Raw genomic sequence first — 55134 nt, 5'->3', positions numbered from 1 at the left:
AGCTTGAGTCCCCTGGCGTGGACGTAGTCCGCGACGGCCTTGATCCCGCCCGGGAACCGGACCGGATCCGGTACGAGTTTGCCGTTCGCGTCGCGGGCCGGCAGGGCCCAGCAGTCGTCGAGGTTGACGTACTGATACCCGGCGTCCTTGAGCCCCTTCTCGACGAAGATGTCCGCGATCCCCTTGACCATCTCCTCGTTGAACTCCGCACGGCAGTGTGTGGAGTTCCAGTTGTTGAAGCCCATGGGCGGGGTGAGGGCGAGGCCGTCGTCCAAGGCAGGTGCGGCCGGTGCGGCAGGCGCCTGGGCCGTCGCTTCGGCGTGGGCGGCCGGGGCGGGCCCGGTGAGTCCCAGGGTGCCGAGCAGCCCTGCGGTCAGCGCTCCGACCACTCTTCGGCGAGTTGTGCGGGTGAGAAGGTGACGCATCGTTACGTTCCTCCGTACTCGCGAAAGGTTGGATGTCTACATGTCCGCGTCATCCGTGCGCGTTTACGGTAGGACCTGTCGCACTGTGGTGGAAGAGAAGTGGTAACGGTTGTTCGATATCCCGTCAGAACCCTTGACGATGCTCCTACTAGGGAGTGAGATCCAAGCCTCGCGTTCGGTTGTGTTGAGTCGCACCCCTGGGAGGGGGACATGGCACAGTCATCGTTCAAGGGGCTTGTGGTGCCCGGAAGCGCGACAGGACATCGGATGTCCCGGCGAAATCTCTTGCGTGGCGCGGCCGTCGGGGTCGGCGCGGTCACGCTTCCCGCCCTGCTGTCGGCGTGCGGCGAGGGGCCGGGTGGCAACAAGGACGAAGTCACCGTGGGGTCCAACGCCTCGGATCCCGTCCCCAAGAAGGCCTACGCCGCGGCCTTCACGGCGTACGAGAAGGAATCCGGGAAGACCGTCAAGGTCAACACCAAGGATCACAACGACTTCCAGGAGAACATCAACCGCTATCTCCAGGGCACGCCCGACGACCTGTTCATGTGGTTCGCCGGATACCGCATGCAGTACTTCGCGGAAAAGGGCCTCCTGATCGAGATCAGCGACATCTGGACGGACTTCACCGGTTTCTCGGACGCGCTCAAGGACCAGTCCACGCACGAGGGCAAGCAGTACTTCGTGCCGTACTACTACTATCCGTGGGCCGTCTTCCACCGGAAGAGCCTCTTCGAGAAGCAGGGCTACGAACAGGCCAGGACCTGGGACGAGTTCATCGCGCTCGCCAAGCAGATGCACGGGGACGGGATACCGGTCGCGTTCTCCGACAAGGACGGCTGGCCCGCGATGGGCACTTTCGACTACATCAACCTGCGCGCCAACGGATACGAATTCCACAAGGCGCTGATGGCGGGCGAGGAGTCGTGGACCGACCCCAAGGTCAAGAACGTCTTCGACCTGTGGCGCGAACTCATGCCGTACTACCAGAAGGGCGCCCTCGGCCGCACCTGGGAGGAGGCCGGACAGAGCCTGCAGAAGCGAGAGACCGGCATGGCGGTCTTCGGAATGCCGCACCCGGGCCAGCAGTTCCCGCCGGACGAACGTGACGACATCGACTTCTTCGCCTTCCCGGAGATCGATCCGCAGTACGGCCAGGACGCGGTCGAAGCGCCGATCGACGGATTCCTCATCGCGAAGAAGTCCAAGAACGTGGAGGGCGCCAAGGAGCTCATGAAGTTCCTCGCCACGCCCGAGGCCGAGGAGCTCTACCTCAAGGGCGACCCCAACAACGTGGCGGTCAACGAGAACGCCGACACGTCCACGTACAGCGCCCTGCAGAAGAAATCGGTCGAGCTGGTCTCGAATGCCAAGCAGATCTCGCAGTTCCTCGACCGGGACACCCGGCCCGACTTCGCCTCGACCGTGATGATCAAGGCCATCCAGGACTTCATCGGAAATCCGAAGGACGTCGACGGGCTCTGCAACAGCATCGAACGGCAGAAGAAGACCATCTTCTCGCAGCCCGTCGGCTGATCACTGGGGGATTCGTTCCGTGGCGCTCACCTTCCCACGGCGCGCCGGACGGCGACGGCTGCGGCGGTTCACCCGCCGTGACGTCGTCGTCCTCGGCGTGCTCCTCGGCATACCGATCCTGCTGGACATCGTCATCATCTGGGGGCCGACCCTCGCCTCCATCGGCCTCTCCTTCACCGCCTGGGACGGCATCGGCGACATCCACTGGGTCGGCGGCGACAACTACAAGAACCTCGTCGACAACTACCCGGCGTTCTGGCCCGCCGTCCGCCACAACGTCCTGTGGCTGCTCTTCCTCGGCCTGATCGCCACCCCGTTCGGCCTGTTCCTGGCCGTCCTCATCGACCGCGGCGTGCGCTTCAGCCGCTTCTACCAGTCCACGCTCTACATGCCCGTGGTGCTCTCGCTCGCCGTCGTCGGCTTCATCGCCCAACTAGTCCTCGGCACCGACCAGGGCGCGATCAACACCATCCTCGCCAACCGCGACGACCCCATCGACTGGCTCGGCGACTCCAGCATCAACCTCTGGATGATCATGATCGCCGCGAGCTGGCGGCACGTCGGCTACGTCATGATCCTCTACCTGGCCGGACTCAAGTCCGTCGACCCGGAGCTGAAGGAAGCGGCGGCCATCGACGGCGCCAACGCCCGCCAGACCTTCTTCCGCGTCGTCTTCCCGACCCTGCGCCCGGTCAACGTCATCGTCGGCGTGATCACCGTCATCGAGGCGCTCCGGGCCTTCGACATCGTCTACGCGGTCAACAAGGGCCGCAACGGCCTGGAACTGCTCTCCGTCCTCATCACCGACAACATCATCGGGGAGGCCAGCCGCATCGGATTCGGCTCCGCCATCGCGGTCGTCCTGCTCACCGTCTCCCTGGGATTCATCGTGACGTTCCTGGTCCAAGAGCTGCGAGGTGCGCGCGACCGATGACCGCCGAGACCCGCACCGACGCACTCACGCGCCCGGCCGCCACCGCACCCGCCCGCGCGCCTCACAAGCCGCGCCGTGGCCGCTTCGGAGTGCACCTCTTCCTGACGGCCGTCTCGCTGGCCTTCCTCGCCCCGCTGCTGCTCGCCGTCTACGCCTCGCTCAGGCCGTACGAGGAGACGGCGCAGCACGGCTACTTCTCCTGGCCCAAGCGCCTGTCCCTTGACTACTACCGCGAGGCCTACACCGAGTCGGGCATGGGCAAGTACTTCATCAACACGTTGCTGATCGCCGTGCCCGGCGTGATCATCACGCTCTTCCTCGCCGCGTTCGTCGCCTTCGCCGTCTCCCGCCTGCGGATCCGCGGCGGCATCGTCCTGCTGATGTTCTTCACGGCCGGCAACCTGCTGCCCCAGCAGGTCATCGTCACCCCGCTGTACGTCCTGTTCAACCGGATCCCGCTGCCCTGGTGGATGTCCGACTCCCTGAAGATGTACGACTCCTACTGGGCCGTGATCATCGTCAACATCGCCTTCCAGCTGGGCTTCTGCGTCTTCGTGCTCGCCAACTTCATGCGGACCCTGCCGCAGGAGATCCTGGAGTCGGCGATCGTCGACGGGGCGGGCGTGTGGACCCAGTTCTGGCGCATCACGCTGCCGCTGTGCCGGCCCGCCCTGGCGGCCCTCGGGACCCTCGAATTCACGTGGATCTACAACGACTTCCTGTGGGCCCTGATCTTCATCTCCAACCCTGACAAGCTGCCCATCACCTCGTCCCTGAACAACCTGCGCGGCCAGTTCTTCACCGACTACAACCTCCTCGCCGCCGGCTCGGTCCTGGTCGCCCTGCCGACGATCCTGGTCTTCCTGCTCCTGCAACGGCACTTCATCGCGGGACTCACCCTCGGCTCGACGAAGGGCTGAGCAACACGTCCGGAAGGCCGACCGTGACCCATCGGCGGGTCGGCAGTTGAACCGGGCATGAAGAAGCGCAGCATGCTCGCCATCGCGTCCCTCGCCACCGGATTCGTGGTGGCGGCCGTCACCCCGTCTCACTCAGTAGACAGCGACGCCCTCGGCAACCTCGACGTACAGGACTCCCTCAGCGCGGTCGACACGGCGGTCAGCGACGGCAGTCCGGCCACGGACGACACGGACGACAGCCCCCGTGGACAGGAGCGCTGACCCGCCCCTCCAGGCCCACCCCGACCGTCGGCCCGGCCCGTTCTGGGCCGGGCCTCCGCATATGTCCGACCGGTCGAACGCGGCCTCATCAGGGCCTGGTTTCCGTGGCAGGGTGGAGCGGGCAAGCCTCAGGGGGCCAACAGCAGAGGGGGAACCGTGATCGTCTGGATCAACGGTGCGTTCGGTGCGGGGAAGACCACCACCGCACGGGAACTGATCGACCTGATCCCGAACAGCACACTCTTCGACCCCGAGCTCATCGGCGCCGGGCTGACACAGCTGCTGCCCGCCAAGCGTCTCGCCGAGGTCGGCGACTTCCGGGACCTGCCGATCTGGCGGCGGCTCGTGGTCGACACCGCGGCCGCGATGCTCGCCGAACTCGGGGGTGTTCTCGTGGTCCCCATGACGCTGCTGCGCCAGGACTACCGCGACGAGATCTTCGGCTCACTCGCCGCCCGCAGGATCGCCGTCCACCATGTGCTCCTCGCCCCGGCGGAAACGATCCTGCGCGAGCGAATAGCCGACCGGGAGGTCCCGCCGGACCTCCCCGACGGGCAGATACGGGTGCGCCAGTGGTCCTACGACCACATCGAGCCCTACCGCGCCGCCCTCGCCGGCTGGCTCACCGCGGACGCCCACCCCGTCGACACCAGCACCCTCACCCCGTACGAGACCGCCGTACACGTCGCCGACGCCGTAAGCAGCGGAGCCGTCCCCGTCTGCGACATCGTGCAGACCCCCGAACCCACCTCGGAGACCGTCGCCGCCGGGGTGCTCCTCTTCGACGAGCAGGACCGGGTGCTGCTCGTCGACCCGACGTACAAGGCCGGCTGGGAGTTCCCCGGCGGCGTCGTCGAATCCGGCGAGGCACCCGCACGCGCGGGCATGCGCGAGGTCGCCGAGGAGACCGGCATCCAACTCGACGCCATACCAAGCCTGTTGGTCGTCGACTGGGAGCCCCCCGCACCCCCCGGCTACGGCGGACTGCGCCTCCTCTTCGACGGCGGCCGGCTCAACAGCGCGGAGGCCCGGCGGATGCTGCTGCCGGGCCCCGAACTGCGTGACTGGCGTTTCGTCACCGAGGAGGAGGCCGCCGGCCTGCTGCCCCCCGTCCGCTACGAGCGACTGCGCTGGGCGCTGCGCGCGAAGGAGCGGGGAGCGGCCCTGTACCTGGAGGCCGGAGTCCCCAAGGGCTGAGGCCTCCGAAGGCCGTACGCCCGGCCTTCACCGTACGGAGGACACGTCCGCCGAACTCGCTCAGCTCGCCGCGTAGTTGCGCAGGAACAGTGCCTCCGCGACGGCCAGCCGCTCCAGTTCCTCGGGTGACACGCTCTCGTTCACTGCGTGGATCTGTGCCTCCGGCTCGCTCAGCCCGATCAGCAGGATCTCCGCCTGCGGGTAGAGGGAGGCGAGGGTGTTGCACAGCGGGATGGAGCCGCCCTGACCGGCGTACTGCATCTCCGCGCCGTCGTAGGCGATGCTCATCGCCTCGGCCATCGCCGCGTAGGCGGGGCTGGTGGTGTCGGCGCGGAACGCCTGGCCCTGGCCGATCTGCTCCGTCTGCACGCGCGCGCCCCACGGCGTGTGCGCCTCCAGGTGGGCCTGGAGCAGCTTGGTGGCCTCGGCCGCGTCCACGCCCGGCGGCACCCGCAGGCTGATCAGCGCACGGGCGCCCGCCTGCACGGACGGCGTGGCGCCGATCACCGGCGGGCAGTCGATGCCGAGCACGGTCACGGCAGGGCGCGCCCAGATGCGGTCGGCGACCGTGCCCGAGCCGATCAGCTCCACCTCGTCGAGCACCTTGGCGTCCTTGCGGAACTGCGCCTCGTCGTACTGCAGACCGTCCCACTGCTCGGCGCTCGTGAGCCCGTCCACCGTCGTCGAACCGTCCTCGGCGCGCAGCGAGTCCAGTACGCGGATCAGCGCGCCCAGCGCGTCGGGCGCCGCGCCGCCGAACTGACCGGAGTGCAGGTTGCCTTCGAGGGTGTCGACCCGGACGCGTACGAGGGTCATGCCGCGCAGCGCGGTGGTGACCGTCGGGACGCCGACCCGGAAGTTGCCGGCATCGCCGATGACGATGGTGTCGGCGGTGAGCAGCTGCGGGTGCTGCTCGGCGTACCGCTCCAGGCCGCCCGTGCCCTGCTCCTCCGAGCCCTCCGCGATCACCTTGACGCTGACGGGCACACCGCCGTTCGCCTTGAGCGCGCGCAGGGCGAGGAGGTGCATGATCAGGCCGCCCTTGCAGTCGGCGGACCCGCGCCCGTACCAGCGGCCGTTCCGCTCCGTCAGAACGAACGGCGGCGTCACCCAGCCGGCCGCGTCGAGCGGCGGCTGCACGTCGTAGTGCGCGTACAGGAGGACGGTCTTCGCGCCCTCGGGCCCGGGCAGGAAGCCGTACACCGACTGTGTGCCGTCAGGGGTGTCGAGCAGCGCGACGTCCTGGAACCCCTCGGCGCGCAACGCGTCGGCCACCCAGTTGGCGGCGCCCTCGCTCTCGCTCCTGGGGAACTGGTCGAAGTCCGCCACCGACTTGAAGGCCACCAGCTCGGTGAGCTCCGCCTTCGCCCTGGGCATCAGCGAGGCGACGGTCTCGGCGACCGGGTTCGACGACATGGGCACGCTCCTCGTGGGTGCGACGTTGTACGGATGGGTACGGGTGCGATGCGCGCGCGTACGGGTGTGCGCGGTGCATACGCTGCCGATCCTGCCACAGCGGTCTTCGCCGAACGCCGCCGTAGGATGCGTGGAGTAGGTGCGGCAGGCGGCTGGATCGGAGCAGCAGACCATCGTGAGCAGCGAGAACTCTTCGGACGACGCACAGCGGGTATGGGACGTCGTCGTGGTCGGTGCGGGGCCCGCGGGGGCCTCGGCCGCCTATGCGGCAGCGGTCGCGGGGCGCCGCGTCCTGGTGCTGGAGAAAGCGGAACTGCCCCGCTACAAGACGTGCGGCGGCGGCATCATCGGACCGACCCGTGACGCGCTGCCGCCCGGCTTCGAGTTGCCGCTCCAGGACCGGGTGCACGCGGTCACGTTCTCGCTCGACGGCAGGTTCACCCGGACCCGCCGCTCCAAGCAGATGCTCTTCGGGCTCATCAACCGGCCCGAGTTCGACCAGCAGCTCGTCGAGCACGCGCAGAAGGCGGGCGCCGAGCTGCGTACGGGCGTCACGGTCTCGCGGGTGGAGCAGCACGGCTCGGCCGTCCCGGACCGGCGCACGGTGGCCGTCGTCCTGCAGGACGGGGAGACGCTGCTGGCCAGGGCCGTGGTCGGCGCGGACGGCAGCGCGAGCCGGATAGGAGCGCACGTCGGCGTGAAGCTCGACCAGGTCGACCTCGGCCTGGAGGCGGAGATCCCGGTCCCGGAGACCGTCGCCGAGGACTGGAAGGGGCGGGTCCTCATCGACTGGGGCCCCATCCCCGGCAGTTACGGCTGGGTGTTCCCCAAGGGCGACACGCTCACCGTCGGTGTGATCTCGGCGCGGGGCGAGGGCGCCGCCACCAAGCGGTATCTGGAGGACTTCATCGCCCGGCTCGGGCTCGCCGGCTTCGAGCCGAGCATCTCGTCCGGGCATCTGACGCGCTGCCGCGCCGATGACTCGCCGCTGTCGCGCGGCCGGGTGCTGGTGTGCGGGGACGCGGCGGGGCTCCTGGAGCCGTGGACCCGCGAGGGCATCTCCTTCGCACTGCGCTCCGGGCGGCTCGCGGGGGAGTGGGCGGTACGGATCGCGGAGGCGCACGACGCGGTGGACACCCGGCGGCAGGCGCTGAACTACGCCTTCGCGATCAAGGCGGGATTGGGCGTCGAGATGAGCATCGGCAAGCGGATGCTCACGATCTTCCAGCGCCGCCCCGGCATGTTCCACGCCGCGCTCACCGGCTTCCGGCCCGCCTGGAAGGCGTTCACGGGCATCACCCGCGGCTCCACCTCCCTGGGCGAGATCGTGCGCACGCATCCGATGGCGGGGCGCGCCCTGACCGCGCTCGACCGGTGACGATGGCCGGGCCGGTGACCGCGGCTCGGCTCCTGACGGCGATCAGCTCGCACCGGTGATCAGCTCTTGCCGGTGATCCGGAAGACCGGGTGGTCCGGGGCGATGCGCCGCAGCTCCTCGTTGGACGAGTCAGGGCCGACGCCGTTGAAGAAGATCCCGACCTCGGCCTTCCAGCGCTTGAGGTAGGCGCGCAGCAGCGGGACCTTGTCGTCGTCGGCGACCTCGGCCGCGGTGAACGCCTCCTTCTTCTTGCCGAGGTGCAGCTCGCCGCCGCCCGCGGCTCGCATGTTGTGCGTCCACTGGACGTGGCCGCGCGGCGCGACGAGGTACTGCTCGCCGTCCACGGTCAGCAGGTTGACGGGGGTGGTGCGCCACTCGCCGCTCTTGCGGCCGCGGACGGCCAGAACCCGGGAGCCCCAGACGCTGATCCCGCGGCGGGTCATCCATGCCACGGTGCGATTGAGGACGTTCACGGTGAACCAGCCGGGCTTCTGTACGTGCGTGGACGCGGACATGGTGACCCCCAGAGTTTGAGAGAGCAGTGCTTCCCTTTGTGAGCAGTGCTCTCGCTTATGAGCAGTGTGCACGAGATCGGTGATCCAAAGCAAGAGCAGTGCTCTCGTTTGTGTGCAGTGCTCTGAAACCGTGGCACACTGCCTCACATGAGCACCGCACGAGGAGCACGCGCCCGAGCCCGGATCGAGGTCACCGCGGCCATCAAGGACGAGGCGCGCAGACAGCTCGCCGAGGAAGGCGCCGCCAAGCTCTCGCTGCGCGCCGTGGCCCGCGAGCTCGGCATGGTCTCCTCCGCGCTGTACCGCTACTTCCCCAGCCGCGACGACCTGCTGACCGCCCTCATCATCGACGCCTACGACTCGCTCGGCGAGACCGCCGAGGCGGCGCACGCCAAAGTGGCCGACGCCGGGCCCGTCCGCCGCTGGACCGTGGTGTGCGAGGCGGTGCGCGACTGGGCGCTGGCCCATCCGCACGAGTACGCGCTGATCTACGGCTCGCCCGTACCCGGCTACACCGCACCGGATACGACCGTCCCGGCGGCGTCCCGGGTCGGGCTGCTCCTCATCGGAATCATCCGGGACGCGCACCAGGGCGCCGGTGTCGCCCTGCCTCGGCTGCCCGCCGAACTCGAGCCCGAGGCCCGGCGGCTGGCGGAGGACCTCGCACCGGACCTGCCGCCCGCGGTGGTCACGGCGCTCGTCGCGGCGTGGGCGCAGCTGTACGGGCTGGTCGGCTTCGAGCTGTTCGGGCAGTTCAACCGGCTCGTGGAGGACCGCGAGCCGTTCTTCCGGCACGCGGTCGCCCAACTCGGCCATGGCGTCGGCCTGGTGTTCCCTCAGGACACCGGCACGGGCGGCCGGGGCAGCAGGTCGGGATCCTGACGCAGCATCCGCGCGTGCAGTGACCGCAGCGGCGGTCCCGGGTCCGCGCCCAGCGCCTCGGCGAGCCGCTGCCGGGCCGCCTCGTAGGCGGCCAGCGCGTCCGAGGAGCGGCCCGTCCGGTACAGGGCGAGCATCAGCAGTTCGACGAGCCGTTCCCGCAGCGGGTGCGCGGCGACCAGCCGGACGAGCTCGTGGACGTACTCGAAGGACCGGCCGAGTTCGATCGCTCCGGCCAGCCGGGCCTCCAGCACCGTGAGCCGCTTCTCGGCCCAGCGCAGCCGCTCCGCCGCCAAGTACGGGGCCTGCAGGCCCTCCGCGAAGTCGCCGCGCCACAACCGCTCGGCGCGCTCGATCAGTTCACCGGCATGCCGCAGGTCACCCGCATCCCGCGCGGCGATCGCCTCGTCCACCAACCGCCGCCGCTCGCGCAGGTCGTCGATGCCCGCTCCGGTGAGCCGGTACCCGCTGCCGGTCCACGCCAACTCCGCGGCGTCGCCCAGGGCTCGGCGCAGCCCGGAGACGTACTTCTGCACGAGGTTGCGTACATGCACGGGCGGGGTACCGCCCCACACGGCCTCCACCAGCGCGTCGTACGAGATCGAGCGCCCTTCCTGGAGGAGCAGCACGGCGAGTACGGCCCGCTGCCTCGGCGGGCCCAGCGGCACCTCGACCCCGTCGCGCAACGCCCGGAGCGGGCCGAGCAGTTCGAAGCGAAGGTCGTTGGACGTGCCGTCACCCAAGTCGCCCACGTCACTCGAAGTATCCGAGTCGCCCGAGGTATCCGAGTCACTCAGGTCGCCCTCGCGCAGGCCGTTCCGCGTCCCCTCGCCCATGCGTCGAGAGTAGCCCGGCCACCGCGTTCCAGTGGATCTTCCAGCGGACGGTCAGCGGCGGCCGCGACGGTGGCGGGCACGGATCCCCGGCGAAAGGCCCACCACGATGCTCACCCGGCTCGGCCGCCTGGCGGTGCGGCGCAGCCGCGCCGTCCTCATCGGCGTACTCCTCGTCTTTCTCGGCCTGGCCGCCTACGGCGCGGGCGCCCAGGACGACCTGGACCTCGCGCGCTGGAGCTCGCCCGGCACGGAGTCGGTGCGCGCGGGCGACGTACTGCGCGAGGAGTTCGGCACCGGCAACCCCAACCTCGCGCTGCTGGTCACGGCACGCGACGGCGACGTCGACAGCGCCGCCACGGAGAGTGCGGCCGGCGCGCTCGCCCGGGAGGTGGAGCGACTGCCCCTGGTCACGGACGTCACCTCGTACTGGGACGCGAAGAGCCCCGCCCTGCGCAGCGCCGACGGCGACCGGGCGCTCGTACTGGCCCGCCTCGAAGGCAGCGCCACGGAGGCGCGCGAGCAACTCGCCACACTCTCACCCCAGTTGACGCGCACGACTCCCGAACTCACCGTCCAGGTAGGCGGACAGGAGGAGATCTCACGGCAGGTCGGTGAACAGGCCCGCACCGACTTCCTGCGCGCGGAGCTCTTCGCGGTGCCCGCCGTCGTACTCCTGCTCATCCTGGTCTACCGGCGCACCACGGCCGCCCTGCTGACCGTCGCGGTCGGTCTGCTGTCCGTGCTCGGAACACTCGCAGGGCTGCGGGCGATCGCGCAGGTCACCGAGGTGTCGACGTTCGCGGCGAACCTCGCGCTCGTCCTGGGCCTCGGACTCGGCGTGGACTACAGCCTGTTCGTGATCAGCCGCTACCGCGAGGAGCGCGCCGCCGGACACGCCCAGCCCGACGCCGTCGTACGGGCGACCGCGGTCGCCGGGCGCACGGTGGTCTTCAGCGGCGTGACGGTGGCGGTGTCGCTGTGCGCGCTGCTGGTGTTCCCGTTCTTCTTCCTCAGCTCGTTCGCGTACGCGGGTGTCCTCGTCGTGGCGACGGCGGTGGCCGGCGCGGTGCTCTTCCTGCCGGCGGCGCTGGCCCGCTGGGGCCACCGCGTCGAACGGCCCGCTGCACGCGCGTCCGGCTTCTGGCACCGCACGGCCGTCGCTGCGATGCGCCGCCCGCTGCTCGCCGGCGCCGGAGTGCTCACGGTCCTGCTCCTCGCCGCATCGCCCCTCCTGGGCCTGCGCTTCGGGCTCCCCGACGAGCGGACGCTCCCCGAAGGGACCTCCTCGCGCACCACCTCCGAAATCGTGCACAAGGAGTTCCCCGCCGAACCCACCGACACCATCCAGGTCGTTTTCACGGACACGGAAATGCTCACGGAAGGGTCCACGAATACGGCCGACACGCGCGCGTACGCCGCCCAACTCTCCCGTATCCCGGGCGTGTTCCAGGTCGACGCTCCGACCGGCGCCTATCGCGACGGGCTGCGGGCGGGAGCGCCGGGCCAGGACCGGCTGACGGCGCCCGACGGCCGCGTACGCCTGGCCCTCGTGCCCACCCAGCGGGCGATGTCCGGCGACGTGCCCGCGCTCGTCGAACGCGTCCGCGACGCGCCCGCACCCGCCGGCGTACTGGTCGGCGGCTACCCGGGCGAGACCACCGACTTCCGGTCCACGCTCCTCGACCGGCTGCCCCTCGCCGCCGGGATCGTCCTGGTGGCGACATACGTGATCCTCTTCCTGATGACCGGCAGCGTGCTGCTGCCCGTCAAGGCGACCGTGCTGAACCTGCTCAGCCTGTCGGTGATGTTCGGCTGCCTGGTGTGGGTCTTCCAGGACGGCAACCTGTCCGGCGTACTCGGCTTCACGGCGACCGGTTCGATCGAGCCGAGCATCCCGGTGCTGATGTTCTGTGTGGCGTACGGCCTGTCGATGGACTACGAGGTGTTCCTGCTGTCCCGCATCAAGGAGGAGCACGATCGCACCGGCGACACCGAGCGTGCGGTCGGCGAGGGCATCCGGCGCAGCGCCCCGCTGATCACCGCGGCGGCCGGCATCCTCGCCCTGTCCTTCCTCTCGTACGCCACCGGAGGTGTCGTCTTCCTCAAGGAGCTGGGCATCGGCACGGCCCTGACGATCCTCGTGGACGCGACTCTGATCCGGGTGGTCCTGCTGCCCGTGACGATGCGGCTCGCGGGCCGCGCGAACTGGTGGGCGCCGAAGCAGCTGCGCCGCTTCCGGATCAGGGAGGCCGCGGCACCCGAGCCGGAGCGGGTACTCCGCCGGGAGTACGTGTGATCACCTCGCTCGGCTGACGCCTGCGGCGGCCCGCGGCGTCTAGCGTGGCTGGCATGGAAGAGCAGCGCACACGTCCGTGCGGTGGACCCCCCTGGATGCGGGGCGGTCCCCCGCGGCGAGGGCGGCACGGGCCGCCGTGGCGGACATGGGGCGGTCCGCCGCGCGGATGGCGGCACGGGCCCCCGTGGTGGAACCGCCGCGACGACGAGGACGAGGACAGCCGTCCTCGCCGGCCGTGGCGCTCGACGCTGCTGATCACCGTGTTCGTGCTGGTCGGCAGCAACTTCGCGGCCCACCAACAGCCTGACCGCGAGCACCTCGACCTGCTTGCCCGGGCGCTGCTGCTCACGGGTGCCGTGCTGCTTCTGTGGCGGCAGCGGTATCCGGTGCTCGTGGTGTCCGGCACCTCGGCGGCGGCCGCCCTCTACTTCATCGTCGGCTATCCGTACGGGCCGGTCTTCCTCACCGTCGCGCTCGGCTTCTTCAGTGCGGTCGTCGCCGGGCACCGCCGCGCGGCCTGGGCGGCGCTCGGGTCCCTGTGGACGGCCCACCTCCTGGTGGGGCACTGGTTCTACCGGTGGCTGCCGCCGAGCGGCGACACAGCCTTCCCATGGAGCGAGGACATTGCCGTCGCCACCTGGATGGTGGCCATCGGCGCGGTCTCCGAACTCGCCCGCGTACGCCGTGAGCAGTGGGACCGCGACCGGGCGGAACGCCGGCAGGCGGCCAAGCGGCGCGCCGACGAGGAGCGGCTGCGGATCGCCCGCGAACTGCACGACGTCCTGGCGCACAGCATCTCCGTCATCAACGTCCAGGCGGGGGTCGGCCTCGCCCTGCTGGACTCCGATCCGGAGCAGGCGCGCACCGCGCTCACCACCATCAAGGCGGCGAGCAAGGAGGCCCTGGGGGAGGTGCGCCAGGTGCTCGACACGCTGCGTACGCCCGGTGACGCGCCGCGCGCGCCGGCGCCGGGCCTCGACCGCCTGCCCGAACTCGTCGAGCAGGCGGCGGGCGCCGGACTGACGGTCGGCGTCGAGACCCGGGGCGAGCGCAGGGCCCTGCCGCCCGGCGCCGATCTCGCCGCCTTCCGCATCGTCCAGGAGGCGCTGACCAACGTCGTACGGCACTCCGGATCGCGGCACGCGCGCGTGCGGGTCGACCACGCGGGCGACGCGTTGCGGCTCCGTATCGACGACGACGGCCCGGCGACGGGCGCGGACGCGGGAGGCAGCGGCAACGGACTGGCCGGAATGAGGGAGCGGGCCGCGGCCCTGGGTGGCACGATCGAGGCCGGGCCGCGCGAGGACGGCGGCTTCCGGGTGCTGGCCGTACTGCCGCTCAAGAACTCGCCCGGGGCGTCAAGCGCGTCAGGGGCGCCATCCGGGAAATCCGCGAAGTACGGGAAATCTGAGAGATCCGCGAAATCCGGGACGTCCGAGAAGTCCCTCGAGCTCAAGGAGGACCGGTGATCCGCGTACTGCTCGCCGATGACCAGTCGCTGGTCCGCGCAGGCTTCAAGGCGCTCCTCGACGCCCAGCGGGACATCGAGGTGGCCGGGGAGGCCGCCGACGGCGAGGAGGCGCTGCGCTCGGTGCGCGAACTGCGGCCCGACGTCGTCCTGATGGACATCCGCATGCCCCTGCTCGACGGCCTCGCCGCGACCCGCGGCATCACCGACGACGCGGACCTGAAGGACGTCAAGGTGGTCATGCTGACCACCTTCGAGCTGAACGAGTACGTCTTCGAGGCCATCCGCTCCGGAGCGTCCGGCTTCCTCGTCAAGGACACCGAACCGGACGAACTCCTGCGCGCGGTGAGGGCGGTGGTGGAGGGTGACGCGCTGCTCTCGCCGGGCGTGACCCGTCGGCTGATCGCCGAGTTCGCGGCGCGCTCCAAGGAGCCCGCGGCCGCTGACGCGCTCGGCCGGCTGACCGAGCGGGAGCGGGAGGTGATGGCGTTGGTGGGCATCGGACTGTCGAACGAGGAGATCGCGCGCAGGCTGGTCGTCAGCCCGCTGACGGCCAAGACCCACGTCAGCCGCACGATGGTGAAGCTGGGCGCCCGCGACCGGGCCCAACTGGTCGTGCTCGCCTACGAGTCGGGGTTGGTGCGGCCGGGCTGGCTGGGCTGAGGCCGCTGCCGGAAACGGACCAGCACGGTGACCACCCGCAGGAGGAAGAGGACGGCCGTGAGTGCGGTCCCGACGGCGAGCTGGACCCGCTCGACGGTGCCCGGCAGGTCGAAGAGCAGCGCGGGGCCGGCCACGGCCCCGAACACCACCGCCGCCGTGAACGCGGCGCTGGCCAACGCGTATCCGATCTCCACGGTCATCGCGTCCCGCTCGGACTGAGTCCGCCGTCCCCCGGTCTGCCCCATGCCGTGAGTGTCACAGGCATGCGCCCGGCGGGGCAAGAAAGCCCGCCGGGCGCACGGTAGTCAGGGATCAGTCGCGTCCGTCGAAGGATCGGTCGCGTACGTCGAAGGGTCAGTCGCGGACCGCCACCCGCTCCTCGTCCGTCGCCTCCTTCTGCGTGGGCTCGGACTTGGCGACCAGGATCGTCGTCTGCTGCGTACGCTGCCGGCGCAGTCCGGTGGCCGTGATGAGGAGGCCCGCCACGGCGATCGCGGTCACCACGATCAGACCGGGACGGTAGCTGTCGAGGACCGCCTGCGGAGAGGAGCTCCCGGAGGAGTTAGCTGTCACGACGGCCGTCACGACCGCGAGGAAGATCGCGCCGCCCACCTGCACCGAGGTGTTGAGCAGGCCCGAGACCATGCCCTGCTCGTGGTCGTCCACGCCGTTGGTGGCCTGGATGTTGAGCGAGGGGAAGACCAGCGCGCACGCCGCGCCGATCAGCAGCATCGACGGCAGGATCACCGCCGCGTACACCGGGTCGAGGTCGACGCGCAGGAACAGCGCGTAGCCGACGACCATCAGGGCGAAGCCCGTCACGAGGAGCCGCGGCGTGCCGAACCGGTCGACGATGGCGCCCATCTTCGTCGCGGACAGCGCGACGAGCGCACCCGCGGGCAGGAAGGCGAGCGCGGTGTGCATGGCCGACCAGCCGAGCAGCGACTGCATGTACAGCGTCACCAGGAACTGGAAGCCGACGTACGAGCCGAAGAACGTCATGGCGCCCAGCTGTGCCCGGATCTGGTTGCCGGAGCGCAGCACGCCGAGCCGGACCAGCGGGCTCGGGCTGCGCTGCTCGACGCGTACGAAGACCGTGAGCAGGACGGCGACCGCGAGGAACGACAGCAGCGTACGGGCCGTGGCCCAGCCCACCTCGGGTGCCTGGACGACGGTGAAGACGAGCAGCAGCATGGAGGCGGTGCCGATGACGGCGCCGGGGATGTCGTAGCCGCGGTGGTTCTTCTCGCGCTCCGTGTGCGGCAGCAGCTTCAGGCCCGCGAGCAGGGCGATCAGCGCGATGGGCGCGGGCAGCAGCATGGTCAGCCGCCAGCTGGCCTCGGTGAGCAGCCCGGACAGGACCAGGCCCATCGAGAAGCCGGTGGCGGCACAGGTGGTGTAGATGGAGAGGGCGCGGTTGCGCAGCGGGCCCTCCGGGAACGTCGTGGTGATGATCGACAGGCCCGCGGGAGCGGTGAACGCGGCGCTCAGGCCCTTGATGAACCGGCTCGCTATCAGCAGCGGGCCCGAGTCGACGAGCCCGCCGAGCAGTGAGGCGAGCGCGAAGACGCCGAGCGCCACCAGGAAGACCTGACGGCGGCCGAGCAGGTCGGCGGCGCGGCCGCCGAGGAGCAGCAGGCCACCGTAGCCAAGGATGTAGCCGCTGACGATCCACTGCAGGGTCGAGGTGGAGAGATCGAGTTCGGAACCGATGGACGGCAGGGCGACGCCGACCATCGACACGTCCAGCGCGTCCAGGAACATCGCGGCGCAGAGCACCAGCAGGGTGCCCCACAGGCGCGGAGTCCAGCGAACCGCCGAGGACGGAGTCCCGGGGGTGGTGAGCGGAGAGGTCATGCGCCACACGGTACATGCGCATGCATTCAATGCAAATGCATTTAATGTGGATGCAACAAAGACCGTTTTTTGCTAGGGTGCGGCCATGGCGGCTGTCGAGAAGGCCGAGCAAGGGCTCGTGGACCAGTGGCGCGACATCCTTGCGGTGCATGCGCGCACGCTCTGCGAACTCGACCGCGTCCTGCACCAACACGGCCTGGGCGCCAGCGACTTCGAGGTCCTCGACGTGCTGGCCACGAGCGCGCCGGCCGACGGCGGCCCCTCGTACCGCGTCCAGGAGATCGCCGAACGAGTGCATCTGAGCCAGAGCGCGCTGTCCCGGCTGATCGGCCGCCTCGAGAAGGACGGCCTCGTGGAGCGCTGCATGTGCCCCGAGGACCGACGCGGGGTACGCGTCGCCCTCACCCCGAAGGGGCGCGCGCTGCACGGCCAGGTGCTGCCGGTGCAGCGCGCGGTACTGGGGCGGATGCTGACGGGTGACTCCGCCGGGTGAGCGGCGTGGCTGCCTGAGTGGTTTCTTCTGCCGCCCGGTCGGCCGCCCGCAGTCGGCGCATGATGCCCTGTGACTGCTCAGCTCCAGGTGACCCCGGAGTTCTCCTGCCACAGCGTCGCGATCGACGCGTCTCCCGTCAGGCCCGGGAAGGGCCGGCGGTTCCACAGCGCGAGGTAGAGGTCGGCGGCGGTCCCCGCCAACTCGCAGTCGGGGTCCGCCACTTCACCCCGCTCACTCGCGGGCGGCTCGGGCGACAGCCGTACGGTCCACACGGCATCCGTGTCCGAGGCCCGCACCCTCAGGACGCGCGGCTCGTCCGTCCGTACCCTGCTCTTGCTGCGGGCGTGGAAGCCGAGCAGCAGCTCGTCGATGCCGTCGACCGCGAAGTCCACGGCGATCGCACTCAGGGCGCCGCCGCGCGCCGACTCCGCGTCGACCCGGTGCACGGTCGTCTCGTGGGCCTGCCGCCGTGCCCAGAAGGCGAGCGGCGACGGCGCGGGCAGGAAACTCCAGCACTCCACGTCGGCCGGAGCCCCGGCGAGCGTGTCGACGAGCCGCCGGTGCCCGTCCCGGAACCAGGCCAGCAGCTCGGCGCCGTCCAGCTCCGGCAGGCCCCCGTCGGGGTGGTACGAGGTGTGCCCCTCGGCGACGAACGCCGCGGCCCAGCGGTGCACCATGCCGGTGTGCCGCAACAGGTCCCGCACCTGCCAGTCCGGGCAGGTCGGCACCTTGGCATCGGCCCCGGCCTCGTCGGCTGCCCTGGCCAGCAACTGGCCTTCCTGGTCGAGGGTTCGAATGAGCTCCGCAATCTCCATGTGGGGAGTGTGCCGGATGGAGTGGACTTCAGGGGAAGAGGGCGGGGTTCGTCGTGCCGCGACGGAGGTCGTCCCGCACCGAGCACGTCCGGCACCGAGTCAGTCCGGCACCGAGTCCGTCCCGGCGGTCAGGCGTTTCTCGCCGCGCACGACACCTAGTACGGCGCCCTGGTCACGCCCGCGCTCAGCACCGTGCACTTCGACGCCGAGGCCCGCGGGCACTGCGAGACGCGCCCGCGGGCTCGACGCGGGCTCGACGCCACCCTCTGGCTGCGCTTCACCCCCGCCCGCCTGGAGCGCGTCGGAGAGGAACTCGCCCGCCACGTCGAAGTCGCCCTTGCCGGTGCCACCAGCGGCGACTTCGACGTGCGGCGTCAGCATCAGGGTCCGCCGACCCAAACAGGCCGACGCACTCGCGTAAGTGCCCGGCCCGGCTCAGTGCTCGGGAAGCCCGCCCAACCCCGCGGTCAGGCACCGCCCTTCTCGTCGAAGCTCGCGAAGTAGGCCGCGGCCATGTCCTCGTCGGCGTGGCCCTGGGCGGCGGCGCGGGCGAAGCGTTCGGCGCTTGCGGCGGCGACGTCGAGGCGGACGCCGTGCCGCTCGCCGGCCTCGACGATCAGGCGGGCGTCCTTGGCGGCGGTGGCCACGGCGAAGGCGGCCGGTGACAGCTTCTCGTCCAGGATGAGCCCGGCCTTGGCACGCAGGTAGCCCATGTCGAGAGGGCCGCCCTCAATGGCGTCGAAGAAGCTCTGCGGGTCCACGTCGAGGGCCTTGGCCAGGGCCAGGACCTCGCCGGTCGCGTTGGTGGCCGCGAGGACCCAGCTGTTGGCCACGAGCTTGAGGCGGGTGGCGCTGCCCGCCGCGCCGTCCTCGCCGGTCCACACCGTGCGGGAACCGACGGCGTCGAAGACCGGCGTCACGGCATCCCGGCCGTCGCTCGGACCGGCGGCCAGGACGAGCAACTGACCGGCTTCGGCGGGCTGTCGGGTGCCCAGCACGGGCGCGTCGTAGAAGATCAGGCCCTTGTCGCGGGCGAAGTCGGCGAGTTCGCCGATGGCTTCGATGCCGGCGGTCGTCGACTGCACCCATGCGGTGCCCGGGCGCAGGGCGGACGCGGCCTGCCGCATCACGTCCAGCGCGGCGGCACCGTCGAACAGCATGGTGAGGACTACATCGGCGCCCTCGACCGCCTCGGCGGGGGTGCCGGCGATGTGCGCGCCGTCGGCGGCGAGCGGTTCGGCCTTGTCGCGGCTGCGGTTCCAGGCGCGGACGGTGTGTCCGGCGCGCACGAGGTTACGGGCCATCGCGGCGCCCATGATTCCGGTGCCCAGGACACTGACGGTGAGCTTGTCGGTCATGATGCCAACTTCCTGATCCATGCGGTCGTTGGTTACTACTGTGCCCTGGCGGTACGCGACCGGGTGCGCTCCGGGGTGTCGGGGCGCGGCGGCCGGCTCGCCGATCTGCGTCTCCTGGGTGAGGATCCGGACCCGGCCGCCGGGCAGATCCTCCACCAGCCAGGCGTGCAGCACATCGAGCCGCTTTTGGGGCCCGCCGTTCTGCTCGGGGACGGGACGCGAGCTGTTCACCCGCCTCCCGCGCGGTGTGGAACCCACACCCCTCGCCCGCGACCTGGGTGTCCCTGCTCTCGTAGACGCTTCGAGCTCGTCGGGGGGAGAGGCTCTCCTGAGCACCGGCGCCGGTGCAGATCGCCTCATGACGACTCCTGACGCAGTGCGTCCGAGATGGACTTGACGCCGCCGTGCGCGGTGAGGCCGCCGTCCACCGGGATCTCGGCGCCGGTGATGAAGGACGCGGCGTCGGACAACAGGAACACCACGAGCGGGGCGACCTCGTCGACCGTGCCGGTGCGGCCGAGTGGGGTCTCGCGGAGGTTGGCCTCGCGGAACGCCGGGGCGGCGGAGGCGGTCATGTCCGTCTCGATGAAGCCGGGGTGGATGGTGTTCACGCGGATGCCCCGCGGACCCAGTTCCGTGGCCGCGGTCTTCGACAGGCCGCGCAGGGCCCATTTGCTGGCCGTGTACGCGACCGGGTAGTGACCGGTGAGCGCGGCGGTGGAGCCGACGTTGACGATGGACGAGCCGGGCGGCATGAGGGGCGTGAGGTGCTGGATGGCAAGGAGCGGGCCGGTGACGTTGACCGCGTGGACGCGGGCGAAGTCCTTGGCCCGCACGTCGCCCAGGCGGGCGCGCCAGGTGATGCCCGCGTTGTTGACCAGGCCGTGCACCACCCCGTACAAGTCGCCCAGCTCCGCGGCCAGTTGGGCCCACTCCTTCTCGCTGGTGACATCGAGGCGGCGGCAGTCGCCCTCGGGGTTCACATCGGTGGGCACCACGTGGGCGCCCTCCCGGGTGAGCGCCCCGACCTCGGCTGCACCCTGGCCACGGGCGGCTCCGGTGACGACCACGACCTTGCCGGACAGTCTCCCCTGGGCCCAGCTCATGGCCGCTCCCGCGTGCGGCGGCGGGCGGCGGGGATCCGGAGGGGGGCGACGCCCTCCACCACGGTGTTGGAGAGGGAGCCGATGCCCTCGACGGTGAGGGTGACCGTGTCGCCGGGCTTCAGCGGCGGCGGGGACTGTTCACCCCGTACGCCCCACAGCTCCGCCAGGCAGCCGCCGTTGCCACAGGTGCCGGAGCCGAGCACGTCGCCGGGGCGGACGACGGTGCCGCGCGAGGCGTAGGCGACCATCTCCTCGAAGGTCCAGCTCATGTTGGACAGCAGGTCCTCGCCGACGACCTCCCCGTTGACCTCGGCGGTGAGCGCCAGGCGCAGGAAACCGTCGGGGTCGCGGTAGCGCGAAAGCTCGTCGGGCGTGACGAGGTACGGGCCGAGCGTGGCGGCCGTGTCCTTGCCCTTGCACGGGCCGAGGCCCACGTGCATCTCGCGGGACTGGAGGTCGCGCGCGGACCAGTCGTTGAGGATCGTGTAGCCGGCGATGTGGTCGCGGGCCTGTTCGGGGCTGAGGTCGCGGCCCTCGCGGCCGATGACGGCGGCGACTTCGAGCTCGAAGTCGAGGACCCGCGATCCCGGGGGCAGGGGAACGTCGTCGTACGGGCCGATGACCGCGTACGGGTTGGTGAAGTAGAAAGTCGGGGCGTCGTACCAGGCCTCGGGCACCCCGGTGGTGCCGTCCACGGATCGCCGTACGCCCTCGACGTGTTCTTCGAAGGTGACGAAGTCCCGGATGGTCGGCGGCTCCAGCGGCGGCAGCAGGCGTACGTCCGTGAGCGGGACGGCCGGGCCGACGGGGTCGACTCCGAGGGCACCGGTGGCTCTGCGGACTGTGAGGGCTGTGAGGGCTTCGAGGGGTGAGGTGCCGTCCGGCAGGGCCCGTACGACGGTCTCCTCCACGACGCCGCAGTGGCGGCGCCCCTCGTACAGGTACGTGGCGATACGCATGGTGGGCGCCCCTTACACCGGCGGGGCGACGAACACGCCGCGGTCGACGTCGTTGAACGACTCCTTGGCGACCAGCTCGTTCATCGGGTTGGCGGTGCCCCACTGGTCGGTGACCTCGGGGTCGGAGAAGTCGTAGACGTGCGGGTGCCAGGTGTCCTCGTCGAGGACCTCCAACTCGGTGGTGTACTCGACGGTGTTGCCGTGCGGGTCCAGGAAGTACGTGAAGGTGTTGTCGCCCGCCACATGGCGGCCCGGGCCCCAGACCTTGCGGGCGCCCGACCGGATCACACGGCCGGAGCCGCGCATGTACTCGTCCAGGCCGCGCATCTCGAAGGAGACGTGGTGCAGCGCGGTGTGCGGGCCCTGGGCGATGGCCATGGAGTGATGCTGGTTGGAGATCCGCATGAAGTGCATGGCCTCGCCCATTTTCGGGTGCATGAGGGTGTCGGAGAGGCGGAAGCCGAGGTGGCGCTCGTACCACTCCCGAGTCCGGTTCAGATCGGGGGAGTTGAGCACCACGTGCGACAGCTTGACCGGGATCGACTCCCGCTCCTCGATCTTGCGGTGCTGCCGGACCTCGACGTCGGCCGAGACCTCGATGGTGCGTCCGTCGACATCGAAGAAGCGGAAGCCGTAGCCGCCGCCGGGGGTGTCGGCCTTGCCCGGCCGGGATACCAACTGCACGCCGTCGGCGAGGAGTTGTTCGGCGAGCGTGTCCACGTCGGCCGGGCTCGCGGCCCCGTACGCGACGAGGTCGAGGCGCTTCTCGTCGGCCTTGCGCAGCCGTACGACGTACTGCTCGGGTGAGCCCTCGGCGGCCAGGAAGGAGATGCCGGAGTCCTCGGCGACCTTGGTCAGGCCCCAGACGCCGGCGTAGAAGTCGAGCTGCTTGTCGTAGTCGGGCACGGCGAGGTCGACGTGCCGCAGGTGGGTGAGCAGACGTGCGCTCATGGTGGGGGTTCCTCCTTGTGCGAGGTTCAGGTCAGGTGCAGCAGAGCCGCCGCGTTGGCGCCGCGCACGGCGTGGAAGTCGGCGTCGGGCAGCCGGGCGGCGCGCAGTGCGCGGAGCGGGTCCTCGGTGCCCATGTCGAAGGGGAAGTCGGAACCGAGGAGGACCCGGTCCGCACCGGTGACGCGGGTCAACTCCCGGAGTGTGCGGGGGTCGTGGACGAGCGAGTCGAAGTACAGGCGCCTGAGGTAGCTGCTGGGCAGGTTGGCGCAGCCCGCCCCCGCGTCGGAGCGGGCGGACCAGGCATGGTCGGAGCGGCCGATGTGGGTGGGGAGATAGCCGCCGCCATGGGCGGCCATCAGTTTCAGCTCCGGGTGGCGGTCCAGCACGCCGGAGAAGATCAGGTGCGACAGTGCCACGGCGTTCTCGGTGGGCTGGCCGACGGTGTTGGACAGGTACCAGCGGTCCAGGCGCTCGTCGAGGGTGCAGCCGAAGGGGTGCAGGAAGAGGAGTGCGCCCGTCTCCTCGGCCCGCGACCAGAAGGGTTCGTAGGCGGGATCGGACAGCTCTCGCCCCGGCGCGTGACTGGAGATCTCCACCCCCAACAGCCCTTGTTCCAAGGCGTGTTCGAGTGCCGCGACGGCCAGGGCCGGGTGCTGGAGAGGGGCGAGTCCAAGCCCGCGCAGCCGGTCGGGAGCGGCCGAACAGTGCGTGGCCGTCGCCTCGTTGGCCAGCCGGTACACCTTCTCGGCCGTGTCCTCGTCGGCCCAGTAGTGGTAGTGCGACGGGGACGGGCTGACCAGCTGCACGTCCACGCCCTGCGCGTCCATCGCGGCCAGTCGTACGGTGACGTCGGTCAGCTTAGGGACGCGCTCGGCGACCATGGGGCCGTTGACGGCCAGGGCTGCCGGGCCGTTGCGCCGGGCGTCCAGGGCCCTGGCCTCGGCCAGGGCGGGATGCCCGGCGACGGCCTCCTCGACCTGCGGCAGCAGGATGTGCGCGTGCACGTCGACCGTGGGCGCGTCCGGCGTCACGGCAGTTCCTTGAGCGCCGCCATGGTGGCGCCGATCAGCCCGGGCACGTCACCGCGTACGCCGTCGAGCTGCCACTGCCCGATCTGCACGGACGCGTCGACGACCATCCAGACCCTGGCGATCCGCCGCTCGTAGTAGCCGCTGAGCAGCGTCTCGTCCCATGCGGCCCCGCTGGTCAGCAGCCGGGTCAGCACCCACGCGTCCTCCAGGGACATCGCCGCGCCCTGGGCCATCGTGGGCGGGCAGCAGTGTGCGGCGTCCCCGACGAGGACGACCCGGCCGCGATGCCAGGAGCCCTCGACCAGCAGCCGGTCGAACCAGGTGTAGTTGACCTTCGCCGGGTCGGTGATCGACTCGCGGATCTCGTCCCAGGCACCGCCGTAACCCTCGGCGAGGCGGCGCATCTCCTTCGCGTAGGACTCGGGCGGGACGGCGGCACGGTCGCGGTTGGCTTCGACCAGGTAGGCGTAGAGGGTGTCCTTGCCGGTGGGCGTGTAGCCGGCGATGTAGCAGGGCCCGCCGTGGGCGAGGTCGCTGCGCTGCACGGCGGCCGGGCGGGGTGCCGCGACACGCCAGATGGCCATGCCGGTCGGCTCGGGCCTGTCGTCGATGCCGATGGCGGCGCGGGTCGTGGAGTGCAGGCCGTCGGCGGCCACCACGAGGTCGTAGCGGCCCTCGGTGCCGTCGCTGAAACGCACGACGACGCCGCTGTCGTCCTGGGTGAGGATCTCGGCGGTGGTGCCGAGCCGGATGCGCGCGCCGGATGCCTGGACGGCGTCGGTGAGGATGCGCTGCAGTACCGGGCGTTGCATGCCCAGGGTGGCCGGAAGGTCGTCCCCGCCGGTGCGGATGTCCTCGGTGACGTGGAGCACGGTGCCGTCGGGCGCGGTCAGCCCCAGGGACTCGAAGCAGAAGCTGTGCTCGCGTATCTCGTCCCACACGCCGATCTCGCGCAGCACGCGCAGGGCGTTGCCCTGGAGGGTGATGCCGGAGCCCCGGACGTTCCAGTCCGGCTTGATCTCCACGAGGTCCACCGTGATGCCCGCCTGCCGCAGCAGCACGGTCATGGCGTTGCCGGCGGTGCCTCCTCCGACGACCAGGACGGTTCTCTCTCTTGCCATGGTCAACTCCTTTGCTGTACGGGTCACTTGACGGCAACCGGGTTGACGGGGGACCCGACGGCTCCGGTGATGGGCAGGGGAGCGGCGGTGAGCCAGAACTCGTACACGCCGTCGGCCGCGCAGTCCTCGGCGAGCGCGTCCGGGTCCCACATCTCCCCGATGAGCAGGCCGATGTGGGGGATCGCGACCTGGTGCAGGGGCTGGAAGGCGCGCTCGAACTCGTTGGGCCGTACCTCGAAGCCCCAGGTGTCGGTGGCGATCGCCGCGATCTCGGTGCGGTGCAGCCAGTCGGCCGTGGTGAAGGACAGTCCGGGTGCGTCTCCGCCCGCGTACTCGCCCCAGCCCTCGCGGCGGGCGCGCGCCAGTCGGCCGGTCCGTACGACGACGATGTCGCCGCGGCCGACTCTCACGCCGTGCGCCTCGGCGGTCGCGGCCAGATGCTCCTCGGTGACGGCGAAGCCGTCGGGCAACTCGCCGTCCTCACCGATGACGTGGCCCACATCGAGGAGTACGCCGCGTCCTGCGACGTACGGGGCCATGTGCTCGATGCCGGTCACCAGGTCGCCGTCCGAGGTGACGACCTGCTCGGCCGGCCGCCCGTTCCACGCCCTGCCGTGGTCGAAGATGTGGCCCAGGCCGTCCCACTGGGTGGAGCACTGCAGCGGCATGGAGATCACGTCGTCGGCGCCGCCGAAGCCGTGCGGGAAGCCCTGGTTGCCCAGTGCCGCGTCGGTGCCGGTGTCCAGCATGGTGTGCACCGGGTTGGTGCGGCGCCGCCAGCCCTTCTGCGGGCCGTCCATGTCGAAGCGCTGCGACAGCGAGAAGCTCACGCCCCGGCGTACGAGTGCGGCGCCCTCGCGGCGCTTGGCCTCGTCGAGGAAGTTCAGCGTGCCGAGGACATCGTCGTCGCCCCAACGCCCCCAGTTCGAGCAGGACTTGGCCGCTTCGGCGACCGCGCCCTCGACATCCTTTGCATCAGGCACAGTTGTACGGTCGATCATCGGGGACTCTCCTCGGCGACGCACCGGGTGCGCTGGGCGCCCAGCCCCGTGATCGAGCCGTCCATCACGTCGCCGTCGCGCAGCAGCCGTCCCCAGTGCATGCCGTTGCCGGCCGGGGATCCGGTCAACACCAGGTCGCCGGGGAGGAGTTGAGCGGTCTGGGAGATGTACGACACCATCCGCGCGACGCCGAAGAGCATGTCCTTGGTGGACTCGTCCTGCATGGTCCGGCCGTTCAGCTGAAGCGTGACCCGCAGGTCGCCCGGGTCCGCGATCGACTCGGCGGGCACGATCCACGGGCCGAGCGGGGTGAAGCCGGGCGCGTTCTTGCTGCGCAGCCAGTCGGTGCCGATGGCCTTCATGTCCCGTCGGAAGACGGTGGCGCGATCGGTGAGGTCGTTGGAGATGGTGTACCCGGCGACGTACTTCATGGCCTCCTCGACGCCGACCCGGTGTGCCGGTTTGGCGATGACGGCGGCCAACTCCAGTTCCCAGTCCGGCTTTTCGGCCCATGCGGGGAGTACGACGTCGTCGTACGGGCCGGTGATGGCGCTGGGCAGGCCGATGAAGACGTAGGGCAGGTCCTCGGCCGCCCGCCGGTCCATGATCGCGGCGATCTCCGCCCGCGCCTCCTCGACCGTGCGGGGATCGTCGGGGGAGCGGTGGGCGACCTCCAGGTCGATCACATGCCGGCGGTAGTTGGCGCCGGACTGGAAGACCTGGCGGGGCTCGACGGGGGCGTGGACGTGGAGGCCGTCCAGCGGCCGCCAGTCGGCGGAGGCGTCCGCGGCGAGGGTCCGCAGGCGGGGAAGCACCTCGGCCCAGCGCTCGAAGAGCGTCCGGGTCGTCAGGGCGGGCTCGTCGAGCGCCGTACAAAGGTCGAGCACGCGTCCCTCGGGGACCACGAGACCTGGGAAGGGTGCCTGGTCAGGGGCGGATAGGGTGCCGAGGGCGAAGGGTCCGGAGAAGGACGCGAACGGGGCTGCGGGTTTCACGGGGATGTCCTCCTGATTGCGATGTGACTAATCTGGCCCCGCGTTCGGCAATCAGGGAAATCGATTCTTTGGATGCTGATCATCCATCGTGCAAATGTCATCCCGTAAATGTCGGCGAGCGGAAGTCGTCTCCTCGCGGCGGCGGCCTCGGTCTGGAGGCGTAGTGCACCTGTCCGGCCTCGATCTCAACCTCGTGCTGTCCCTGCGCGCCCTGCTGGAGGAACGCAACGTCACCCGCGCCGGGCAGCGCATCGGGCTCAGCCAGCCCGCGATGAGTGCGGCCCTGGCCCGCCTGCGCCGCCACTTCGACGACGAGCTGCTCTCCCGGGTCGGCGGCCAGTACGAACTGACCGCCCTCGGCCGCGCGCTCCTTGACCGCACCGCCACCGCCTGCGACCTGCTGGAACGGGTCTTCAGCAGCCGGGCCGACTTCACCGCGGGCAGCGAGGAGCACGAGTTCACCCTGCTCTCCTCCGACTACGCCATCGCGGTGTTCGGTGCCGAACTCGCCCGCACCGTGCACGCCGAGGCCCCGGGCGTACGGCTGCGCTTTCTGCGGACCCCGCCCGATGTCACGGAGGAGACGGCGACGCTGCTCAGCACGGCCGACGGGCTGCTGATGCCGCACGGCGTCATCAGCGGGTTCCCCGCCGTGGAGCTGTTCGCCGACCGCTGGGTCTTCCTCGTCGCCGAGGCCAATGACGAGGTCGGCGACCGGCTGACCATGGACCACCTGGCACGGCTGCCCTGGGTCACCTACCAGCGCATCTACGACGCTCCGGCCGCCCGGCAGCTGAGCATGCTCGGCATCGAACCCCGCGTCGAGGTCTCCGTCGACAGCTTCCAGGTGCTGCCCTTCCTGGTCGCGGGCACCCGCCGGATCGCCCTGGTGCAGCAGCGCCTGGCCGAGCGGCTGAGCGGGGTGGCCGCCGTACGGGTCATGGACGCGCCCTACGAGGCGGTCCCGCTGCAGGAGGCGCTGTGGTGGCACCCGGTCCACACCCATGACGCGGCCCACATCTGGCTGCGCGAGACCGCCGCGCGGGTGGGAGGGGAACTGGCCGCATGGGAGCGGAACTGACTGTGTGGGAGCGGAACTGAGGATGTGTGCGGCCCGGCCGCGGCGCCGCCGTGCCCGGACGGCTCCGGCGCCCGCGCCGGCCACGCGGCATCCAAGGCGTGAATGATCCGCATCCTCGATCTCGATCGGGCGGGGTCTAGGCAGGCCCTGCCCGGTGGCCCATAGTCGTCTCAACCCGGCGCCGGAGCCGCCCGTTACCGCTGACGGGTCGGCGCAGGCGCCCGGCACCACACCCGGCCCCGCGCGACGCCACGGCAGTCCATCGACGCCGCACGCTCCGCCCCTGCCCGCCCATGCCCCGTGTTCCGGGCGGCCTCACACGCGGTGGCCGCGCCACCGGAGAACCGCTCCCTCCCGATACGCCACGTGGAGTTTCCGCATGCCTGCGTCCGTGCCCCCGTCCCCCCTTCCCCCGTCCCCTCAGCCCTCGTCCTCGTCGCCGTTCGCGGTCATCGAGGACGACCCGGCCGAGCAGACCGTGGCCGGTACCGGTCACCGGCTGCGCATCACCCTGCTGATGGCCGGCAGTTGCCTGCCCATCCTGGGCGCCGTGCTCATCGCGCCCGTCCTGCCGCAGATGGAGGACCACTTCGCCGGCGTGCCGGGCGTCGAGGCACTGGTCCCCATGGTCCTGACGATCCCCGCCCTGTCCCTGGCGCTGCTGGCCCCCTTCGCCGGTGCCGTCGTCGACCGGCTCGGCCGCAAACGCCTGCTCGTCACCGCCACCGTGCTGTACGCGCTCCTCGGCACCGCCCCGCTCTGGCTGCACTCCCTCGGCGCCATCGTCGCCAGCCGCGCGCTCGTCGGCGTCGTCGAAGCGGCCATCATGACCTGCTGCACCACGCTGATCGGTGACTACTACTCCGGTCGGCAACGCGACCGCTACCTTGCCCTGCAGACCATGTGCGCCTCGATCTCGGCGACGGCCTTCTTCGTGCTGGGCGGCGCGGCCGGCTCGGCAGGCTGGCGCGCACCGTTCTGGGCGTACGCCGTGAGTCTGCTGCTCGCCCCCGCCATGGCCGCCTTCCTCCCCCGGCCGCGTGCGGTCGGCCGGACGAGCGCCGCCACCGCCTCGGCACCGGCCCAACGGCCCTTCCCCTGGCGGCCGCTGGCCGGGACATGCGGACTGACCGTCTTCGGCAGCATCGTCTTCTACACCGTCCAGGTGGAGATGTCCTTCCTCCTGGACGACATGGGCGTGACCGACACCGGCATGATCGGACTGGCCATCGCCACCGCCAGCGCCGCCACCGTGATCGGCGCCGGTGTCTTCACCAGGCTCGGCCGCGGCCCGGACGCCTGGCTGCCCGCCGTGTTCGCCGTGTGCGCCCTCGGCTTCGCGGTGATCTGGGTCGCGCCCAACCCCGCCGTGCTGATCGTCGGAGCCGTGATCAACTGCTTCGGCGGCGGCATCATGCTGCCGAGCCTGCTCACCCTCGCCATGTCCAAGCTCGAGTACGCCGACCGTGGCCGCGGCACCGGTCTGTGGACCGGCTCCTTCTTCGTCGGCCAGTTCCTGTGCCCGCTCGTGGTGCTCACGCTCACCGCCGCCGTCGGCAGCCGGGCGGGCGCCGTCGGCCTGCTCGCCCTCGCCGCGTCGGGTGCCGCCGTGGGACTCGGCCTGCTCGGCCGACGGCGCGGGACGGCCGCCGCCCCGGAACCGCGCGAGCAGACGGCCGGCTGAACCGCCGCGGCATCGGTCCACCACCGGTCGGTCTTCCCGTCCTTACGGTGAAGACTCACCGCACCTGTCGCAGCCCGGCGCACACCGTGGGCGATCGGTCCGCTACTGGCGCACTTCCAGGGAAAGGTGCGCGGACAGCGCGCGGAGGAAGTCGGGAGCGTCGAAGATGTCGCCGGCAGAGGCGACACCGACCGTCCGGGTCCGCCCCGCGAGGATGCGGTCAACCGCTTCCACCGCGAGCGGCGCGCTGACGGCGTAGATGTCCTGGCCCCTCGCCACAGCGCGCCGTTCAGTGCCGCCGGAGCGTACGACGACGTCGACGAGGAAGGTCTGCGCGGACCGCCCGCGCTCGTCGACCGCGGCCGGCGTCGGCGTGTCCGGAGCCGACACGTCCTTGGCCGCCTCGACCGTCATGTACGTGCGGACCTCAGGGATGGTCAGGTGGCTGGGGATGGTGACGACATCGGCCATCGTGAACTCCCCGATGACGGCACGGGCGCCCATCGGCTCGGGAAAGGGCCAGTCCAGGGTGGGCAGGTCGTCGGTGTGGTACTCCAGTCGCCCGTTCCTGTAGCGGATCCGTTGACCGTTCCGCCGCCCCTGGACGGCCTTGCTCGCGGCGCGCGTCCCGGCGGTGGGGTGCCAACTGCTCAGTCCGTACGCGATGTGGGCCTCGTCGGCCGCCGTCCAGTCGCCCATCGCCGCCGTGGTCAGCAGGTCGCCGAGGCCGCCGTAGAACGCCATCGCGGGGACGATCACCGCTCCCGCGGCGCGGGCACGGTCCGTGAAGTGCGCGAACGTGTCGACGTTGGCCTCGATCTCGGCCGCCACATCCACATACGGGATCCCGGCGCGCAGGGCCGCCTCGATCACGGGGGCGGCGGTCGTGGCGAAGGGCCCGGCACAGTTGATCACAGCCGCCGCACCGGCCAGGGCGCGGTCGAGCGACGTCGCGTCGTCGACCGACGCTTGCCGGACGTCGAGTCCGGGATCGGACGCCGCCAGCGCCTTCAGCTTGTCGGCGTCGCGGCCGGAGAGAACCGGGACGAACCCGCGATCCTGCAGCTGTGCCACCACGAACCGCCCGGTGTGCCCGTACGCGCCGAACACCGCCACCGTGTGCGCCGATCCCATGACTTCTCCCCGCTCTCGAATGATCCAGTGATCCAGTGGTGATCCACTGCGGACATCCTGACGAGAGCGGACGTCCCACCGTGAGTGTCCGGAACGCCATGCCCCGTACAATTCCAGACATGGGTACTGTCGCGCTGGCCGTCACCGACGGGATGCTGCACTTCGAACTCTCCGTCGCGTACGAGGTGTTCGGCTCCGCCCCGGCCGGTGTGGCCGGCCCCTGGTACGACGTAGCCGTCTGCGGGTCGGGCGCCGTGCGGGTCGGTCGGTTCCGGCTGGAGCCCGACCACGGGCTCGACCGGCTCCGGCGCGCCGACACCGTGATCGTCCCCGCCTGGGCGGACGTCGACGAGGACCCGCCCGCCGATCTGGTCGGCGCGGTGCGTGCCGCCCACGAGGCGGGCGCGCGTGTGGCCTCCCTCTGCACGGGCGCGTTCGTGCTGGCCGCCGCCGGCCTGCTGGACGGGAAGCGCGCCACCACGCACTGGGCGCACACCGAGGTCCTGGCCGCCCGCTACCCCCAGGTGGAGGTCGATCCGGACGTGCTCTACGTGGACAACGGCAGCGTGCTCACCTCCGCAGGCAAGGCCGCCGCGCTGGACCTGTGCCTGCACCTCGTCCGCCTCGACCGCGGCTCGTCGGTCGCCAACGCCGTCGCCCGCCGCCTGGTCGTGCCGCCGCACCGGGCCGGCGGCCAGGCCCAGTTCGTCGCCGCCCCGGTGCCCACCCGGGACGACCACCCGCTCGCCGCACTGCTCCCCTGGGTGATCGAACGCCTTGAGCACCCGCTGACCGTGGAGGACCTGGCACGCCGGGCACGGATGAGCTCGCGCAATCTGGGCCGCCACTTCCGAGCGGCGACCGGCACCACCCCGCTGCAATGGCTGCTGACTCAACGGATCCGCCGCGCCCAGGAGTTGCTGGAGACCACCGACGACAGCGTCGACGCCATCGCGACAGCCACCGGCATGGGCACCGCCACGACGCTGCGCCGGCACTTCAACCGCACGGTCGGCGTACCTCCGGACACCTACCGCCGCACCTTCCGCTCGCGGTCCGGCCCCCGGCCCGACTGACGGCCGGCTACACCGACGACCCTGAGCCAGGGGCGCGGGTTACCCGGAGTCAGTGGATCCGCAGGGCGTCAGTGGATGCGCTCGATGGTACGCAGGCGCTGGTAGACGGTCTCCCGGGACAGGTTGCCGTGGCGTGCGGCGCCGGGCGCCCAGTTGCGGTTTCGGATCCCGCGCAGCGCGGTAGGATCCGCCGCCGAGTGGCTCGGCAGGCGGTTGTCCGCCCGTGCGATGAGGGGAAGCGAACGGTCATGACCGAAACAGGACGGAGTGAGACCTCCCCCGTTCGCAGACGGCTGTGGATTTCCGAGCGGACCCAGGGCCGGGTGACGCCGACCGAGCTCTTCTTCGACCTCGTGTTCGTCTTCTTCGTCACCCAGGTCACCCACGCGGTGGAAACCCACCCTGGATGGGAAGGCCTCCTCAAGGCACTGTTCCCGATGGTCATCGTGTGGTGGATGTTCAGCGGGTTCGGGTGGCTCACCAACGCGGTGCGGCCCGACGCGGTGCAGGTGCGCCTGCTGCTGACGCTCGCGATGACGGGCTTCTTCATCATGGGTCTCGATGTGCCGTACGCCTTCACGCCCGAGGGCTGGGCCTTCCCTCTGGCGTATCTGGCCGTGGTCGCCATCCACGCGGTCGTCTACTTGACCGCCAACGCCCCGTCGGCCCGGCAGGCCATCCTTCGCAACGTGCCCTTCAACGCGGCGGCCGGCGTCCTCGTGCTCGTCGCCCCGCACTTGCCGGAGGCGTGGGGCTGGGTGTGCTGGGCCGCTGCCGTGCCCGTCCTCTACCTCTCGCCCTTCCTGGGACGCATCCGCGGCTTCGTCATCGAACCCCACCACTTCGTGGAGCGGCATGCGCTGCTCCTGCTGGTGGTGCTGGGCGAGTCGGTGGTAGCCATCGGGATCGGCGCCGAGAGCGCGGAGAGCCACGCGGTGGACGCTCCCCTGGCACTGGGCGTGACCTTGGGCATCGCCGTGGCGTCGGGGCTTTGGTGGGTGTACTTCGACGGGGACGAGGCGCGGGCCGACGCGGAGTTCGAGAAGGCCACCGAGTATCGCCGTCAGATGCTGGCCTACTACGCGTTCACCGGTGCGCACCTCGTGATGATCATCGGCGTCATTCTCGTCGCGGCAGGCATCACCGACGCCATCCACCATTTCGACGGTCATGCGCACCGGTGGTGGTTGGGCTGCGGCACAGCGGTGTTTCTCCTGGGGCACGCGATCTACCGAAGCTTGTTGAGGAGCGGCCGGATCACCGACCGGGTGGTCGGCGCGATGTGCGCCGTGCCGCTGGGAGCCACGGCGTACTTCGCCGGTTGGCTGGGCATGACCATGATCGTGATCGTCCTGGCGGCCATTGCCACCGTCGACCACCGACTCGCGGCGCGACACCCCGGAGACTGACTCCGACGCTCTGGCAATCCACGCTCTGGCAATCCACGCGGTGGCAAGTCCCGCGGTGCACCAAGGTCCGCACCGCCGCCCACCGTTCCGGAACCGCCAAGCACGCTCTGAAAACGCAGGCCAGGACTGCTGTTGTCCGACCTTCGCACCAACGACCGTTCATGGCCTGGCAGATGGCCGAAGTGCCGCACGGCTGAGGGCGTTCGCGGCCTGCGTGGGCCGTGCGGCCTCATGCCGACTGCTGGTCCCGCAGCGTTGCCAGGGCCTTTTCGATCCGCCGGATGCGCGTCTCGGGCTTCTTCGCGCTGTCGATGGCGAGCACGTGCTGCCGCTTGCGGCTGTGGGACAGGCGGTCGTAGGCGGTGCGGGCGACCGGATCGGCGTCCAGGGCGCGGGCGAAGTCCTCGGGCTCGACCACGACGCGGGGCTCGGTGTCGAGTTCCAGCTCGACCTCGACCTCGTCGCCGGTCTCGACACCGGCCGCCTGCCGGTTGGTGTTGCTGAGGCCGAGCAGGTTGCGGCCGCGCATGATGGCGATCCTGCTCTGCCATGCGTGCCCGTTGACCGTGATGGTCACCGCCGGACGTTTGCCTCCGCCGAGTGTCTCCACAACTTCTGGAGGGACTTCCAAGCCCCGTATGGGCTCCGGAGGCTCGACGTGGGTTCGAAACTTCGTCATCGCAGCTCCTGGATCCGGACCAGGTTGCCCGCGGGGTCGCGGAAGGCGCAGTCGCGCACCCCGTACGGCTGGTCGGTCGGCTCCTGGACCACCTCGGCCCCGCCGTCCACCACCTTCTCGAAGGTGTCGTCGAGGTCGGCGGTGGCCAGCAGGATCCAACCGTAGGTGCCCTTGGCCATCATCTCGACGATGGTGCGGCGCTCGGCGTCGGTGATGCCGGGGTCCGCGGCCGGAGGCGCCAGGAGGATGGATGTGCCCGGCTGGCCGGCGGGGCCGACCGTGATCCAGCGCATCTTGCCGCTTCCCACGTCGCTGCGGACCTCGAAGCCGAGCGTGTCGTGGTAGAAGGCCAGGGAGGCGTCCGGGTCGTCGTGGGGGAGAGCACTCGTGTGAATAGTGATGTCCATGGCAGTCACGCTAGCTGCGGGTCGAGGGTCCGGGCTTCTCGATTCCTGACCGGCCTGGTCACCTGTTTCGCCATGCACGACGGAATCCCCGCCACAGGGCCCGCCGTCTGGCGGCGGTAGGCGTTGGGCGAGACACCCACCAGCTGGGTGAAGCGGGTGCTGAAGGTACCCAGCGACGAGCAGCCGACCGCGAAGCAGACCTCGGTGACGCTGAGGTCGCCCCGGCGCAGCAAGGCCGTCGCACGCTCGATGCGGCGCGTCATCAGATAGGCGTACGGCGGCTCGCCGTAGGCAAGCCGGAACTGGCGGCTGAGGTGTCCGGCCGACATGTGCACTCCGCGAGCGAGCGCCTCGACATCCAGCGGCTGCGCGTACTCCCGGTCGATCCGGTCCCGTACGCGGCGCAGCCGCGCGAGGTCGCTCAGGCGCTGCGCCGCGGTGAATGCGCGGCCCCACCCGGGGTGACACATGTGAGGATCCTTTCGTCGATGTCGGTGTGCAGCTGCGTCACCCGGTTCACAGCGACGCGTTCTCCGATGCGGTCGCCCACGCGAACCCGTCCGGGTCGGTGAAGGGCCCGCCATCGCTGCTGATCGTGATCCGGTGCGATCCGGTTCCGTCGGGGGAGACGCCGACGAGCTTGGCCAGGCCACGGCGCTTGTACAGCGCCAGCTTGACGGGACCCGACCCGGCGGCGAACTCGACGTACCTGCTGCCGAAGCTCTTCGCCACGGCGAGGCCGCGGTCGACGTAGAACCGCTTGCTCTCGGCCATGTCCGCGACTCCCAGCAGGAGCACGATGTCGTCGATCTGCCGGGTGGCCGGGCCGGTGTCCTTCTTCGACGACGATGCGATCTGCCAGATCGTCCCGTCCGGGGCCTGTACGACGCCCCCGTAGCCCCAGAGCGACTTGGCGGCGGGCTTCAGCGTCGTGGCGCCGGCGTCCCCGGCGGCGTCGATGAGGGCGTTGACGTTGGCCGGCTGGGACACCACGAGGGACAGTGTGAACCCGCGGAAGCCCGTTGTCGGTGTCTCCGAGGCCCGCACGCGCACCTGACTGCCCAGGCCGAAGGCGGTGGTGTAGAAGCGGCCGGCGGCGGTGGGGTCGGCCACCTCGAGGGTGATGGATTCGATGGAAGTCATGACAATGACGCTAGCCGCGGCTCCGAGACTTGTGCTTCTCCATTCCTGACCAGATCGAAGACCCGGCAGAGCCCTGGTCGCCGACGGCCGTGGGCCGGCCGGCCGCGTTTGGCCGGTCTGAGCGCCGTCGTGAAGCAGCCGGGCTCAGGACACGCACAGGCAGAACTCGTTGCCCTCTGGGTCGCACCAGACCTGCCAGAGGTTCTCCCGCACCTCGCCGACCGGGGTCGCCCCGAGTCGGGCCGCGCGGGCAACGGCCTCGGCGAAGTCGTCGACGACCAGATCGAGGTGGATCCGGTTCTTCACCGTCTTGGGCTCAGGAACGAGCTGCAGAGCCAGGTCAGGACCCAGACTGACCCACTCGTCCTCACGGCGGGTGATCTCCAGACCGAGCAGACCGCTCCAGAACCTGGCCAGCAGGTCGAGGTCGTTGGTGTCGATGACAATGCCGCTGAGACGGATGCCCATTCCCATGTGCTGCCGTCCCCTTCAGGCGCCACGGCCTGCATGGTCCTTCACTGACACGATCGGGCCCTTCGCAAGCCGATCTCGACGGCGCGCAGCTCGTTGCGGCCGGGCCAGTACCGAGGGTCCCAATGCGCGGTGCAGCCCACCGCACGGCCATCGGTTCGCCGGATCTGCGCGAACGGAATGAGCCCCTGCGCTACGCGCGCGAACTGGGCCTCCAGGTAATCCCCCACCTCGTCGGCGCGGGGCACAAGCGTGAAGGCATAACTGCTGCGGTCCTCCTCAGCTGCCCTGGCCAGGTCCCTCGGGTCCTCTGGATGAACGCCGCGATCATGGCGGGAATCTCCCGCAGCCGTCAAGGCCAATCGGCGAAGGCCCGCGGACTGCCGCCCTGCCGTGCACGGAACCTCGCCCCGATGGACTGCCGGGTTTTGTCACGTGAGTATCTATATCTCCGTGCCGTGCTGGTTCACGGTGGTCCCTCCTATCCGCGTGGAGGGATCAGCATGAGACGAAGACGATTCGTGGCAGGGACGATCGGCGCACTCTCGGGGATGACACTCGGCTCGGGCCCGGTCCGGGCCGACGCGTCGGCACTCCGTACACAAGGCTGGCAGGCCGTACCGGCGCCCGGTAGCACCCCGGCCGCGCAGTTACGCCGCATCGCCGCGGCCGGACCCCAACTGGCCTGGGCTGTCGGCGAGGAGGGGCTGGCCGGGCCGTCGAGGGGACGAGCGCTGGCGATGCTGTGGGACGGCAGTGCCTGGGTGAAGACCGACCTGTCGCATCTGAACCACACGCGGCTGAGCGACGTCGCCGGTGTCTGCTCCACCGCGGCATGGAGCGTGGGGCTGCCTGCCGGGACCGCGAGCCAGCTGCTGCGCTGGGACGGAACGACCTGGCGCGAGGCGGCCTTCCCCGGCAGGGGCGAGCCGGACGTCCGGCTGGAATCGGTGGCGGTCGACTCCGACCGGCAGGTGTGGATCTGCGGCAGCCGCGGCGGCACCGCCCGTCTGCTGCACGGGGATGGCCGGCAATGGCGATGGCTGGACCCGCTGCCTGTCGCGAGCGCCAACTTGTACCGGGTCGTACTGCGTTCACCGGGCGAGGTCTGGGTGAGCGGTGACCAGGGATCCGGTGGTGGGTGGTCAGGACTTGTGGCCCGATGGAACGGATCGTGGACGGTCCTGCCCCCGATCGCGGGCTTGCGTCTGGGCATCAGCGATCTGCACCCGGCCGGTTCGGACGACGTGTGGGCGGTGGGTACCGAATTCGGCATCGGCGGACCACCGGGACGCCCCGGCAACCCCGCCCTGGCCCACTGGGACGGCACGGCCTGGACGCGGGTGCAACCGGGCTTCACCGTTGGGGCGTTGAGCGGAATCGCGGGCGACGCGCAGGGCCGCCCCGCATGGATATCGGGCTGGAACTACCAGGACCAGAGTTGCAGCACGTATCTGCGCTGGGACAGTGGCACCTGGACTGTCGTACGGGGCCCGGCCGGCGCGGCGACGGCGCCGTACCTCAACGACGTGACACCCGTTCCCGGAACCGCGGGATTCTGGTCGGCGGGCATGACGAGTCCCACCCCGGCTCCCCCGACCGAGGCATACACGGAACGCCTGGAAGCCTGACGCGGCTCCGGAAGTGTGCAGGGCGCGAGGCGTTCGTCCTGAATGCCGCTGCCTCACCAGTTCTCGCCCGGCACCGCCGAGGCCGTGATCGGCTCCGAGGTTCGCCGATCTCAGGTGCGGCTGAGCATGCCCGTGCGGCACAGGGACAGGGCTGTGCCGCGCGGGCGTTGGTGACCCTTGGTCTCTTCGGCCGGCGACCGACGTCTCATCCGCGCTCGCGGAGATACGCCTCCAGTTCGGCGGCCCCGGTCAGCATCATCCGCCCGCGGGCGGACAGCCGGCCGCGCCAGTCGGACAGTGCGGCCTCCAGTGGCTCCAGCCCGCCGGCCGCCCGCACTTGGGCGATCAGCGGGGCGATCTGCTCCAGCAGGTAGCCGCCCCGCCTGAGCTGGTGGGCCAGCCGGGCGTCCCGCACGTCGGCCTCGTCGTAGACGCGGTACCCGGTCAGCGGGTCTCGGCGCGGGCGCACCAGCCCGGCGCGCTCCCATTTGCGCAGCGTCGCGGGCCGGATTCCGAGCTTCCCTGCCAGCGGCCCGATGAACGTGCCGCCGGGACCGGACACCGCGGCCGACTCGGACCGCACACCGGGCTCGGACACCGTGGTGGGCTCCAGGTCGCGCAGGGCGCTCTCCACGGCCTGGAGTGTCCGGCGGTCGTCGAGGAGTTGGGCGTGGCTCTCGTCGATGAGGCGGAACGCCTCCTCGGCCGAGCCCTCGTTCACTGCCCGCATGATCGACGTCGCCGTCCGGTGGCCGTGGCCGGGCACCAGGGCGAGGAACGCACGCAGGGCCCTCGCGTGCAGCGGGGTGTACGTGCGGTAGCCGTGGGGTGTGCGATCGGCGGCCGGAAGGATGCCGGCCTCCTCGTAGTTCCTGATCGCCTGCGTGGACAGACCGTGCCCGCGCGCCAGATCAACGGGCCTGAGCTGCTCCCCGTTTTGAAGGTTTCTTCCCAAGAGCCTGCCGATATCGCTGGAAAGTTTCAACCGTAAGTTCAACGATAGCGTTTATGGCATGGCTACTGACATCAAGGACACCGCCTATGCCGTCGAGTCCGCCACCGTCATGAAGCTGCTCCCGGCCCGCCCGCGGCTGCTCGCCCTGGGCGAGCCCACCCACGGCGAGGGCACCCTGCTCGACCTGCGCAACGAGCTCTTCCGGCAGCTCGTCGAGCGGGAGGGCTACCGGACGATCACGATCGAGAGCGACTGCATGGCGGGCCTGGTCGTGGACGACTACGTCACCTCGGGCACGGGCACCCTCGACGAGGTCATGGAGCGCGGATTCAGCCACGGGTTGGGCGCGTCCGCGGCCAACCGTGAACTCGTGCGCTGGATGCGTGCCTACAACGTCCGCGCCGACAACGAAGGCCGGCCCGCGTCCGAGCGGCTACGCTTCGCCGGTTTCGACGGCCCGCTGGAGATCACCGACGCCGCAAGCCCCCGCCAGGCCCTCACCGCACTCCATGACTACCTCGCGGCCCTGGGGAACGCGCACCTGCTTCCCTGCACCGCGGAAACCCTCGACCGCCTGCTCGGCGCCGACGACCGGTGGACCGATCCCGCCGCGATGATGGACCCGTCCCAGTCCGTCGGACAGTCGGCCGAGGCCGGGCAACTGCGGCTGCTCGCCGACGATCTGGTGGCGCTGCTCGACGCCCAGACGCCGCGCCTGATCACGGCGACCTCGCGGGACGACTGGGACCGGGCGCGCCTGTACGGGCGCACCGCCACCGGCCTGCTGCGCTACCACTTCTGGATGGCCGACACCTCACCGGCCCGCATGACGCGGCTGATCGGACTGCGGGATTCGATGATGGCCGACAACCTCCTCGCCCTCGCCGCACGGAACCCGACCCTGGTCCATGCCCACAACAGCCATCTCCAGCGCGACAAGAGCACGATGCGCATGTGGGACCACCCACTGCTGGAGTGGTGGAGCGCCGGCGCGCTCGTGAGCGCCCACCTGGGCGGGGAGTACGCCTTCCTGGCCACGGCCCTCGGCACGATCCGGCACCAGGGAGTGGACACCCCGCCATCGGACACCCTCGAAGGACTCCTGTACGCGCTCCCGGAGGACCGCTACCTCGTCGACACCCCCCGGCTGGCCGCCGCCCTCGGCGACGGGCGGCCCGCCCTCCGAGTGTCCCCCTACTACGGCTACTCCTCACTTGACCCGGCCCACCTGGCCGGATACGACGGAATCGTGTTCGTCAAGGACGTCCCGCAGAGCTAGTGCCACCATCAGCAGTCCGGCCTGTCGGGGCGCCTCGGATGCGCGGGAGGCGCCCCGGCCGTCAACGGCGCACACGACCGCTCATCGCCGGGCACCACGAGTGCCAGCAGGCGGGCCACGTCGGCTACTTCGACTCGGCACGGGCGCGTTGCTTGCCTCGCCGACCCGGGACAGACGACGCAGTCCCGAAGCGGACGTGCGAGGCCCGGCCGGGCTGCTGCTCGCCGGCGAGCCGGCCCTCGCGGGTGTCGACGTGGTGGTGTCGGACAAGCTGTCCGAGCACCGCATCCAGGCCGAAGCCGTCGGGCAACGCCTTGAGCCGGATCAGGCGGTGATCGAGTACCGGCACCCAGCCGCGTTCACCGATTGGCGGCCAGCACTGCCGCGAGGCCCTCTTGCAGATCTTTGACGAAATACTCGGGAACCTCCAACGCCGGGAAATGCCCCCCGATTTCGGGCGCCTTCCATCGGACGATCTGTCGGTACCGCTCCTGCGCCCAGGGGCGCGGACACTTCTCGACGTCGCGGGGATACATAGTGAGTGCTGACGGGACGTCGACCCGAAGTTCGGGGTCCAGCGAGTTGTGGCTTTCGTAGTAGATGCGGGCCGCCGATGCGCCGGTCCGCGTCAGCCAATACAGGGTGACGTCGTCAAGAACCCTGTCTCTGGAAATCGTCTCGAACGGGCTGTCTTCGGTGTCCGACCACTCGGCGAACTTGTCAAGGATCCAAGCAAGAAGCCCGACCGGTGAGTCGACGAGCGAGTAGCCGATGGTCTGCGGTCGGGTCGCCTGCTGCTTCGCGTACGCCGCGCGGTGGCGCCAGAAATCGCGGGTTTCCTCGGTCCACTTGCGCTCGATTGCCGTCAGGCCGCCCGTTGTCAACCCGGGCGGTCCCTCCGCGAACGTTGTGTGGATGCCGAGAACGTGCGCCGGGAACCTGCCGCCGAGAACCGTGGTGATATTGCCTCCCCAGTCGCCGCCGTGGGCTGCGAACTTGCTGTAACCGAGCCTTCCCATCAGTTCCACCCATGCGGCCGCGATCTTTTCGGTTCCCCACCCGGTGGTGGCCGGCTTGTCGCTGTAACCAAAGCCTGGCAGCGACGGGACCACGACGTGGAACGCCGGCGCTTCTGCATCTTTCGGATCTGCCAGCTCGTCCACTACATCGATGAACCGAGCAATGCTGTCCGGCCAGCCGTGCGTCAAGATCAGAGGAGTGGCATCTGCGCGCGCGGATCGGCGGTGCAGGAAGTGGATTCCCAGATCATCAATGGTCGTGCGGAACTGGCCGATTTGGTTGAGGCGCTCTTCGAACGACCGCCAGTTGTACCCGGTGCGCCAGTAGTTCACGACATCGACGAGGTCGGCGAGAGGAACGCCCTGTTCCCACCGGCGAGGGTCGGGCGCGGCGCGATAGACCGTCTCAGCCTCCGGTAGCCGCGCCGCGGCCAGTCGCGCGCGCAGATCGTCGAGGTCAGCGTCAGTTGCGCGGGCTTCAAATGCTTGCACGTCGCTGGTTGGACGGGGCATGAGACCTCCTGGCCATCGCGGAACCGGCTGCGAACCATTGTGAACCATCTTAGACGGTTCTAACAGGCCTCCATGCTTGGCGTGCAACCTGCTAAGGTGGTCCATGCGCGCTAGGTTCCCTGACTTCCGCCTCGGTAACGTGCTGGCGACCAGCTTCACGGGGACGCTGTCGGAGCGACATGGCAACGCCGTGGAGCGCATTCCCACGCCGCACCGACTTGTCGACTGGTTGGCAGTGAACGGCCTCGCCGTGGCGTCCTGCACCACCCCGCAGCTCGACCTCGCTCGGGAACTGAGGGAGTCGATTCACGCCGCCGCGACAGCGGCCGCGATCCAGGACGCTCTACCTGCGTCTGCTGTCCAAGTCATCAATGACTGCAGCGCTCAGGGTTGGGCCGCGGCCATCCTGACGCCCGAGGGTGAGCGGCGATGGCTGCTTGGCTCGGCTTCCTGCGTGGAAGATGCCCTCAGCGTGATCGCCGCCGACGCGATCAGCATCATCGCAGGCGAACGAGACGGAAGATTGGCCTTGTGCGCATCGCCAACCTGCCAAGCCGCCTTCTTCGACACCAGCCAAAGTCGCACCCGCAAATGGTGCGACATGAACACGTGCGGGAATCGTCAGAAGAAGGCGCGCTTCAATGCCAACCAGCGCAAAAACCCCAGATCAGTGGAGTGATCGTTACCTCGGTACATCCAAGTGGGCCCCACGCCTGCGACACATCTGTCGCGTTGGGTGCACCTCAACGGCACCACTGAGAGCAAAAGGAGTTGTTCCGCCGTCGGCGAAGCGGGGCGGCGCTCATGATCTGCGTCCCTCCGCCTCAGCGCTGGAACTTCCATGTGATGTGGGAGTCCGTCACCTGGGGCACAGGGCTTCGCGAGCCCGGCGCAGAAGGCCACCTTGCACCGCGACGCCACGGTGTCGGACAGCCTTCCCCACGAAGTACAGGCGGCCGCCTTCCGTGTCGTCCAGGAAGCGCTGACCAACGTACGGCGCCACGCCGCCGATGCCACCGAGATCACCGTCAGCCTGCGCCACGACGGCGACCGCCTGGAGACGACGGTGTCCGACGACGGACGCGGCGGCACCCAGCTCCCCGCCGCGGCGCACGGCGGCGGCTTCGGCCTCGTCGGCCTGAAAGAGCGCGTCACCGCGCTGGGCGGCGAACTGCACACAGGCCCCAAGAACGGCCACGGCTGGGAGGTCCGGGCTCTCCTCCCGACCCGGGAATCCTGAACTCCGCGCACCAATCCGCTGAAGGTTCCTCAAGCCGTTCCGGGGGCCGCTACTGCGACCTGCTGCGCGACCCACGGTTCCGCGCCTGGTTCCACCAGTTCGTCCAGACCCACGGGCGAAAAGCAGACTGACGCGGCAATCCTCGCCGTCTGCGTCCGCGCAGCCAATGTGGAGGTAACCCATGACTGAGACCGTCGCTGCCACTGTTGCCGTGGTCGGCGGAGGCTACGGCGGCATCGCCGCCGCCACCGCGCTGGACGACGTGGCCGACGTCGTCCTCATCGAACCGCGGGACGCGTTCGTCCACAACGTCGCCGCGCTCCGCGGCCTCGTCGACCCCGGCTGGACGGATCGGCTCTTCTTCCCCTACGACCGGCTACTCAAGCGGGGGCGGGTGCTGCGGGACCGTGCGACGCGAGTCGATGCCGCCGGCATCACACTCGGCTCCGGACAACGAATCACGGCCGACTACATCATCCTTGCCACCGGCTCGTCGTACCCACCCGGGATCGAGCTCGGCACCACCGCCGTGCCGAGTGTCGAACGGCAGATCCGCCGACTGAACGGGCGCCGCTGGTGTCAGCGGTCGGTGTCGTCGGTGCTCAGGACCTCGGTCGGATTCGGGGGCTGAATGTCCAGCGGTTCGTTGAAGTCATCGAACGACGTGGTGGTGCGGTTTTCGGCGCCTTTGTAGACCGTTCTGAGCAGGTACGGCTTGCCCTCGGTGGCCACGTAGAAGGTGTACGTCCCTTCCTTGTCCTCCTCGTCGGTCACGGTCAGTTCGAGTGCCTTCCTGCCGTCGATACGGGTGGTCTTCCCTTGTGTCGCCGTGCCGAAGGAGCCGAAGGGCCGTGTGCAGGAGTTGAGCCCGTCGCCGGGCTGCGCCCGGTCGACAGGCGTCTTGGCCCACAGCCCCTGCTCGGTGCGGACGGCCGTGCTGTTGCTCCACTTCTGGAGGTAGGCGCGGTCCGGGCGGACATAGTCCGTCTCGCCGATCCGAATCTGTTCGAGCGTGCCACCCTGTGACCACGTGGTTCTTGACGTGCACCGGGTGTCGAGGTCGGTCACTAGGCGGCTGGTCACCGTGCCGCCGCCGGCCACAGTGTTGGTGACTTCGACTGTCACGGAAGTCAGCGTCCGCATCGTCTCGTTGGCGTCCTCGAGTATCGCGTCCGCGGACCTCTCCTCGGCGCTGTTGCCACTACCGCATCCCGAGACGGCGGCCCCCACCAACAGACTCGTCAGTGCGGTCGTCACCGCAGTAGTCATGGTTCGCACCGGCCCCCAGTCCAGCCAGCCACACGTTTCAACCACCCTCCAGCGCTTGGTCGGTCGCGCCGGCGTGGTCACGCATGTTCATGATCAGCGCGGGCAGCCTACCAAGGCAGGCCTGCCTCGCTTCCCCGCGGTCAGTCCGTCAACCCTGCTGTGATCGTCGCGCCGAGTTCCCAGCACGCCTCGATGTCGGCCTTGCTCGGCTCGCCGGTGACGATCACCGGCTCGGCCGCACGGCGCCAGCCGAGGCCCGTCGTGATCGACTCGATCCCGCGCCGGGCGCCTGTCGCGTCGTTTCCGCCGTGCACGTAGAAGCCGAACGGGCGACCGCGCGTCGCGTCCAGGCAGGGGTAGTACATCTGGTCGAAAAAGTGCTTGAGGGCGCCGGACATATAGCCGAGGTTCGCCGGAGTGCCGAGCAGATACCCGTCCGCGGCCAGGACGTCCGACGCCGTCGCGGACAGCGCGGCGCGCCGTACGACCCGGACGCCCTTGATCTCCGGTGCCGTCGCGCCGGACACGACGGCTTCGAACATCGCCTGGCAGTTGGGCGAAGGAGTGTGATGCACGATCAGCAAGGTGGCCACGTCCCGAACCCTGCCGTGCCATCACATCCCCCTGCAAGCGGCGCCGCTGCCGGCCATCTCGCGGGGACCTTCGCTCGCCGCGCGCGTTGCCGTGGTTGCCGAAACGCCGGTCGGGTGGCGTTGTGGCCCGCGCTCGGGGATGCGACGATGCCCGGCACTGCACACACCGCAACGGGAGGGCATGCCTTGGCCGACGGGGATCAGGGGCAGCGGGCGGCGGCGGTCTTCGACGTGCTCGGGCCCGTGTACGAGAAGGCGTTCGCCCATTCCGAGGCGCACGGGGCATCGCTGGAGTGGCTGCTCGGGAGGCTCGCTCCCGGCAGCCGGGTGCTGGACGTCGGCAGCGGAACGGGGCGTCCCACTGCCTCGACGCTCGCCGCGGCCGGCCACGACGTGCTGGGGATCGACGTCTCGCCCGTCATGGTGGAAATCGCCACCCGGCAGGTGCCTGACGCCGCGTTCCGCCACGCCGACATCGCTGACGTTCCGATCGGGGACGGCTCGTTCGACGCGGTCTGCGTGTACTTCTCGCTGCTGCAGATGTCCCGCGAGCAGCAGTCGGACCTGATGCGGAGGCTGGCGCGGTGCCTGCGGCCGGGAGGCAGTCTGGTGCTCGCCACCGTGCCCGCCGACGTGGAGGGCGTCGAGGTCGTGTTCATGGGGCAGCAGGTCCGGGCGACGAGCTTCGCCACCGAGGACCTCGTGTCCCTCGTGAACAGGGCAGGTCTCGCGGTGGAGTCCGAGCACCACGCGATGTTCACCCCGGCCCACCCCGACGCCGTCGCCGAGCCCCACCTCTTCCTGTACTGCCGACGGGAGGAGACGCAGCCGACCGCCTGACCGGCGCCGGGCGTTGCGCCGACGGCCCCGCGGCGCAACGCTGTCTCTCAGACCCACTGTTCCCATGCGGACGACAGACCGGCGTGCAGGGTGACGCGCGGGTCCTCCGCGAGTCCCGTGCGGACCTCGGCCGGGGCGCCGATGAGGTGGATGGACACCGTGGGACCGAGGAGGAACACCTCGCGCACGTCCTCGGCCGTGATCCCGTCGGCGCAGCGCAGCTCGCGCAGGTCCAGGAACGCCGCGCTGTGACCCGGTTCGGTGTGAGCCCGCAGATGCTCGTGCATGCGGTGCCGCGTGGTGGCACCGAGGGTGCCGCTGACCGCGATCCACACACACGACGCCGTCTCGGCCAGGACGCGCATCCGCATGATCACGATGTCCAACGGTGCTCCTGCTATGCCTCTGGTCTGCGGACGGTGAGAGTACGCAGCCGAGAACGGACCCGCACTTCCCTCTTGCTAGCACCGCATTCAGGACCCTCCGGGTCGGGCGCGACTCACGTGCGCGAAGCCTCCCCGAGTCCCGCACACGTGTAACGCCCCGTTCCGCGAAGGCCGGCGACGCACCGCCTGGACCGAGCGGATCCGGTGGCCAGAGTTCTGCTCGGAAAGTGGACGACGTACGGGAGCCTGCTCGCGGCGATCAGGCGGGCCGCGCAACGAGCCGGCCGCCCAGCGCGTCACAGGCGGATGACGATCAGCGCGGTGTCGTCGGTGTTGCCGGCGCGGGGGAGAAGGTCGGCCAGGAGGGCGTCGGCCAGGGCCTCGGGGTCGGAGCGCCGGTGGCGGATGAGGGAGTCGGCGAGGTGGGCCAGACCGGTGTCGATGTCCTCCGTACGGCGTTCGATCAGGCCGTCGGTGTACAGGACCAGCGTGGCGCCCTCCGTGAAGGGTGTGCGGGCCTGGGGGCGGGGCACGTGTTCGGGCCGGGCGGCGAGCGGGGGGTCGGTGGCCTGGTCGAGGAAGGTGACGGTGCCGTCGGGGCGGAGCAGGGCGGGTGGAGGGTGACCGGCGCAGCTGTAGGTGATGGTGTGGCTGTTCCAGTCGATGAAGGTCGTCACGACGGTGGTCGACTCGGCGCCGTCGACGGAGCGGGCGTACAGGCCGAGGGCCTCCAGTGCCTGGGCCGGGCCGTCGGCGACGCGACAGGCCGCGCTCAGTGCGCTGCGCAGCTGTCCCATGGCGCAGGCGGCCTTCAGGCCGTGGCCGACGACGTCGCCGACGGCGACCGCGAGGCTCTCGTCGGGCAGGTCGACCAGGTCGTACCAGTCGCCGCACACGTTCAGGGAGCCGATGGCGGGCCGGTAGCGCACGGCCGCCCCGTGCGGCCCGGTCGGGCCGGGTGCGGGCAGCATCGCGGACTGCAGGGCCAGGGCGACCTCGCGTTCGTGGGCGTGCGCCTTGCGCAGGCGTTCGTTGACCTCCTGCAGTTCGCGGGAGCGGGTGTACAGCTCGGCCTCCAGTACGCGGGCCTGTCTGTCGCCGCCCGGGCCGCCGCGGGCGCGGATGAGTTCGGTGACCTCCTCCACCCGGTGCACGATCAGCACCACATGCCCGTCGGGGCCGAGGACGGGTGCGTTGACCGGGCTCCAATAGTGTTCCTGCCAGTGGCCGGGGCGCTGGGGATCCTCGATGTCGTAGCGGAGCAACGCCATGGTGTCGCGCTCGCCGGTGTCCACCACCCGCAGCATCGACTCCCGGGTCTCCCGCATGCCGGCCGCGGCGGAGTCGTTGGGGTTCTCGGGGAAGACGTCGAAGATGTAGCGGCCGAGCAGCTGCTCGCGGGTGCGCCCGGCCAGCCGCAGGAAGTCGTCGTTGGCATCGGCGTACACCAGGTCAGGGGTGAGCAGCGCCACCATGCCGGGCAGGGCCCGGAAGACCGCCGCGTAGTCGATCTGCGGTTTCCTCATGTCCTGCCTGCCTCGGCGCCGAGCGTCAGTGTGCTTCCACCATAGGAGCGATCACGACACGGGGCCTGGGCACTGACTCTCTCTGGGGCCCGGCAGGGTCCGCCAGCACCGTCGAAGCCTTTCGACCTGCAACGCCAACCGTCCCTATGACAGTCCGACGGCACAGGGCCTGGCCCGGCGGACCGGGCTCAGAGTCAAGACCATACGGTTCTGATCCGACACCGGGATCGTGCCGCCAACAGACCGCAGCCCGGTCGGCTGTCGGCTCTGTGACATCGGGCGCTCGACGCAGTCCCCGTGAAGCGTCGGCTTGTGGGAGAAGTCGAGCTGGTCCGTCACTTCCGTGCCTCGAAGAGAGGCCGGAGGTCTGTGTGCAGGTGGTCGAGTGCGCTGCGGTACAGCTGGGGCCCCACGGAGATCCGGGCCACACCGATTGCACGAAGCTCGTCCAGCGACCCGCGTTTCAGCGGAAGACCGGCGTTTACCGGCGCGCCGACCTCGGCGACGATGGCCCGGAGGTCGTCCGGCCCGGCTCCGGGAGGGAACACACAATCAGCGCCGGCCGACCAGTACGCCTCAGCCCTGCTGATCGCATCGGCACGTTTCTGATTCTCGGCAAGCGGCGAGGTGGGGGAGAAGGAGTCGATCCGGGCATTGATGACCAGCGGCACCCCGTTACGGTCGGCGGTTGCGCGCATCTGCGCGATGTAGGTGGCGCGGACATCGACGTCGACCAGGCCGCCGTTGGCGTGATCACTGTCCTCGATGTTGCACCCGACGACTCCGATCTCGCTCAGCAGTTCGACCAGCTCCTCCGGCGCCATCCCGTAGCCGGCCTCGGCGTCGACGGTGACCGGCACGTCGACAGAGGCTGCGATGCGTTGGGCGACGAACATCATCTCCTCGCTCGGGGCACCCTCACCGTCGTCGTAGCCCAGAGCGGCGGCGATCGCGTTGCTCGCGGTCGCGACCACCGGGAAGCCCGCGTCGACGACGGCGCGGGCGCTGCCCACGTCCCAGGCGTTCGGCAGCACCAGCGGAGCGCCCGGGATGTGCAGGGAACGAAGCAGTCTGGCCTTGTCGGCCTGATCGGACACAGCGGTCTCAGTCGACAAGTGCGCCGGCGGACAGATTGGCGATTGTTCCGGTCATGGCTCCAGCTCGATCTGAAGCCAGGAACGCGGCCGTCTCGGCGATTTCAGAGAGCGTGGGCAGCCTCTTCAGAAGCGTCCCCTGCGCCATCCCTCCGCCTTCGAGCAATTCCTGGACCGACTGCCCGGCCGCTGCCGCGGTTTGCTTGAAAAGGTCCTTGGTGTACGAACCCGCTGCCGGCGCATCGACGACAGCGTGTGGACGGATGCCGATCACCCGGATGTTGCCGGGTGCCAGCTCCGCGGCCAGAACCCGCGAGAAGGCCTCCTTGCCGGCCGCGCTCACGCTGTGCCCCAAGATGCCGCCTACAGCCAGTTTGGAACCCGGCTCGGACAAAGTCAGGATGACGCCAGGACGCTCGCTGCCCATGTGCCGTGCCACGGCCTTGCTTGTGATGAACAGCGTCCGCAGAAAGCCGTCAATCGGCCGCATGAACTCCTCCAGCGAGAGGTCCTCCAGCAAAGTCCCCTGGTCGTGCATGACACTCACGGCGTTGAGGGCGATGTCGATACCGCCGGCCGTCGCCGCGATCGCATCGGCGTGCTTTTCGACCGCCTGTTGATCGAGAACGTCAACTTGTGCGGTCTCGACTTTTCCGCCCATGGCGGCGATATCACGCGCCACGGCGTCGAGCTTCGCCTGCGTCCGCCCGGCGATGAAAACTCTCGCGCCTTCGCGGGCGAATACCCGTGCGGTTGCGCCGCCGATAGCGCCCCCGCCCCCGTAGATCACCGCGTTCTTGTCGTCAAGCAGCAATCCATTCATTTGTGTCCTCCAAAGGTGATTGATTCTTCCGGATGACTACGCAGGCTCGACGGTCACACCGTCGCCGCCGCGAGCTCTGTCGCGTCCGCAATTACCGGAGGCTTCAGAAAGCCGGCGGCCCAGGCGACCGAGATGGAGATCACCGCAATGATCAGGGGCAGTGACGACAGCAGACGAGGCGGCGAACGTGCCGATCGCCACGCCACCGGGATACGAGCCCAACGCGATGCGCACGGTGGCTGCGGAGACCGGCAGCGAGGACGCCACGTGCGACGTCGACAGGGGCGCCGACATCGGTCGAGGAGGTCGCCAGGGATCGCTTCCGGCGGCCTGTTGGTCAGTCGTGTTTCTGACGCTGGATCTGTTCCGCGATGCGCTTGATGCGGTTCAGTCGTGCATCCCAGGTCTTGCCGACTTCATTCAGTTGCCGGACGGCGCGGGTGAGCTGCGCCTCGTCAACTTCGTAGCGCCGCTCGCGGCCCATGGGTGTCGCGTGTACGAGGCCTGCGCGGTCGAGGACGCCCAGATGCTTGGTGACCGCTTGGCGCGAGATCGGGAGACGATCGCTCAGGCTGGTCGGCGTACCGACTCCTTCCGCGAGCAGCAGGTCGAGCAGGCGGCGCCTGATCGGGTCGCCGATCGCCGACCAGAGTTCGTCGTCGACGGTCATCGCACCACCACGGAAGGGGCGTAGCTCTGCAGCCTGGGCAGGAACATGTCCCAGCCGCGCTCGTGGTCGTGGAAGGTCTCCTCGAGCACAGCAGCCTCCCAGCCCTTCTCCCGCCAGCCGCTCTCGGTCAGGCGCAGAATCGTGCCGTCACCGGAGGGCTCGAGCTCGAAGGTGACCAGGAGAGAGTTGTCTGCATCGGGCAGCTGACCATCAGGGGCAATCCAGCGGATCGCGAACTTGCGGGGCGGATCGACGTCGACCACCGTGATCGTTTCAACCCCAGCGTGCTCGCCCCACACCAGTTCGCCGATCGCGCCTGGCGCAGGCTCGAACGACGCGTCATCGGGCCACCACATCTTGATGTGTTCGGGACGACTCACCACATCGAACACGATCTCCGGTGCCGCATCGATGCGGATCTCGCGCTCCAACTTTCCGAACTCCACCACGGACCTCCAATAAGCAACCATCGGTTGCGCATGACGATAGTCGTCACGCCAACGATCCGCAACCTCTTGTTGCGTAATGGCCGTGAGGTCGACGCGCCGTCGGGCCTGCCGGCCGGCGGGAGTGTCCGCCGGGGGATCCTCGGCTGCTTCCGCGCAGGACAGCGGATCGCATGCCTGGACCGGGGCCGAGCTGCGGGCAGGCACCCGCGGTGGGCGGCGGCGATCTCCTGGACGCGCCGGGACAGGCCCTGCCACACGTGGAATCGGATGGCTAGCGGACCGGCGCAGGCCGAGCGAAACCACTGTCACAGATGCACGGTGTGTCCGGTCATCACTTCGAGACAGTCGTGTGAGCCCAGGAATGCACGACGGCGGTCTTTCGCTCGTTCGGGGGCGGACCTATGGAGGTGCAGCACAGTGTCGGACAAGGACTCTGCGAACAAGGCCAACGAGCAGCCGCGGCCGGTGAGACCTTCTCGGTGCCGGGCGGCGACGTAAGCCACGTGGGAGGGCATGGGCAGCATGAGCGCCACTGACGTTGTGTCCCGCATGCCGACGGTGTTGTTCGCGGCGGCAGCATTCCATGAGTTGCGACATCGTGGCCTGCCACGAAGTTCCGGGTGGCGCATACAGGTTGGTGGCACATGAGGGTCGACGGTCGCCTGCACACCGTCATGACAACGGCCATGTCCGCCATGCCGAGGAGTCGGGGCGCTTGGGTGCCTGACCGCGACGGCACGGAGTCTCTGGTCCGCTGCAGGCATGGCCGCGATGCCCTGGATGGCACCCCGACGACGAGTTCGGGAAAGACCAGCGAATCCCACCACCGGGCATCCCGAGGACACGTGTGAACGACGGACCCGCCACCCGCCTGACCAGCGCGCAAGACACAAGACTCATCCACCGCCATCCATGGCCTACACCTGGCGATGGACGGCACACCCCGACGCTCCCGCAGATCGCGGCAGGGCACAGCTCAAAGGAGGCAACGGTGTTCGAATCCCGGGCAGAGGCAGAAATGCGACTGTACTCAGAGAAGACGGCCAAGGAACTCGCCCTGAAAAAGCAACGGGAAGAGGACAGCGAGAACGACGACGTCGCCGAGACACCGCCTCGGGCCGATGAGGTGGACGCGACCACGGAAACGACGGTCACCACCGACGCGGAGACCGCTGGATGACCTCTGGCGCGGGCGGCCCGGGTGAAGTGGTGGGTAGCTGGGTGCCGGCGGCAACCGTCGGCACCCAGCCCGGAGTTACGTGCCGTGGATCGTCCCCCGAACCCGCAAGCGGCCGTCAGCCGTGAGCCGTGCCCGCGCTGGGCAGCGGGCCACTGCGGCAGGGCGGGGACGGCAAAACCGTCCCCGCCCCGGGCGTCATCGTTCGAGCGTCATGTACAGGCGGGTGCCATGGGGTTGGTAGCCAACCCGTTCATAGACGCGGCGGGACCCCTCACCTCCGTACTCCAGCCAGACCGACCGTGCTCCGCGGGCGAACATGGCCTCGCTCAGCGCCGCGGTGACAGCAGCGGCGATGCCCTGCCCCCGGAAGGCAGGCCGGGTACCCACGCCCGCCAACTCCGCGGTTCCCACGGCGGGCGCCGAGCAGGAGGCCGCACCGGCGCAGTCACCGTCGGGGGCCCGCACGAACCGGACGGCCCCGCCGCTCGCCTCGACCCGGCGCAGCCTGGCCGCGCCGTCCGCGGACGCGGAGAACTCCCCGGCGAACGCCTCGGACAGTGCGGCATCGATCGACACGTAGTCCTCGTCCGAACGCGGGGCTTCGACCTGCAGCGGAACGGGGCTGAGGCGGCGGGCCGTGCCGACGGCCGGCGGCATCGTCAGGGTGACGGGAGTGCAGACCAGGTACTCGTGCACAGCCTCCGTGGTGAACCCCGCTTGCCGAAGCGCCGCGTCCACGGCGGGCGCGCCATCCGGCGCGAACTCCAGGCGTGGCTTGAGGCCGTGCTCTCGGAACGCGTCGATCAGGGCTGCGACGTCCCGTCGGCTCGGGCGGGCGTCGGGCAGAGGTGTTGCGTAGTTGATGTAGGGGCTGGTGGTCGCGGGGTCGAACCCTGCGATGAAACCGCCGATTTCGATCGCTTCGGGGCGGCGGCGGAGGTTGATGACGGCAAAGCTCTGGACGTCGATGTCCACGGTATGGATGACCTCACGAGAGATGGCATGACGGAGCGCGCTCTCACCGCACAGGCGGATCGAGAGCCACGCAGGCTTGTGGTCCCGGCATCGGCCAGGAATCACCTCGGCGCCGCGAGGTGACGACGGTGCATCAGGCACCGCATCGTGGGGCCGCCGTCATCGGACGCGAACGACACCGGTAGCCGCCATGCCGTAAAGCAGGGAGGTCAGTGCCGACGACGGCCCTCGGGGGACGCCGCAATCATTGGCTTCAGTCCTTCGACGTGAGTGAGTACATGGTGAAAGCGCAGCACACGCTTTCACACCAGAAAGGTGCCAGGCAAGGGAGTATCCGACACAAGGATGCAGGTCAACTGCCCCCGACGCGCTGCCGACAACTGGGCCGGCCTGGTCTCTGTCCCTCCGCAGTGGAGGTTCACGCGCTCGGGGTCTTGGGGAGCGCATTGACCCCGCGGCCTCGCGTGTCACATCCACGCCCCATGCCCGGTCGTATGGGTGGAAGCAGTCCTTGAGCCTGCTGACCCAAGGAGCGCTCACGCGAAGCGCCCGTCGTGATGGCTCCTCCTGAAAGGAATGACGCAATGACGACGCTGGACGGGCAATCCGCGAGCGAGGTCGCGCGCCCAGACACCGTGACGCAGGTCCCCGCCGGGGCGCCGGACGCCTATCGGCAGGCTCCCGCCCAGGTGGCAGACCGGCTCGGCGTCGACCCGGGGGCGGGTCTGAGCACGAGGCAGGTCTCCGAGCGCGCGGCGGTCCACGGCGCCAATCGGCTGTCCGAAGCGGCCCGGCGCCCGGAGTGGCTGAAGTTCCTGGACCAGTTCCGCAACTGGCTCATCATCATCCTGCTGATCGCCGCCGTGGTGGCCGGAGCCATCGGTGACATCAAGGACGCAGTGGTGATCACCGTCGTTCTGCAGATCAACGCCGTGCTCGGCTATTGGCAGGAGCGGCGTGCCGAGCGCAGCCTGGAGGCGCTGCGCCGGATGCTGGTGCCCACGGCGAGGGTTCGCCGCGACGGCACGGAGCAGGTGGTGGAGGCACAGTTCCTTGTCCCCGGAGACGTGGTCCTGCTGGAAGCCGGCGACCGCGTACCGGCTGACGGTCGGCTGACCGTTGCCGTGGCGGTCGAGGTGGCCGAGGCGGCCCTGACCGGTGAGTCCCAGCCGGTTGCAAAGAGCGTGACGCCCGTCGATCACACCTCGACCGCCCCGGTGGCGCTTGCCGAGCGCACCAGCATGCTGTTCATGAACACCGCTCTGACCCGGGGCCGTGCCGAGATGATCGTCACGGCCACCGGAATGCGCACCGAACTCGGCGCCATCGCCGAGGCGTTGCGCACCGGGACGGAGCCGCCGAGCCCGCTCCAGGTCCAACTGGACAGCCTCGGCCGTCGACTGGCGCTGCTGAGCGGAGTCGCGGTGGTCGCCTACGCCCTGAGCGCATGGGTCCGCGGCGAGTCGCTCTCGGACATCGCGCTGCAGGCCGTGGCCCTGGCCGTCGCCGCGATCCCCGAAGGGCTGCCCGCCGTGCTGGCCCTGACGCTGGCACTCGGCGTGCACCGCATGGCCCGTCGCGGTGCCATCGTCAAACGACTGGCCTCGGTGGAGTCGCTCGGTGCGGCGACGGTCGTGTGCAGCGACAAGACCGGCACGCTCACCCTCAACGAGATGACCGCGCGGACCTTGTGGACCGCGGGCAGGCTCTACGAGGTCACCGGGGAGGGGTACGGGACGGCAGGCGCCCTCCGCGTCCCCGGCGCGGATGACACGTCTCCCACCGACGATCTCCGTGATGTGGTGCTCCCCTTCGCCCTGTGCAACGACGCACGCCTGACCGACGGCGGCATCATCGGTGACCCGACGGAGGCCGCGCTGGTCGTCCTGGCGGCCAAGGCCGGTGTGGACGCCGACCGGCTGCGGACGGAGCTTCCGCGCGCGGGCGAGCTGCCCTTCGACGCGGCCACCAAGTACATGGCCACCTTCCACACCGAACCCGACGGCCGCACCCGCGTCCACGTCAAGGGCGCGGTCGACGTACTGCTCGGCATGTGCACCGGCGTCCTCACCGAGGACGGCGCGCGCGCCCTCGACGAAGGGCACAGGGACGAGATCCTCGCCGTGACGGCGCAGCTCGGCAGTACCGGACTGCGGGTACTGGGCGCGGCCACCGCCCTGATGGACGGCGCGCCGAGCGCGTTCACTCCGGCCGCGCTGCCGGGCCTGACCCTGGTGTCGGTCGCCGGGATCGCCGATCCGCCCCGCCCGCAGGCACGGGACGCGATGGCGCTGTGCCGCACGGCAGGAGTGGCCGTAAAGATGATCACCGGTGATCACGCCGACACCGCGGCGGCCATCGCCCGCGAGCTGGAGATCGGTGGCGACGTCGTGACGGGCGCCGACCTGGACCGGATGACGGAGGAACAACTCGCCGAGCGCGTCGAGGACATCGGCGTGTTCGCCCGGGTCGCCCCGGAGCACAAGGTCACGATCGTCCGGGCCCTGACCAAGCGGGGCCACATCGTCGCCATGACCGGCGACGGGGTGAACGACGCCGCAGCGCTCAGGGCCGCCCACATCGGCGTGGCCATGGGCATCACCGGCACGGACGTCGCCAAGGAAGCCGCCGACGTGGTCCTCACCGACGACGACTTCTCCACGATCGTGCGGGCCGTCCGCGAAGGACGGGCCATCTACGCCAACATCGTCAAGTTCGTCCGCTTCCAGTTGGCCACCAACATCGGCGCGATCCTGACCCTGCTCACTGCCTCCCTCGCCGGTCTGCCCACCCCGCTCACGGCGGCCCAACTACTGTGGGTCAACATCATCATGGACGGTCCGCCCGCCATGGCCCTGGCCGTCGACCCCGCCCGCGACGATGTGATGCGCCGGCCACCGCGCGACCCGGGTGAGCGGATCCTGGACGCCCACCGGCTCTTCGCCATCGGCCGGGCCGGTGCGGTCATGGCCCTGGGGACCGTGACGCTCCTCGCCGTCGCCCGCTCGTACGTCGACCCGGACACCGCCCTGACCATGGCGTTCACCACGTTCGTGCTGTTCCAGCTGTTCAACGCCCTGAGTGCCCGCGCGGACGACGGCCCGCTGTTGGGCCGTTACCAGCTCCGCAACCGCGCGCTGTGGTTGTGCCTGGCCGGCGTCCTCGCCGTACAGGTCGCCGTCGTCCACCTGCCCTGG

The 55134-nt window shown here is 70.0% G+C and carries 56 protein-coding genes and 1 pseudogene (2 of these 57 running past the window's edge); 23 read left to right on the top strand and 34 right to left on the bottom strand.

Features of this window, described 5'->3' with window-relative positions; all coding sequences use genetic code 11:
- Window positions 1–425 carry the start of an NPCBM/NEW2 domain-containing protein gene (locus GAS53_RS14350; RefSeq protein WP_192583112.1) on the bottom strand. Its footprint begins 1618 nt before the window's first position, so 425 of the gene's 2043 nt are visible here — the first part of the coding sequence; it begins with the start codon at window positions 423–425; its stop codon lies off the left edge, out of view.
- Between the two features lie 267 nt (window positions 426–692).
- Here GAS53_RS14350 and GAS53_RS14345 point away from each other — a divergent pair, with 267 nt between their 5' ends.
- From GAS53_RS14345 to GAS53_RS14325, 5 genes are all read left to right on the top strand, one after another.
- The gene (locus tag GAS53_RS14345; RefSeq protein ID WP_151477927.1) at window positions 693–1961 is read left to right on the top strand and encodes an ABC transporter substrate-binding protein; all 1269 of its coding nucleotides are present in this window, start codon (window positions 693–695) and stop codon (window positions 1959–1961) included.
- A 19-nt stretch (window positions 1962–1980) separates the two neighbouring features.
- Window positions 1981–2895 (top strand): carbohydrate ABC transporter permease, encoded by a 915-nt coding sequence (locus GAS53_RS14340; protein WP_151477926.1) that lies wholly within the window; start codon window positions 1981–1983, stop codon window positions 2893–2895.
- The gene (locus tag GAS53_RS14335; RefSeq protein WP_151477925.1) at window positions 2892–3815 is read left to right on the top strand and encodes a carbohydrate ABC transporter permease; all 924 of its coding nucleotides are present in this window, start codon (window positions 2892–2894) and stop codon (window positions 3813–3815) included. Before GAS53_RS14340 ends, GAS53_RS14335 begins: the two co-directional genes overlap by 4 nt.
- Before the next feature lie 57 nt (window positions 3816–3872).
- Window positions 3873–4076: a hypothetical protein gene (locus GAS53_RS14330; RefSeq protein WP_151477924.1), complete on the top strand. Its 204-nt coding sequence runs from the start codon at window positions 3873–3875 to the stop codon at window positions 4074–4076.
- A gap of 156 nt (window positions 4077–4232) precedes the next feature.
- Window positions 4233–5273 (top strand): NUDIX hydrolase, encoded by a 1041-nt coding sequence (locus GAS53_RS14325; protein ID WP_151477923.1) that lies wholly within the window; start codon window positions 4233–4235, stop codon window positions 5271–5273.
- 60 nt (window positions 5274–5333) lie between these two features.
- Here the strand turns inward: GAS53_RS14325 and GAS53_RS14320 are convergent, their stop codons facing one another.
- On the bottom strand, window positions 5334–6689 hold the full coding sequence (locus GAS53_RS14320) for a dipeptidase (protein WP_151477922.1): 1356 nt from the start codon (window positions 6687–6689) through the stop codon (window positions 5334–5336).
- A gap of 175 nt (window positions 6690–6864) precedes the next feature.
- Between GAS53_RS14320 and GAS53_RS14315 the strand changes: the two genes are divergently transcribed.
- Window positions 6865–8067, top strand: a complete 1203-nt coding sequence (locus GAS53_RS14315) for a geranylgeranyl reductase family protein (RefSeq protein WP_151477921.1) — start codon at window positions 6865–6867, stop codon at window positions 8065–8067.
- Between the two features lie 59 nt (window positions 8068–8126).
- On the opposite strand, the gene GAS53_RS14310 is transcribed toward GAS53_RS14315, so the two are convergent.
- The gene (locus tag GAS53_RS14310) at window positions 8127–8582 is read right to left on the bottom strand and encodes a nitroreductase family deazaflavin-dependent oxidoreductase (RefSeq protein ID WP_151477920.1); all 456 of its coding nucleotides are present in this window, start codon (window positions 8580–8582) and stop codon (window positions 8127–8129) included.
- A 147-nt stretch (window positions 8583–8729) separates the two neighbouring features.
- Between GAS53_RS14310 and GAS53_RS14305 the strand changes: the two genes are divergently transcribed.
- Window positions 8730–9464 carry a TetR/AcrR family transcriptional regulator gene (locus tag GAS53_RS14305; protein ID WP_151477919.1) on the top strand — a complete coding sequence of 245 codons (735 nt, stop codon included), beginning with the start codon at window positions 8730–8732 and terminating at the stop codon, window positions 9462–9464.
- Here GAS53_RS14305 and GAS53_RS14300 read toward each other — a convergent pair.
- Complete coding sequence (locus GAS53_RS14300; RefSeq protein ID WP_151477918.1) at window positions 9419–10297, bottom strand: AfsR/SARP family transcriptional regulator; 879 nt, start codon at window positions 10295–10297, stop codon at window positions 9419–9421. The genes GAS53_RS14305 and GAS53_RS14300 overlap by 46 nt on opposite strands.
- Before the next feature lie 106 nt (window positions 10298–10403).
- On the opposite strand from GAS53_RS14300, the gene GAS53_RS14295 reads away from it, so the two are divergent.
- The 3 genes from GAS53_RS14295 to GAS53_RS14285 are packed head-to-tail and all read left to right on the top strand — an operon-like array spanning window position 10404 to window position 14724.
- Window positions 10404–12593, top strand: coding sequence for an MMPL family transporter (locus GAS53_RS14295; protein WP_151477917.1), 2190 nt, complete (start codon window positions 10404–10406; stop codon window positions 12591–12593).
- A gap of 44 nt (window positions 12594–12637) precedes the next feature.
- Complete coding sequence (locus GAS53_RS14290) at window positions 12638–14062, top strand: sensor histidine kinase (protein WP_404829220.1); 1425 nt, start codon at window positions 12638–12640, stop codon at window positions 14060–14062.
- Complete coding sequence (locus GAS53_RS14285; RefSeq protein ID WP_151477916.1) at window positions 14059–14724, top strand: response regulator transcription factor; 666 nt, start codon at window positions 14059–14061, stop codon at window positions 14722–14724. The genes GAS53_RS14290 and GAS53_RS14285 overlap by 4 nt, the downstream gene beginning before the upstream one ends.
- On the opposite strand, the gene GAS53_RS14280 is transcribed toward GAS53_RS14285, so the two are convergent.
- Window positions 14685–14969 carry a DUF6332 family protein gene (locus GAS53_RS14280; protein WP_151477915.1) on the bottom strand — a complete coding sequence of 95 codons (285 nt, stop codon included), beginning with the start codon at window positions 14967–14969 and terminating at the stop codon, window positions 14685–14687. The two genes, GAS53_RS14285 and GAS53_RS14280, sit on opposite strands and share 40 nt — an antisense overlap.
- Window positions 14970–15078: 109 nt before the next feature.
- Window positions 15079–16581, bottom strand: coding sequence for an MFS transporter (locus tag GAS53_RS14275; RefSeq protein ID WP_151477914.1), 1503 nt, complete (start codon window positions 16579–16581; stop codon window positions 15079–15081).
- An 85-nt stretch (window positions 16582–16666) separates the two neighbouring features.
- On the opposite strand from GAS53_RS14275, the gene GAS53_RS14270 reads away from it, so the two are divergent.
- Window positions 16667–17074: a MarR family winged helix-turn-helix transcriptional regulator gene (locus GAS53_RS14270; RefSeq protein WP_151477913.1), complete on the top strand. Its 408-nt coding sequence runs from the start codon at window positions 16667–16669 to the stop codon at window positions 17072–17074.
- Between the two features lie 77 nt (window positions 17075–17151).
- Here GAS53_RS14270 and GAS53_RS14265 read toward each other — a convergent pair whose 3' ends face one another.
- The 10 genes from GAS53_RS14265 to GAS53_RS14220 form a co-directional block, all read right to left on the bottom strand.
- Window positions 17152–17889 carry a maleylpyruvate isomerase family mycothiol-dependent enzyme gene (locus GAS53_RS14265; protein WP_151477912.1) on the bottom strand — a complete coding sequence of 246 codons (738 nt, stop codon included), beginning with the start codon at window positions 17887–17889 and terminating at the stop codon, window positions 17152–17154.
- 99 nt (window positions 17890–17988) lie between these two features.
- Window positions 17989–18270 carry a hypothetical protein gene (locus tag GAS53_RS55145; protein ID WP_192583110.1) on the bottom strand — a complete coding sequence of 94 codons (282 nt, stop codon included), beginning with the start codon at window positions 18268–18270 and terminating at the stop codon, window positions 17989–17991.
- A gap of 86 nt (window positions 18271–18356) precedes the next feature.
- On the bottom strand, window positions 18357–19247 hold the full coding sequence (locus tag GAS53_RS14255; RefSeq protein ID WP_151478020.1) for an NAD(P)-dependent oxidoreductase: 891 nt from the start codon (window positions 19245–19247) through the stop codon (window positions 18357–18359).
- Window positions 19248–19603: 356 nt separating this feature from the next.
- Window positions 19604–20353, bottom strand: coding sequence for an SDR family NAD(P)-dependent oxidoreductase (locus GAS53_RS14250; RefSeq protein ID WP_151477911.1), 750 nt, complete (start codon window positions 20351–20353; stop codon window positions 19604–19606).
- Window positions 20350–21312, bottom strand: coding sequence for a fumarylacetoacetate hydrolase family protein (locus tag GAS53_RS14245; RefSeq protein ID WP_151477910.1), 963 nt, complete (start codon window positions 21310–21312; stop codon window positions 20350–20352). The genes GAS53_RS14250 and GAS53_RS14245 overlap by 4 nt, the downstream gene beginning before the upstream one ends.
- A 12-nt stretch (window positions 21313–21324) precedes the next feature.
- On the bottom strand, window positions 21325–22263 hold the full coding sequence (locus GAS53_RS14240; protein ID WP_151477909.1) for a VOC family protein: 939 nt from the start codon (window positions 22261–22263) through the stop codon (window positions 21325–21327).
- A 26-nt stretch (window positions 22264–22289) separates the two neighbouring features.
- Window positions 22290–23294 carry an amidohydrolase family protein gene (locus GAS53_RS14235; protein WP_151477908.1) on the bottom strand — a complete coding sequence of 335 codons (1005 nt, stop codon included), beginning with the start codon at window positions 23292–23294 and terminating at the stop codon, window positions 22290–22292.
- Window positions 23291–24415, bottom strand: coding sequence for an FAD-dependent oxidoreductase (locus tag GAS53_RS14230; protein WP_192583109.1), 1125 nt, complete (start codon window positions 24413–24415; stop codon window positions 23291–23293). The genes GAS53_RS14235 and GAS53_RS14230 overlap by 4 nt, the downstream gene beginning before the upstream one ends.
- Window positions 24416–24438: 23 nt before the next feature.
- Window positions 24439–25416, bottom strand: a complete 978-nt coding sequence (locus GAS53_RS14225) for a cyclase family protein (protein WP_151477906.1) — start codon at window positions 25414–25416, stop codon at window positions 24439–24441.
- Window positions 25413–26411: a fumarylacetoacetate hydrolase family protein gene (locus tag GAS53_RS14220; protein ID WP_192583108.1), complete on the bottom strand. Its 999-nt coding sequence runs from the start codon at window positions 26409–26411 to the stop codon at window positions 25413–25415. Before GAS53_RS14220 ends, GAS53_RS14225 begins: the two co-directional genes overlap by 4 nt.
- A 163-nt stretch (window positions 26412–26574) precedes the next feature.
- On the opposite strand from GAS53_RS14220, the gene GAS53_RS14215 reads away from it, so the two are divergent.
- Both GAS53_RS14215 and GAS53_RS14210 read left to right on the top strand, forming a co-directional pair.
- A complete protein-coding gene (locus GAS53_RS14215) occupies window positions 26575–27492 on the top strand; it encodes a LysR family transcriptional regulator (protein WP_151477904.1) in 918 nt (305 codons plus the stop codon).
- Between the two features lie 379 nt (window positions 27493–27871).
- Window positions 27872–29176, top strand: coding sequence for an MFS transporter (locus tag GAS53_RS14210; protein WP_151477903.1), 1305 nt, complete (start codon window positions 27872–27874; stop codon window positions 29174–29176).
- Between the two features lie 102 nt (window positions 29177–29278).
- On the opposite strand, the gene GAS53_RS14205 is transcribed toward GAS53_RS14210, so the two are convergent.
- Window positions 29279–30310: a saccharopine dehydrogenase family protein gene (locus tag GAS53_RS14205; protein WP_151477902.1), complete on the bottom strand. Its 1032-nt coding sequence runs from the start codon at window positions 30308–30310 to the stop codon at window positions 29279–29281.
- Between the two features lie 119 nt (window positions 30311–30429).
- Between GAS53_RS14205 and GAS53_RS14200 the strand changes: the two genes are divergently transcribed.
- Both GAS53_RS14200 and GAS53_RS14195 read left to right on the top strand, forming a co-directional pair.
- Window positions 30430–31386 carry a helix-turn-helix domain-containing protein gene (locus GAS53_RS14200; RefSeq protein ID WP_151477901.1) on the top strand — a complete coding sequence of 319 codons (957 nt, stop codon included), beginning with the start codon at window positions 30430–30432 and terminating at the stop codon, window positions 31384–31386.
- Window positions 31387–31634: 248 nt separating this feature from the next.
- Window positions 31635–32795: a low temperature requirement protein A gene (locus tag GAS53_RS14195; RefSeq protein WP_151477900.1), complete on the top strand. Its 1161-nt coding sequence runs from the start codon at window positions 31635–31637 to the stop codon at window positions 32793–32795.
- A gap of 229 nt (window positions 32796–33024) precedes the next feature.
- Here GAS53_RS14195 and GAS53_RS14190 read toward each other — a convergent pair whose 3' ends face one another.
- From GAS53_RS14190 to GAS53_RS14170, 5 genes are all read right to left on the bottom strand, one after another.
- Window positions 33025–33474, bottom strand: a complete 450-nt coding sequence (locus tag GAS53_RS14190; RefSeq protein WP_151477899.1) for a YdeI/OmpD-associated family protein — start codon at window positions 33472–33474, stop codon at window positions 33025–33027.
- The gene (locus GAS53_RS14185) at window positions 33471–33881 is read right to left on the bottom strand and encodes a VOC family protein (RefSeq protein ID WP_151477898.1); all 411 of its coding nucleotides are present in this window, start codon (window positions 33879–33881) and stop codon (window positions 33471–33473) included. Before GAS53_RS14185 ends, GAS53_RS14190 begins: the two co-directional genes overlap by 4 nt.
- 5 nt (window positions 33882–33886) lie before the next feature.
- Window positions 33887–34351, bottom strand: a complete 465-nt coding sequence (locus tag GAS53_RS14180) for a helix-turn-helix transcriptional regulator (protein WP_151477897.1) — start codon at window positions 34349–34351, stop codon at window positions 33887–33889.
- Window positions 34352–34397: 46 nt separating this feature from the next.
- Complete coding sequence (locus GAS53_RS14175; RefSeq protein WP_151477896.1) at window positions 34398–35024, bottom strand: VOC family protein; 627 nt, start codon at window positions 35022–35024, stop codon at window positions 34398–34400.
- 144 nt (window positions 35025–35168) lie between these two features.
- Window positions 35169–35498, bottom strand: a complete 330-nt coding sequence (locus GAS53_RS14170; protein WP_225858915.1) for a VOC family protein — start codon at window positions 35496–35498, stop codon at window positions 35169–35171.
- 500 nt (window positions 35499–35998) lie between these two features.
- On the opposite strand from GAS53_RS14170, the gene GAS53_RS14165 reads away from it, so the two are divergent.
- Entirely contained in the window at window positions 35999–37126 is a 1128-nt protein-coding gene (locus tag GAS53_RS14165) for a hypothetical protein (RefSeq protein WP_151477895.1), read from the top strand.
- A gap of 205 nt (window positions 37127–37331) precedes the next feature.
- On the opposite strand, the gene GAS53_RS14160 is transcribed toward GAS53_RS14165, so the two are convergent.
- Window positions 37332–38081, bottom strand: a complete 750-nt coding sequence (locus GAS53_RS14160) for a TioE family transcriptional regulator (RefSeq protein ID WP_151477894.1) — start codon at window positions 38079–38081, stop codon at window positions 37332–37334.
- A gap of 58 nt (window positions 38082–38139) precedes the next feature.
- On the opposite strand from GAS53_RS14160, the gene GAS53_RS14155 reads away from it, so the two are divergent.
- Window positions 38140–39360, top strand: a complete 1221-nt coding sequence (locus GAS53_RS14155; RefSeq protein ID WP_151477893.1) for an erythromycin esterase family protein — start codon at window positions 38140–38142, stop codon at window positions 39358–39360.
- Window positions 39361–39484: 124 nt separating this feature from the next.
- Here the strand turns inward: GAS53_RS14155 and GAS53_RS14150 are convergent, their stop codons facing one another.
- Both GAS53_RS14150 and GAS53_RS14145 read right to left on the bottom strand, forming a co-directional pair.
- Window positions 39485–39709 (bottom strand): hypothetical protein, encoded by a 225-nt coding sequence (locus GAS53_RS14150; RefSeq protein ID WP_151477892.1) that lies wholly within the window; start codon window positions 39707–39709, stop codon window positions 39485–39487.
- A gap of 10 nt (window positions 39710–39719) precedes the next feature.
- On the bottom strand, window positions 39720–40892 hold the full coding sequence (locus GAS53_RS14145) for an epoxide hydrolase family protein (RefSeq protein WP_151477891.1): 1173 nt from the start codon (window positions 40890–40892) through the stop codon (window positions 39720–39722).
- 103 nt (window positions 40893–40995) lie between these two features.
- Between GAS53_RS14145 and GAS53_RS14140 the strand changes: the two genes are divergently transcribed.
- The 3 genes and pseudogenes from GAS53_RS14140 (at window position 40996) to GAS53_RS14130 (ending at window position 42763) form a co-directional block, all read left to right on the top strand.
- The gene (locus tag GAS53_RS14140) at window positions 40996–41571 is read left to right on the top strand and encodes a CGNR zinc finger domain-containing protein (RefSeq protein WP_151477890.1); all 576 of its coding nucleotides are present in this window, start codon (window positions 40996–40998) and stop codon (window positions 41569–41571) included.
- A gap of 195 nt (window positions 41572–41766) precedes the next feature.
- A pseudogene (locus GAS53_RS14135) lies at window positions 41767–42132 on the top strand (sensor histidine kinase); the annotation flags it as partial.
- Window positions 42133–42313: 181 nt separating this feature from the next.
- The gene (locus GAS53_RS14130; RefSeq protein ID WP_151477889.1) at window positions 42314–42763 is read left to right on the top strand and encodes an FAD-dependent oxidoreductase; all 450 of its coding nucleotides are present in this window, start codon (window positions 42314–42316) and stop codon (window positions 42761–42763) included.
- Here the strand turns inward: GAS53_RS14130 and GAS53_RS14125 are convergent.
- Complete coding sequence (locus GAS53_RS14125; RefSeq protein ID WP_151477888.1) at window positions 42712–43401, bottom strand: hypothetical protein; 690 nt, start codon at window positions 43399–43401, stop codon at window positions 42712–42714. The two genes, GAS53_RS14130 and GAS53_RS14125, sit on opposite strands and share 52 nt — an antisense overlap.
- A 140-nt stretch (window positions 43402–43541) precedes the next feature.
- A complete protein-coding gene (locus GAS53_RS14120) occupies window positions 43542–43994 on the bottom strand; it encodes a flavodoxin family protein (protein WP_151477887.1) in 453 nt (150 codons plus the stop codon).
- A gap of 147 nt (window positions 43995–44141) precedes the next feature.
- Between GAS53_RS14120 and GAS53_RS14115 the strand changes: the two genes are divergently transcribed.
- Entirely contained in the window at window positions 44142–44834 is a 693-nt protein-coding gene (locus GAS53_RS14115) for a class I SAM-dependent methyltransferase (RefSeq protein ID WP_151477886.1), read from the top strand.
- Window positions 44835–44881: 47 nt separating this feature from the next.
- On the opposite strand, the gene GAS53_RS14110 is transcribed toward GAS53_RS14115, so the two are convergent.
- From GAS53_RS14110 to GAS53_RS14085, 6 genes are all read right to left on the bottom strand, one after another.
- The gene (locus GAS53_RS14110; RefSeq protein ID WP_151477885.1) at window positions 44882–45220 is read right to left on the bottom strand and encodes a hypothetical protein; all 339 of its coding nucleotides are present in this window, start codon (window positions 45218–45220) and stop codon (window positions 44882–44884) included.
- Between the two features lie 296 nt (window positions 45221–45516).
- Window positions 45517–46746: a PP2C family protein-serine/threonine phosphatase gene (locus GAS53_RS14105; RefSeq protein WP_151477884.1), complete on the bottom strand. Its 1230-nt coding sequence runs from the start codon at window positions 46744–46746 to the stop codon at window positions 45517–45519.
- Window positions 46747–47081: 335 nt separating this feature from the next.
- Window positions 47082–47843 carry an isocitrate lyase/PEP mutase family protein gene (locus tag GAS53_RS14100; RefSeq protein WP_151477883.1) on the bottom strand — a complete coding sequence of 254 codons (762 nt, stop codon included), beginning with the start codon at window positions 47841–47843 and terminating at the stop codon, window positions 47082–47084.
- A 7-nt stretch (window positions 47844–47850) separates the two neighbouring features.
- Complete coding sequence (locus GAS53_RS14095) at window positions 47851–48663, bottom strand: SDR family NAD(P)-dependent oxidoreductase (RefSeq protein ID WP_151477882.1); 813 nt, start codon at window positions 48661–48663, stop codon at window positions 47851–47853.
- 337 nt (window positions 48664–49000) lie between these two features.
- The gene (locus tag GAS53_RS14090) at window positions 49001–49333 is read right to left on the bottom strand and encodes an ArsR/SmtB family transcription factor (protein ID WP_151477881.1); all 333 of its coding nucleotides are present in this window, start codon (window positions 49331–49333) and stop codon (window positions 49001–49003) included.
- Window positions 49330–49764 (bottom strand): SRPBCC domain-containing protein, encoded by a 435-nt coding sequence (locus tag GAS53_RS14085; protein WP_318722296.1) that lies wholly within the window; start codon window positions 49762–49764, stop codon window positions 49330–49332. Before GAS53_RS14085 ends, GAS53_RS14090 begins: the two co-directional genes overlap by 4 nt.
- Window positions 49765–50800: 1036 nt before the next feature.
- Between GAS53_RS14085 and GAS53_RS55140 the strand changes: the two genes are divergently transcribed.
- Entirely contained in the window at window positions 50801–50962 is a 162-nt protein-coding gene (locus GAS53_RS55140) for a hypothetical protein (protein WP_192583107.1), read from the top strand.
- 195 nt (window positions 50963–51157) lie between these two features.
- Here the strand turns inward: GAS53_RS55140 and GAS53_RS14080 are convergent, their stop codons facing one another.
- Window positions 51158–51937 carry a GNAT family N-acetyltransferase gene (locus tag GAS53_RS14080; protein WP_151477879.1) on the bottom strand — a complete coding sequence of 260 codons (780 nt, stop codon included), beginning with the start codon at window positions 51935–51937 and terminating at the stop codon, window positions 51158–51160.
- A 584-nt stretch (window positions 51938–52521) separates the two neighbouring features.
- On the opposite strand from GAS53_RS14080, the gene GAS53_RS14075 reads away from it, so the two are divergent.
- A protein-coding gene (locus GAS53_RS14075; protein WP_151477878.1) for a cation-translocating P-type ATPase crosses the window boundary here: on the top strand, window positions 52522–55134 show its 5' portion. Its footprint extends 141 nt past the window's final position; the window shows 2613 of its 2754 coding nt (coding positions 1–2613); its start codon is at window positions 52522–52524; the stop codon falls past the right edge of the window.

The sequence above is a fragment of the Streptomyces albicerus genome (assembly GCF_008905045.1).
Taxonomy (GTDB): domain Bacteria; phylum Actinomycetota; class Actinomycetes; order Streptomycetales; family Streptomycetaceae; genus Streptomyces; species Streptomyces albicerus.
Note: the sequence above shows the minus strand (reverse complement) of the source record. Positions and strands in the feature narration are given on the sequence as shown.

What these genes read in the sequence shown, in the direction of transcription:
- GAS53_RS14345 (WP_151477927.1), top strand. Translation starts at nt 693, where the DNA reads ATGTCCCGGCGAAATCTCTTGCGTGGCGCGGCCGTCGGGGTCGGCGCG.
- GAS53_RS14335 (WP_151477925.1), top strand. Translation starts at nt 2,892, where the DNA reads ATGACCGCCGAGACCCGCACCGACGCACTCACGCGCCCGGCCGCCACC.
- GAS53_RS14330 (WP_151477924.1), top strand. Translation starts at nt 3,873, where the DNA reads ATGAAGAAGCGCAGCATGCTCGCCATCGCGTCCCTCGCCACCGGATTC.
- GAS53_RS14320 (WP_151477922.1), bottom strand. Translation starts at nt 6,689, where the DNA reads ATGTCGTCGAACCCGGTCGCCGAGACCGTCGCCTCGCTGATGCCCAGG.
- GAS53_RS14310 (WP_151477920.1), bottom strand. Translation starts at nt 8,582, where the DNA reads ATGTCCGCGTCCACGCACGTACAGAAGCCCGGCTGGTTCACCGTGAAC.
- GAS53_RS14305 (WP_151477919.1), top strand. Translation starts at nt 8,730, where the DNA reads ATGAGCACCGCACGAGGAGCACGCGCCCGAGCCCGGATCGAGGTCACC.
- GAS53_RS14300 (WP_151477918.1), bottom strand. Translation starts at nt 10,297, where the DNA reads ATGGGCGAGGGGACGCGGAACGGCCTGCGCGAGGGCGACCTGAGTGAC.
- GAS53_RS14295 (WP_151477917.1), top strand. Translation starts at nt 10,404, where the DNA reads ATGCTCACCCGGCTCGGCCGCCTGGCGGTGCGGCGCAGCCGCGCCGTC.
- GAS53_RS14280 (WP_151477915.1), bottom strand. Translation starts at nt 14,969, where the DNA reads ATGGGGCAGACCGGGGGACGGCGGACTCAGTCCGAGCGGGACGCGATG.
- GAS53_RS14275 (WP_151477914.1), bottom strand. Translation starts at nt 16,581, where the DNA reads ATGACCTCTCCGCTCACCACCCCCGGGACTCCGTCCTCGGCGGTTCGC.
- GAS53_RS14270 (WP_151477913.1), top strand. Translation starts at nt 16,667, where the DNA reads ATGGCGGCTGTCGAGAAGGCCGAGCAAGGGCTCGTGGACCAGTGGCGC.
- GAS53_RS14265 (WP_151477912.1), bottom strand. Translation starts at nt 17,889, where the DNA reads ATGGAGATTGCGGAGCTCATTCGAACCCTCGACCAGGAAGGCCAGTTG.
- GAS53_RS55145 (WP_192583110.1), bottom strand. Translation starts at nt 18,270, where the DNA reads ATGCTGACGCCGCACGTCGAAGTCGCCGCTGGTGGCACCGGCAAGGGC.
- GAS53_RS14255 (WP_151478020.1), bottom strand. Translation starts at nt 19,247, where the DNA reads ATGACCGACAAGCTCACCGTCAGTGTCCTGGGCACCGGAATCATGGGC.
- GAS53_RS14250 (WP_151477911.1), bottom strand. Translation starts at nt 20,353, where the DNA reads ATGAGCTGGGCCCAGGGGAGACTGTCCGGCAAGGTCGTGGTCGTCACC.
- GAS53_RS14245 (WP_151477910.1), bottom strand. Translation starts at nt 21,312, where the DNA reads ATGCGTATCGCCACGTACCTGTACGAGGGGCGCCGCCACTGCGGCGTC.
- GAS53_RS14240 (WP_151477909.1), bottom strand. Translation starts at nt 22,263, where the DNA reads ATGAGCGCACGTCTGCTCACCCACCTGCGGCACGTCGACCTCGCCGTG.
- GAS53_RS14230 (WP_192583109.1), bottom strand. Translation starts at nt 24,415, where the DNA reads ATGGCAAGAGAGAGAACCGTCCTGGTCGTCGGAGGAGGCACCGCCGGC.
- GAS53_RS14225 (WP_151477906.1), bottom strand. Translation starts at nt 25,416, where the DNA reads ATGATCGACCGTACAACTGTGCCTGATGCAAAGGATGTCGAGGGCGCG.
- GAS53_RS14210 (WP_151477903.1), top strand. Translation starts at nt 27,872, where the DNA reads ATGCCTGCGTCCGTGCCCCCGTCCCCCCTTCCCCCGTCCCCTCAGCCC.
- GAS53_RS14205 (WP_151477902.1), bottom strand. Translation starts at nt 30,310, where the DNA reads ATGGGATCGGCGCACACGGTGGCGGTGTTCGGCGCGTACGGGCACACC.
- GAS53_RS14200 (WP_151477901.1), top strand. Translation starts at nt 30,430, where the DNA reads ATGGGTACTGTCGCGCTGGCCGTCACCGACGGGATGCTGCACTTCGAA.
- GAS53_RS14195 (WP_151477900.1), top strand. Translation starts at nt 31,635, where the DNA reads ATGACCGAAACAGGACGGAGTGAGACCTCCCCCGTTCGCAGACGGCTG.
- GAS53_RS14190 (WP_151477899.1), bottom strand. Translation starts at nt 33,474, where the DNA reads ATGACGAAGTTTCGAACCCACGTCGAGCCTCCGGAGCCCATACGGGGC.
- GAS53_RS14185 (WP_151477898.1), bottom strand. Translation starts at nt 33,881, where the DNA reads ATGGACATCACTATTCACACGAGTGCTCTCCCCCACGACGACCCGGAC.
- GAS53_RS14180 (WP_151477897.1), bottom strand. Translation starts at nt 34,351, where the DNA reads ATGTGTCACCCCGGGTGGGGCCGCGCATTCACCGCGGCGCAGCGCCTG.
- GAS53_RS14175 (WP_151477896.1), bottom strand. Translation starts at nt 35,024, where the DNA reads ATGACTTCCATCGAATCCATCACCCTCGAGGTGGCCGACCCCACCGCC.
- GAS53_RS14170 (WP_225858915.1), bottom strand. Translation starts at nt 35,498, where the DNA reads ATGGGAATGGGCATCCGTCTCAGCGGCATTGTCATCGACACCAACGAC.
- GAS53_RS14165 (WP_151477895.1), top strand. Translation starts at nt 35,999, where the DNA reads ATGAGACGAAGACGATTCGTGGCAGGGACGATCGGCGCACTCTCGGGG.
- GAS53_RS14155 (WP_151477893.1), top strand. Translation starts at nt 38,140, where the DNA reads ATGGCTACTGACATCAAGGACACCGCCTATGCCGTCGAGTCCGCCACC.
- GAS53_RS14145 (WP_151477891.1), bottom strand. Translation starts at nt 40,892, where the DNA reads ATGCCCCGTCCAACCAGCGACGTGCAAGCATTTGAAGCCCGCGCAACT.
- GAS53_RS14140 (WP_151477890.1), top strand. Translation starts at nt 40,996, where the DNA reads ATGCGCGCTAGGTTCCCTGACTTCCGCCTCGGTAACGTGCTGGCGACC.
- GAS53_RS14130 (WP_151477889.1), top strand. Translation starts at nt 42,314, where the DNA reads ATGACTGAGACCGTCGCTGCCACTGTTGCCGTGGTCGGCGGAGGCTAC.
- GAS53_RS14125 (WP_151477888.1), bottom strand. Translation starts at nt 43,401, where the DNA reads ATGACTACTGCGGTGACGACCGCACTGACGAGTCTGTTGGTGGGGGCC.
- GAS53_RS14115 (WP_151477886.1), top strand. Translation starts at nt 44,142, where the DNA reads ATGCCCGGCACTGCACACACCGCAACGGGAGGGCATGCCTTGGCCGAC.
- GAS53_RS14105 (WP_151477884.1), bottom strand. Translation starts at nt 46,746, where the DNA reads ATGAGGAAACCGCAGATCGACTACGCGGCGGTCTTCCGGGCCCTGCCC.
- GAS53_RS14095 (WP_151477882.1), bottom strand. Translation starts at nt 48,663, where the DNA reads ATGAATGGATTGCTGCTTGACGACAAGAACGCGGTGATCTACGGGGGC.
- GAS53_RS14090 (WP_151477881.1), bottom strand. Translation starts at nt 49,333, where the DNA reads ATGACCGTCGACGACGAACTCTGGTCGGCGATCGGCGACCCGATCAGG.
- GAS53_RS55140 (WP_192583107.1), top strand. Translation starts at nt 50,801, where the DNA reads ATGCGACTGTACTCAGAGAAGACGGCCAAGGAACTCGCCCTGAAAAAG.